Consider the following 57,671-nt stretch of genomic DNA (forward strand, 5'->3'; position numbering starts at 1 on the left):
TCAGATCGCCCTTCAGGTCGCCCTTCGGATCGCCACTCGTGTCGCCCGAGGCCTGCCACAGGCCCCAGCCGACCGACAGCCCTGCCTCGCCACGGGCGCGGCGGTGCTGCATCAGGGCGTCGCAATAGGCGTTGGCGGACGCGTAGTTGGCCTGGCCGGGGCTGCCGAGGGTGGCGGCGGCCGAGGAGAACACGGCGAACAGGCCCAACCGCATCCCACTCGTCGCCTCGTGCAAGTGCTGCGCGGCAGCGGCCTTCGCCGCCCACACACGTGCCAGACCCTCCGGAGTCTGCGCGGTCACCACCGCGTCCTCCAGGACACCCGCCGCATGCACGATGCCGGTCAGCGGATGCGCGGGATCCGTCTTGCCGACCAGCTCCGCCACCGAGTCCGCGTCACCGACATCAGCCGCAGCGAGCGTCACCTCCGCACCCAACCCGCTCAGCCTGTCGGCGAGTTCACTGCCGCCCGGAGCTTCCGGTCCACTACGGCTGGCCAGCAGCAGATGCCGTACGCCCCACTCCCGCACCAAGTGCTCCGCCACGACCTGCCCGAGCACGCCGGTCCCACCGGTGACCAGCACCGTGCCCTCGGGGTCCAGCGGGGCCGGGACGTCCAGCACCAGCTTGCCGGTGTGTTTCGCCTGACTCATGAACCGGAACGCTTCCCGCGCCTTGTCCAGCGGCCAGGAACGTACCGGAAGAGGCGCCAGGGCACGGGAGGCGAACAGCTCGCCCAGCTCCCGCATCATGACCTCGATGCGGTCCGGTCCCGCGTCGCCGACCAGGTCGTAGACGGTGTACGTGACGCCCGGGTACTCGGCGGCCACCTCGTCGGAGGCACGCAGATCGGTCTTGCCCATCTCCAGGAACCGGCCGCCCTCGCCGAGCAGCCGCAGGGAGGCATCGATGAACTCACCGGTGAGGCTGTTCAGGACGACGTCCACACCACGGCCACCCGTGACCTCACGGATCGTGTCCTCGAAGGCGATGTCCCGGGACGAGGCACGGTGGGCCGCGTCGACGCCCATCCCCTCCAGGACGGCATGCTTGGCGGGACTCGCGGTGGCGAACACTTCCGCGCCCAGGTGCCGGGCGACCTGTATCGCGGCCATCCCCACACCACCCGTACCGGCATGGATCAGTACCCGCTCACCCGCTTTCAGACCCGCCAGCTCCACCAACCCGTACCAAGCCGTCAGATAGGCGACGGGCATGCCGGCAGCCTCACGCATGTCCCATCCCTGCGGGACGGGCGCGATCATCCGCGTGTCCGCGACGGCCGTCGGCCCGAAGGAGCCGTGGAGCACGCCCATGACCCGATCACCGACCGACAGGTGCGTCACGTCGGGGCCGACCTCCGTCACGACACCGGCACCCTCACCGCCGAGACCGACCTGACCCGGCACCATGCCGAGGCTGACCAGGACATCGCGGAAGTTGATGCCGGCCGCATGGACGCCCAGGCGTACCTGGCCGGTGCCCAGCGGCTCCAGAACCTCCGGGCAGGCAACGGGCGCCACGCTCTCCAGGGTCCCGGCGGCACCCTTGTCGAGCCGCCATGCGCGGTCGGTGGGCGCGGAGAGCAGCGCGCCGCCGGTCGCGCGGGCAAGTCGGGGCACCTGCAGCTTGTCTGCGCGCAGGGCGAGTTGGTGTTCGTCGAGGTCTTCGACGGCCCGACGCACGAGGGACTGATCCAGACCCTCGACAACAACGCCACAACCAGCGTCGGCATCCGTCCCGAGGTCGAGGAGGACGAAGCGGCCCGGGTTCTCGGACTGGGCACTGCGGACCAAGCCCCACACCGCCGCGACACCGGGATCCACATCACTGTCGGACTCGACCCCGACGGCCACGGCCCCCCGTGTCACCAACACCAGACGGGACTCGGCCAACTCCTCCACAGCCAGAAACTCCTGCACCAGCCCCAACACACGCTCCGCAACCGCCAGACCACCCCCACCCCCCACACCAGCACCAGCACCAGCACCAGCACCGACAGGAGCCAGCACCGCCCACGGCACCTCACCACCGGCCGACACCACATCAACCAGACCGACACCATCCGCCAACACGACCCAGCCGTCACCGCCCCCGCCCTCGGCCTCGGTCCCGGCCCCGGAATCCGCTTCGGTCGACGTCATCTGAAGTGGCGTCCAGTCCACCGTGAACAGGCCGTCCCGCGCCTGCGCGGACTGCAACTGCCCGATGTCGGCGGGTCGCAGGGACACCGAGCCCACGCTCAGAACGTTCGCCCCGGCACCGTCGGTGACCAGCACCCGCACTTCACGCTCGGTCTCGTCGTACTCGCCGGGCGACAGACGCACGCGTACGGTGCCGGCGCCCGCGGCCCACAAGGAGACCTCGTTCCAGGTGAACGGCAGCCAGATCTTGCCGTCGGCCTGCGGCTCCCCGGGCCAGTCGAGCAGCAGGGCCGGGTGGAGGGCGGCGTCGAGCAGGGCGGGGTGGATGCCGTAGCCGTCGGGAGTGCCCGCGGCCTCGGGCAGGTCAACCTCCGCCAGGAGATCCTGCCCGTCCCGCCACACCGCCCGCAGCCCCTGGAACGCCGGACCGTACGCATAGCCGGCCTCGGCCACCCGCTCATAGAAGCCGGCCAGGTCCACCGGCTCGGCTCCTGTCGCGGGCCAACCGCCCGTCAGGCCTCCACCCAGGTCAGCGGCTGTCGAGTCCGCTTCGGGAGCGAGAGTGCCGGTGGCGTGGCAGACCCAGGAGTCATCACCCTCAACGGCATCCACATCCGGACGGGTGTAGATCTGCACACCACGACGCCCGTCCTCACCCGCCTCACCCACCACCACCTGCACCCGCAGACCCGACACCCCAGGCACCACCACAGGCGCCCGCAACATCAACTCCTCCACCGACCCGCAACCAACCTCATCACCGGCCCGCAACGCCCACTCCACCAACACCGCACCCGGCACCAACACCGACCCGGCCACCACATGATCAACCAACCAGCCCACACCCGACCGCGACAGACGCCCCGTCAGCAGACACCCACCCCGATCCGCGAACTCCACCGCCGCACCCAACAACGCATGCCCCGCAGCCACCAAACCCAGCCCCGACGCATCCACCACACCACCAGCACGACCCGACAACCAAAAACGCTCCCGCTGGAACGCATACGTCGGCAGATCCACCACACCCGACCCAGAACCAGCCGAGAACAACACCGACCAGTCCACGACGGTCCCGGCGACGTGAAGGCGGGCCATCGCGTCCACGAACGCCTGCTCCTCGGGCCGTTCACCGGCCAGCGAGGACACCAGCACGGGCTCCGGACCCTGGGGGTCGCCGACGTCGTCGAGGGTGTGCTGGGCCGCGGTGATGAGTACAGGGCTCGGGCCGAGCTCCACGAATACCCCAGCACTGTGGGCCAGTTGGGCGATGGCGGGCTGGAAGAGAACGGTCTGACGCACATGCCGCGCCCAGTACTCCGGGGTCGTAATCTCCTCCCCCGCCTCCCCACCCGAAACATTGCTCATCAACGGAATCAAAGGCCGCCTGAACTCCACCCCACGCAAAGCCCCGACGAACTCATCAAGCATCGGCTCCATCAACACCGAATGAAAAGCATGACTCACAGACAGCGGCTTCGTCTTACGACCCCGCTCCTTCCACAGCGCAACAATGCCCTCCACCTCATCTGAAGGCCCCGATATCACCGTGGAATCAGGAGTATTGACAGCAGCAACACTCACCCCCGTCCCCTCCAGACAAGCGGCAAGCTCCCCCACCGTCGCCTGCACCGCACACATCGCCCCACCCTCAGGCAACCCACCCATCAACCGAGCCCGCGCACCCACCACCCGACACGCATCCCCCAACGACAAGACCCCAGCCACATGAGCAGCCGCAATCTCCCCCACCGAATGCCCCACCACCACATCCGGCCGAACACCCACCGACTCCCACAACCGCGCAAGACCCACCTGCAACGCAAACAACCCCGCCTGCGCCCACACCGTCCGATCCAACCGCCCCCGCGGACCCCCGAACACCACCTCCCGAACCGACCCACCCACCCCCGCCGAACCCGCCACCTCAGCGAACTCCGCATCCAACAGACCGCACACCTCATCAAACGCAGCAGCAAACACCGGGAACCGCCCATACAAGCCAGCCCCCATCCCCACCAACTGACTCCCCTGACCACTGAACAGCCAGACCACATCACCGCTTGAAGTCGCCGCACCCTCACGTGACTCCGTCAGCGCCGGATGGGCTTCCCCTGCGGCCAGTGCGGCGATACCCGCCAGCAGTTCGGACCGGTCCCGCCCCGAGACGACCGCGCGTCGCTCGAACAGCGATCGCGAGCGCAGCAGGGACCAGCCGACGTCCTCGTTCCGCACGGCCGGGTCGGCCACCACCGCTTCACCCAGGCGGCGCGCCTGCTCGCGCAGGGCCTCTGCAGTGCGGGCGGAGAGCACCCAGGGCACCCGGGACGCCCGCTCGCCGGAGCTGTCGCCCGGCGTACCGGCGGCCACAGGCATCCGTACCCGGTCGTTCGCGGGCTCGGGGGCGTGCTCAACGATCAGGTGCGCGTTCGTGCCCGAAGCGCCGAACGACGAGATGCCCGCCCGGCGAGGCCCTGCCCCCTCCGGCCACGGCACCGACTCCACCGCCAGCCGCACCGCGCCCGCATCCCAGTCCACGTGCGGAGTCGGCTCATCCACATGAAGACTCGCAGGTACGACACCGTGCCGCATCGCCATCACCATCTTGATGACACCCGCGACACCCGCAGCAGCCTGCGTATGACCGATATTCGACTTCACCGAACCCAGCCACAACGGACGGCCCGGTGAACGGTCTTGCCCATACGTGGCCAGCAGCGCCTGCGCCTCGATCGGATCACCCAGCGTCGTCCCCGTACCGTGCCCCTCCACCACATCCACATCACCGGCCGACAACCCGCCACCGGCCAACGCCTGGCGGATCACCCGCTCCTGCGACGGACCGTTCGGCGCCGTCAGACCATTGCTCGCACCGTCCTGGTTCACCGCCGAGCCCCGCACGACGCCCAAAACATGGTGGCCGTTGCGGCGCGCGTCCGAGAGGCGTTCCAGGAGCAGGACGCCGACGCCCTCGCCCCAGCCCGTGCCGTCGGCCGCGGCGGCGAACGGCTTGCACCGGCCGTCCGGGGCCAGGCCGCGCTGGCGCGAGAAGCCGGTGAAGACCTCGGGCGTGGCCATGACGGTGACACCGCCCGCGAGGGCCAGGTCGCACTCGCCCTGGCGCAGCGCCTGCGCAGCCAAGTGGATGGACACCAGCGAAGAGGAACAGGCCGTGTCGACCGTGACCGCGGGACCTTCCAGGCCCAGGGTGTAGGAGACCCGGCCGGAGACGACGCTGCCGGAACCGGCCAGCATGGAGTAGCCCTCCAACTGGGCATCCTGGGCCAGGCCGGCCGCGTAGTCGTGGTACATGACGCCGACGTAGGTGCCGGTGAGGGTGCCCTTGAGCGTCGTCGGATCGATGCCCGCCCGCTCGAACACCTCCCACGACGCCTCCAGCAACAACCGCTGCTGCGGATCCATCGCCAACGCCTCACGCGGATTGATCCCGAAGAACGCCGCGTCGAAATCACCCGCGTCCGGCAGGAAGGCCCCTTCGTCGGCGTAGGTGGTGCCGGGGTTGTCCGGGTCGGGGTGGAAGAGGCGCTCCAGGTCCCAGCCTCGGTCGGTGGGGAACGCACCCATCGCGTCCACGCCCGAGTCGACCAGGTTCCACAGTCCTTCCGGGGAGGTCACTCCGCCGGGGTACTTGCAGGCCATGGAGACGATGGCGACCGGGTCGTCCGTCGTGGCCGTCGGGCGTCCGACGGGAGCGACGGGTGTCGCGGCCGTGCCGCCCAGGCGGGTGGAGAGGTAGGCCGCGAGGGCTTGGGGGGTGGGGTGGTCGAAGGCCATCGTGGCGGGCAGGCGGAGGCCGCTGGCGGTCGAGAGGCGGTTGCGGAGCTGTACGGCCGTGAGGGAATCGAAGCCCAGCTCCTTGAAGTTGGCCTCGGTGCGCACGTCGGCCGCCGACCGGTGGCCGAGCACCGCCGCCACGCACTCGCGCACGACGTCGGCGACGACGGCCCGGCGTCCTGCCTCGTCCAGGCCCGCGAGGCGCCGCTCCAGCGCACCCTTGTCCACGGCGGAGTCGGCGGCCGCCCTGCGGCGGGTCCGGCCCGTCAGGTTCCGCAGGATCGCGGGGACGTCGTCCCCGCCCGCGCCGTGCACGTCGATGCCGGCCGCGACCACCAGCGGGGTGTGCGTGGCGAGGTCCCGCGCCGCGTCGAGGAGTGCGAGGCCCTGCTCGTCGAGGAGCGGCTTCACACCGCCGGCGCGCAGCCGCGCCAGGTCGGCGTCGTCCAAGTGCCGGGTCATGGCGCTGCCGCGCGCCCACAGGCCCCAGGCGATGGACAGGCCGGGCAGTCCGACGGTACGGCGGCGGGCGACCAGCGCGTCCACGAAGGCGTTGGCGGCCGCGTATCCGGCCTGGCCCGCGTTGCCGAGGACTCCTGCGGCGGAGGAGAACATGACGAACAGGCCGAGCGGCAGGTCCGAGGTGGCTGCGTCCAGGTTGGCGGCGACGGAGGCCTTGGCCGCCCACACCCTGGCCAGTTGGTCGGCCGTCTGCGCGGTGACCACGGCGTCGTCCAGGACACCGGCCGCGTGGATCACACCGGTCAACGGGTGCGCCGGGTCGACCGAGGCCACCAGATCGGTGGTGGCCGGCGCGTCCGTCAGGTCGGCGGCGTCGATCCGTACCGAGGCGCCGAGCCCGGTCAGCCGTTCGGCGAGGTCACGGGCGTCCGGTGCGGCGGGGCCCTGCCTGCTGACCAGCAGGAGGTGTCGTACGCCCCACTCGCGCACCAGGTGTTCTGCGACGAGGCCGCCCATCATGCCGGTGCCGCCCGCGACGAGGACGGTCCCGTCGGGGTCGAGCGCCGTACCGGCGACAGCCGTCTCGGAGTCGGAGGCCAGGACGCGTGGGGCGGTGGCGCGTGCGAGGCGCGGCACCAACGGCTCGCCACCGCGTACCGCGACCTGCGGCTCACCGCTCGCGAGGGCCCGCACGACGTCCGCCCACCCCGTGGTCCGGTCGGCGTCCAACAGGACGAAGCGGTCCGGGTGTTCGGCCTGCGCGGCGCGTACGAGTCCCCACAGGGCGGCGCCCGCGAGGTCGGGGGGCACGGGAGTCGGGTCGTCGTGCGCCGGGACCCCGTCACGCGTCGGTACCGCCACCGCGTGCCGGGTGACCAGTACGAGCCGCGACTCAGCGAGGCGCGGCTCGGTGAGCCAGTCCCGCAGCAGCCGCAAGCCGCGCTCGGCCGCTGTCCGCCCGAGTGCGTCCACCGTTCCGTGAGCCGTGTCCGAATGGACCGAAGTCACCGAAGTGACCGAAGTGCCTTCAGTGGCCGCAACGTCCACAAGGACGGTCGCAGGGGCCTGTGCGCCCTCGTCCAGCGCGGCCGACAACGCCGCGAGATCCGGATGCCGGGGCATGCCGGACCCGGCCCAGTCAGGCAGCACGTCCTGTGCGTCCGGAGCGAGCAGCACCCAGCCGTCGTCGCCGTCCTCGACGGCCACCGGCGGCAGAGAGGTCCAGTCGACGGTGAACAAACCGTTGGTGGTGCCGCCCGCCCTGGCAGCCGAGCGCAGCAGTTCGGGGTCGGCGGGCCGCAGCGCCAGCGAGTCCACGCTCAGCACCGGCGCTCCGGCGGCGTCGGCGACCGTCACGCGCAGCCCTGCGCCCTCTTCCGCCCCCTCCTCGCCGTACGGGGTCAGGCGCACCCGCACGGTGGCGGCGCCGGTGGCCCACAGGGACACCCCGTTCCAGGCGAAGGGCAGGCGGAGACCGGCCTCGTCGCCGGACGCGTTCCGGTCGAGCAGGAGCGCCGGGTGGAGTGCGGAGTCGAGCAGTACGGGGTGGATGCCGAAACCGTCCCCGGCGCCCGCCTCGTCGGGCAGCTCCACCTCGGCCAGCAGGTCCCGGCCGGTCCGCCACACCGCGCGCAGGCCCCGGAACGAAGGGCCGTACTCGTACCCCGCCGACGCCGCCCGCTCGTAGAGATCCCCGATCTCCACCGGCTCGGCGCCCGCCGGGGGCCACTGTCCGCCCATCCCGTCCGGCGCGTCGGCGGGCTCGGGGCTCAGCACGCCGGTCGCATGACACGTCCAGCCCTCCCCGAGGTCCGCGTGCGTGTCCTCGTCCAAGCCGCCGCGGTCGGCTCCGTCGCCATCGTCGACACGGTCGACGCCGTCGATACGGGAGAAGACGCGCACCGCACGCCGACCGCCCCGCTCGTCGGCCGTGCCCACGACCACCTGGACCTGAAGACCTCCGGACTCGGGCAGCACCAGGGGCGCCTGGAGGGTCAGCTCCTCGAGTGCCGCGCACCCCGCCTCGTCGGCCGCCCGCAGCGCCCACTCGACCAGAGCGGCTCCCGGCACGAGCGTCGTGCCCGCCACCGCGTGGTCGGCGAGCCAGCCGGCACCACCCGACGCGAGCCGTCCGGTGAGCACGAGGGAGCCGTCGGCAAGGCCGAGCGCGGCGGGCAGCAGCGTGTGCTCCAGCCGCCGGAGCCCGGCGGACCGTACGTCGCCGACTCCGTCGACCGGCAGCCAGTAGCTCCGGCGCTGGAAGGCGTAGGTGGGCAGGTCGACGGTACGAGGGGTGGGGTCGGCCGGGAACCAGCGGCGCCAGTCGATGGTGGCGCCCGCGGTGAAGGCGTGGGCGGCGGCGCGGGTGAGTTGGGTGGCGTCACCGTGGTCGCGGCGGAGAGTGGGGACCACCGAGGCGGAGACGTCCGCCCGCTCGATGGTCTCCTCCATGCCAAGACCGAGCACCGGGTGGGGGCTGGCCTCGATGAACAGGCGGTAGCCGTCATTGAGGAGGGCGTTGATGGTGTCGGCGAAGCGGACGGGCTGGCGCAGGTTGGTGACCCAGTAGTCCGTGTCCAGGGCGGTGGTCGTGGCCAGCCGCTGGGCGGTGACCGTGGAATAGAACGCCACGTCGGTGGCGACCGGCCGAATGTCCGCCAGGCGGTCGGTCAACAGCTCGTGGAGGCCGTCGATCTGAGGTCCGTGGGAGGCGTACCCCACATCGATGACCCGAGCCCTGAGCCCGCGCGCCTCGGCGTCGGCGACGACGGCGGCGACATGCTCGGGCGGGCCCGAAATAACCGTAGAGGCCGGCCCGTTGACGGCGGCCACGCACACGCCCGGCCGCTCACCGATCAGCTCGACGGCCTCTTCGGCATTCGTGCTGAGGGACGCCATGTCGCCGTGCCCCATCAACTGCCGCAGCGCGTCACTGCGTACCGCCACGATCCGCGCCGCATCCTCCAGCGACAGAGCCCCCGCCACACACGCGGCAGCCATCTCACCCTGCGAATGCCCCACCACAGCAGCAGGCGTGATCCCATAGTCCGCCCACACAGCCGCCAGCGACACCATCACCGCCCACAACACCGGCTGCACGACCTCGACCCGGGACAGCTCGGAGCCGTCCCCACGCAACACCGCTGTGAGTGACCAGTCCACATGAGCGGACAACGCCTGCTCACACTCGGCAATCCGCCCCGCGAACACCGACGACTCGTCCAACAACCGGGCACCCATGCCCACCCACTGCGAACCCTGACCCGGAAACACCAACACCGGCCCCGGACCCACATCACCGACAACCCCCGACACCACGTCAGCGGACGCCTCGCCCGACGCCAACGCCTCGAGCCCCGCCGTCAGCACGTCCCGATCGCCACCGACGACCACCGCCCGGTGTTCGAGGGCCGACCGCGCCGTGGCCAGCGACCACCCGATGTCGGCCGTCGACGGAGCGGGCTCCGCGGACGCGAACTCGCCCAGCCGTCGGGCCTGTTCGCGCAGCGCGTCCGCGCTCCTGCCGGAGACCAACCACGGCAGCACCGCGCCCGTCTCCGAGGCCGGCGACGCGGGAGCGGTGGTCGCCTCGGGGGCTTGCTCCTCGGGCGCCTCCTCAAGGATGACGTGCGCGTTCGTGCCCGAGATACCGAAGGAGGAGACGCCCGCCCGGCGCGGACGTTCGCTTCGCCGCCACGGGACAGGTTCGGTCAGGAGACGTACTCCGCCGCCGTCCCACTGGACGTGCGGGGTCGGTTCGTCGACGTTGAGGGTCGCGGGCAGCAGGTCGTTCTGCAGGGCCATGACCATCTTGATGACGCCGGCCACGCCCGCGGCGGCCTGCGTGTGACCGATGTTCGACTTGACCGAGCCGAGCCACAACGGCCGGTCGCCCTCGCGCTCCTTGCCGTACGTGGCGATGAGCGCCTCGGCCTCGATGGGGTCGCCGAGCCGGGTGCCGGTGCCGTGCGCCTCCACCGCGTCGATCTCCGACGTGGAGAGATGAGCGCTGGAGAGGGCCTGGCGGATGACGCGGCGCTGCGAGGGGCCGTTGGGCGCGGTGAAGCCGTTGCTCGCGCCGTCCTGGTTGATGGCCGAGCCGCGCAGTACGGCGAGGACCGGGTGGCCGTTGCGGCGGGCGTCGGAGAGGCGTTCCAGGAGGATCAGGCCCGCTCCCTCGCCCCAGCCCGTGCCGTCGGCCGCGGCGGCGAAGGGCTTGCAGCGGCCGTTGGGCGCGAGACCGCGCTGGCGGGAGAAGCCGGTGAACACCTCGGGGGTGGACATGACGGTGACGCCGCCCGCCAGGGCGAGGTCGCACTCGCCCTGGCGCAGGGCGTTGGACGCCAGGTGCATCGCCACGAGCGAGGAGGAGCAGGCTGTCTCGACGGTGACCGCGGGGCCTTCCATGCCGAGCGTGAAGGAGAGGCGGCCCGACAGGACGCTGGGTGCGGTGCCCGCGTAGCCCTCGGTCGCCTTTCCGCCGGGGTCTCCCTGGGTCTGGTTGCCGGTGGTCGCGGCGCCTACGTAGACGCCGGTGGCGCTGCCCTTGAGCGTGGTGGGGTCGATGCCCGCCCGCTCGATGGCCTCCCAGGACGTTTCGAGGAGCAGCCGCAGCTGGGGGCTGCTGGCCAGCGCCTCCCGGGGGCTGAAGCCGAAGAAGTCGGAGTCGAACCGGTCGGCAGCTCCGAGGAATCCGCCCTCGCGGACGTAGCAGGTGCCCGGGTGGTCGGGATCCGGGTGGTAGATGCCCTCGAGGTCCCAGCCGCGGTCGGTGGGGAAGGGTGCGATGGCGTCGTCGCTCGCGGCGACCAGGTCCCACAGCCCCTCGGGCGTCTCGACGCCCCCGGGGAAGCGGCAGGCCATGCCGACGACCGCCACCGGCTCCTGGCGGCGGTCCTCCACCTCGCGCAGGCGCTGCCGGGTGTCATGCAGCTCGGCGGCGACCCGCTTGAGGTAGTCGACCAGTTGCTCTTCACTCGCCATGAGAGTTCACCCAGCCTTCAGCGTGGTTGTCGCGCCGTGCACGGTCGTTTCACACACCCAGTTCTTTGTCGATGAAGTCGAGGACCTGGTCGGTCGAGGCCACCTGGAGCTGCTCCTTGGTGCTGGCGGAGCCGGGCGCCGCGCCGGCCGCCTTCCACTTCGAGAGGAGTGCTTCCAGGCGGGCCGTGACCGCGTCGGCGTCGAGGTGTTCGACGAGGCTGGAGGACAGGGCGTTCTCGAGCTTTGCCAGGTCGCGCAGAACCGGGTCGGTGGCCTCCTGGCCCACGGGGGTGCCGCCGTCAGGGGCGAGTTGCGCACCCAGGTGCGTAGCGAGGATGTCGGCGTCCGGGTGGTCGAAGACCAGGCCGGAGGGCAGGCGGAGGCCGGTGGCGGCGGACAGCCTGTTGCGCAGCTCGACCGCGGTGAGGGAGTCGAACCCCAGCTCCTTGAAGGTGCTGCTGGTCCCGAGCCCGTCGACGCGGAGGCCGAGGACGGTGGCGGCCTGCTCCCTGATGAGCCGCACCAGCGTGTGGTGCCGGTCGGCGGCGGGCAGGGCGGCAAGCCGTCCCGCCAGGTCGGCGGGCTGCCCACCGGCCGTCGCGGTCGGCCGGCTCGCCGCGCCCGCGGGGCGTGCGGCCAGGCCGCGCAGGAGCGCGGGCCGGGTGTCCACGGGGTGGGTGGCGAGGGTGCGCAGGTCGAGGTTGAAGCCCACCAGGTGGGGGCGTCCGTGGCGGTGCGCTGCGTCGAACAGGGCCAGGCCGTGCGCGTTGGTCATCGCCTTGACGCCGATGCGGCTCATCCGGGCCACGTCGGTCTGACTCAGACCGCCGGACATGCCGCCGGTCGCGCCGCCGGCCATGTCGCCGTCCAGGGTGCTCTTCCTGTGGGCCTTCGACTCCGCCTTCGAGTCGTCCGGGCTCTGCCACATGCCCCAGCCGACGGACATTCCCGCCTGGCCCTTTGCGCGGCGGTGCTGCATCAGGGCGTCGCAATAGGCATTGGCGGACGCGTAGTTGGCCTGCCCGGGACTGCCGAGGGTGGCGGCGGCCGAGGAGAACACGGCGAACAGGCCCAACCGCATCCCGCTCGTCGCCTCGTGCAAGTGCTGTACGGCGGCGGCCTTCGCCGCCCACACACGTGCCAGACCCTCCGGAGTCTGCGCGGTCACCACCGCGTCCTCCAGGACACCCGCCGCATGCACGATGCCGGTCAGCGGATGCGCGGGATCCGTCTTGCCGACCAGCTCCGCCACCGAGTCCGCGTCACCGACATCAGCCGCAGCGAGCGTCACCTCCGCACCCAACCCGCGCAGCCTGTCGGCGAGTTCACTGCCGCCCGGAGCTTCCGGTCCACTACGGCTGGCCAGCAGCAGGTGCCGTACGCCCCACTCCCGCACCAAGTGCTCCGCCACGACCTGCCCGAGCACGCCGGTCCCACCGGTGACCAGCACCGTGCCCTCGGGGTCGAGGGCAGGCGGGATCTCCAGCACCAGCTTGCCGGTGTGTTTCGCCTGACTCATGAACCGGAACGCCTCCCGCGCCTTGTCCAGCGGCCAGGAACGTACCGGCAGCGGCTTAAGCCGATCTGAGGCGAACAACTCGCCGAGCTTGTCCAGCATCCGGCCGATGCGGTCCGGTCCCGCGTCGCCGACCAGGTCGTAGACGGTGTACGTGACGCCCGGGTACTCGGCGCCCACCTCGTCGGAGACACGCAGATCGGTCTTGCCCATCTCCAGGAACCGGCCGCCATCGCCGAGCAACCGCAAGGAAGCATCGATGAACTCACCGGCCAGGCTGTTCAGGACGACATCCATGCCGTCTCCGTCCGCCGCCTCCCGGAACACGCCCTCGAAGGCGGTGTCCCGGGACGAGGCACGGTGGGCCGCGTCGACACCCATCCCCTCCAGGACGGCATGCTTGGCGGGACTCGCGGTGGCAAACACTTCCGCGCCCAGGTGCCGGGCGATCTGTATCGCGGCCATCCCCACACCACCCGTACCGGCATGGATCAGTACCCGCTCACCCGCTTTCAGACCCGCCAGCTCCACCAACCCGTACCAAGCCGTGAGGTACGCCGCCGGGATACCGGCCGCCGTGGGCAAGTCCCAGCCCTGCGGGACCGGCGCGAGCATCCGCGCATCGGCGATCACCACAGGGCCGAACGCGCCCTCGAACACGCCCATGACGTGATCGCCGACCGAAAGGTGGGCCACGTCGGGGCCGACCTCCGTCACGACACCGGCACCCTCACCGCCCATGGCTCCGTACGCGGGGACCATGCCGAGCGCCACGAGGACATCGCGGAAGTTGATGCCGGCGGCAGCCACCGACACCCGTACCTGCCCGGGCTCCAGCGGCTCCAGAACCTCCGGGCACGCCACGGCTGCCAGGTCGTCCAACGAGCCGTCGTTCACCATCCGCAGACGCCAGGCCGGCTCACCGGGAGGCGGAACCGGCTCGGACGGGCGTCGTGCCTGGGCCAGGCGGGGGGCGTACAGCTTCCCTTCGCGCAGGGCGAGTTGGGGTTCGTCGAGGTCTTCGACGGCCCGACGCACGAGGGACTGATCCAGACCCTCGACAACAACGCCACAACCAACGTCGGCATCCGTCCCGAGGTCGAGGAGAACGAAACGGCCCGGGTTCTCGGACTGGGCACTGCGGACCAAGCCCCACACCGCCGCGACACAGGGATCCACATCACTGTCGGACTCGACCCCGACGGCCACGGCCCCCCGTGTCACCAACACCAGACGGGACTCCGCCAACTCCTCCACAGCCAGAAACTCCTGCACCAGCCCCAACACACGCTCCACGACCGCCAGACCACCCCCACCCCCCACACCAGCACCAGCACCAGCACCAGCACCAGCACCAGCACCAGCACCAGCACCAGCACCGACAGGAGCCAGCACCGCCCACGGCACCTCACCACCGGCCGACACCACATCAACCAGACCGACACCATCCGCCAACACGACCCAGCCGTCACTGTCCGGCACGCCTGCCACCTGCGGAGCCGGAATCGGGGACCACTCCACAGTGAACAACCCCCGTACGTCGCTCTGTTGAGCGGCAGCGAGCTGACCGGGCTTCACGGGGCGCGTCTGCAGGGCGTCGACACTCAGGACAGGTCCACCGGTCGCGTCGGCGACGGTGACACTCAGCCCCTGTGCGGCACTGTCCCCGACTGGACGGAGGCGTACGCGTATCGACGTGGCCCCTACCGCCCGCAGGGACACTCCGGTCCATCCGAACGGCACGTAGACGTGATCGTCCCCGGTCCCGCCCCGGAGCCGGTCGGCGAGGAGAGGATGGAGGGCGGCGTCCAGGAGAGCGGGATGGATGCCGTAGCCGTCGGGAGTGCCCGCGGCCTCGGGCAGGTCGACCTCCGCCAGGAGATCCTGCCCGTCCCGCCACACCGCCCGCAGCCCCTGGAACGCCGGACCATACCCGTACCCGGCCTCCGCGGCCCGCGCGTAGAAGCCATCGACTTCCACGGGTTCGGCGCCGACCGGGGGCCACGCTCCACTCAACTCGGAGGCCGTCGACTCCGCTTCGGGAGCGAGAGTGCCAGTGGCGTGGCAGACCCAGGAGTCATCACCCTCAACGGCATCCACATCCGGACGGGTGTAGATCTGCACACCACGACGCCCGTCCTCACCCGCCTCATCCACCACCACCTGCACCCGCAGACCCGACACCCCAGGCACCACCACAGGCACCTGCAACATCAACTCCTCCACCGACCCGCAACCAACCTCATCACCGGCCCGCAACGCCCACTCCACCAACACCGCACCCGGCACCAACACCGACCCGGCCACCACATGATCAACCAACCAGCCCACACCCGACCGCGACAGACGCCCCGTCAGCAGACACCCACCCCGATCCGCGAACTCCACCGCCGCACCCAACAACGCATGCCCCGCAGCCACCAGACCCAGCCCCGACGCATCCACCACACCACCAGCACGACCCGACAACCAAAAACGCTCCCGCTGGAACGCATACGTCGGCAGATCCACCACACCCGACACAGAACCAGCCGAGAACAACACCGACCAGTCGACACCAACCCCGGCCGTATGCAGTCGGGCCACAGCCTGCAGGAACGCCTCTTCCTCGGGACGCCCACCGGCAAGGGAGGCGACCAGGACCGAATCCACTCCGTCCATGGCGTCGAGGGTGTGCTGGGCGGCGGTGGTCAGCACCGGGGCAGGACCCAACTCGATGAACACACCCGCCCGAGGGGCCAGTTGGGCGATGGCGGGCTGGAAGAGCACCGTCTGACGCACATGCCGCGCCCAGTACTCCGGGGTCGTAATCTCCTCCCCCGCCTCCCCACCCGAAACATTGCTCATCAACGGAATCAAAGGCCGCCTGAACTCCACCTCACGCAAAGCCCCGACGAACTCATCAAGCATCGGCTCCATCAACACCGAATGAAAAGCATGACTGACAGACAGCGGCTTCGTCTTACGCCCCTTCTCCTTCCACACCTCCGCGACTCGCTCCACCTCCTCCGAGGGCCCCGATATCACCGTGGAATCAGGAGTATTGACAGCAGCAACACTCACCCCCGTCCCCTCCAGACAAGCAGCAAGCTCCCCCACCGTGGCCTGCACCGCACACATCGCCCCACCCTCAGGCAACCCACCCATCAACCGAGCCCGCGCACCCACCACCCGACACGCATCCCCCAACGACAAGACCCCAGCCACATGAGCAGCCGCAATCTCCCCCACCGAATGCCCCACCACCACATCCGGCCGAACACCCACCGACTCCCACAACCGCGCAAGACCCACCTGCAACGCAAACAACCCCGCCTGCGCCCACACCGTCCGATCCAACCGCCCCCGCGGACCCCCGAACACCACCTCCCGAACCGACCCACCCAACTCAACATCCAACAGACCACACACCTCATCAAACGCAGCAGCAAACACCGGGAACCGCCCATACAAGCCAGCCCCCATCCCCACCAACTGACTCCCCTGACCACTGAAAAGCCAGACCACATCACCCCCGGCGCGAACCTGCGACACAGCCGGACCGACCAGCGCCGGATGCGTCTCCCCCGCCGCCAACGCCTCCAACCCGGCCAGCACGTCAGACCGCTCCGCGCTCGCCACGACGGCCCGATGCTCGTGCAGTGCACGCGTCTTCAGGAGGGACCAGCCCACCTCGGTCAGCGGCGTACGAGACGCCTCCTCGGCAGCGAAGTCGCTCAGTCGGCGCGCCTGCTCCCGCAGGGCCTCCGCGCTGCGAGCCGACAGCACCCACGGCACCACCACCCCGGCGGACTCCGGCGCATGGGTGGACTCCGCCTCTTCCGCGGGCTCGGGGACGTGCTCAACGATCAGGTGCGCGTTCGTGCCCGAAGCGCCGAACGACGAGATGCCCGCCCGGCGAGGCCCTGCCCCCTCCGGCCACGGCACCGACTCCACCGCCAGCCGCACCGCGCCCGCATCCCAGTCCACGTGCGGAGTCGGCTCATCCACATGAAGACTCGCAGGTACGACACCGTGCCGCATCGCCATCACCATCTTGATGACACCCGCGACACCCGCAGCAGCCTGCGTATGACCAATATTCGACTTCACCGAACCCAGCCACAACGGACGACCCGGTGAACGGTCTTGCCCATACGTGGCCAGCAGCGCCTGCGCCTCGATCGGATCACCCAGCGTCGTCCCCGTACCGTGCCCCTCCACCACATCCACATCACCGGCCGACAACCCGCCACCGGCCAACGCCTGGCGGATCACCCGCTCCTGCGACGGACCGTTCGGCGCCGTCAGACCATTGCTCGCACCGTCCTGGTTCACCGCCGAGCCCCGCACGACGCCCAAAACATGGTGGCCGTTGCGGCGCGCGTCCGAGAGACGTTCCAGGAGCAGGACGCCGACACCCTCGGAGAATCCGACTCCGTCGGCCGCGGCGGCGTATGCCTTGCAGCGGCCGTCGGGCGACAGCCCTCGCTGGCGCGCGAACCCCGCGAACATGTCCGGGTCGGCCATCACCGTGACGCCGCCCGCGAGGGCCAGGTCGCACTCGCCGTGGCGCAGCGCCTGCGCCGCCATGTGGATGGACACCAGCGAAGAGGAGCAGGCCGTGTCGACCGTGACCGCGGGGCCTTCCAGGCCGAGGGTGTAGGCGACTCGGCCGGACACCATGCTGCCGGTGCTCGCCAGGTACGCGTAGCCCTCCAGTTGGGCGTCCGCCTCGGGGAACGACTTGGCGTAGTCGTGGTTCATCAGGCCGACGTAGGTGCCGGTGAGGGTGCCCTTGAGCGTCGTCGGATCGATGCCCGCCCGCTCGAACACCTCCCACGACGCCTCCAGCAACAACCGCTGCTGCGGATCCATCGCCAACGCCTCACGCGGATTGATCCCGAAGAACGCCGCGTCGAAATCACCCGCGTCCGGCAGGAAGCCGCCCTGGTCGGCGTAGGTGGTGCCGATGTGCTCGGGGTCCGGGTGGAAGAGGCGCTCCAGGTCCCAGCCTCGGTCGGTGGGGAACGCACCCATCGCGTCCACGCCGCTGTCGACCAGGTTCCACAGGTCGTCGGCGGAGCTGACACCGCCGGGGAAGCGGCAGGTCATGGCGACGATGGCGACCGGGTCGTCGGTGTCGTCCTGCGCGGGCCGGGGCCGGGGCGCGGCGGGCGCCTGCGCCACCGTACCGGCGAGGCGCTGCACGAGGTGGGCGGCGAGGGCCTGGGGGGTGGGGTGGTCGAAGATGAGGGTGGCGGGGAGCCGTACGTCGCAGGCGGCCGAGAGGCGGTTGCGGAGTTCGACCGCGGTGAGCGAGTCGAAGCCGAGGTCCTTGAAGGCCAGGTCGACGCCCACCCGGGCCGCCGAGCCGTGGCCGAGTACGGCCGCGACGTACTCGCGCACGACATCGGTGACGAGCCGCAGTCGGCCGTCTGCGTCGAGGCCCGCGAGACGTGCCGCGAGCGCTCCGTCGGCGAGCCCCTCGGAGGCCACGCGCCGCCGCCGCGCGGGGGCGGTGAGCGTGCGCAGCAGCGGGGAGAGGCCGTCGGTGACGGCGCGCGGGTCCAGGTCGGCCGCGACGACGTAGGCACGGTCGTGGTCGCGGGCCGCGTCCAGGAGCGCAAGGCCGCCTTCGTCGGTCAGCGCGGCGAAGCCGGTGCGCTTCATGCGGGCCAGGTCCGTCCGGCTCAGCTCGCCGGTCATGCCACTGGTCGCCTGCCACAGTCCCCACGCGATCGACAGGCCGGCGAGTCCTTGGGAGCGGCGGTGCTGGACGAGGGCGTCGCAGTAGGCGTTGGCGGCCGCGTAGTTGGCCTGTCCGGGGCTGCCCAGCGAGGCGGCCGCCGAGGAGAACACCATGAAGAGGGCGAGGGGTGTCTCCCTGGTCGCCTCGTGCAGGTGGCGTGCGGCGGTCGCCTTCGCCGCCCACACCCGCGCGAGGCGTTCCGGGGTCTGCGCGGTGATCACGGCGTCGTCCAGGACACCGGCCGCGTGGATCACACCGGTCAGCGGGTGCGCGGGGTCGACCGACGCGACGAGTCCGGCGACCGCTTCGGCGTCTCCGACGTCGGCGGTCGCGACGGTGACGCTCGCGCCCGACTCGCCGAGGCGAGTGCGGAGTTCGTGGCTCCCGGGCGTCTCGGCGCCCCGCCGGCCTGCGAGCAGGAGGTGGCGTACGCCCCACTCCCGTACCAGGTGTTCGGCCACCAGCCGGCCGAGGATTCCGAGGCCACCGGTGATGAGGACCGTGCCGTTCGGGTCGAGCCCGGCCGGGGCGCCGGCCTGCTCGGCCTCGTGGCCGGGCGGCGTCGGGGAGGCCGCGCGGATGAGTCGGGGCACGCGTATCTCACCGCCGTGGAAGGCGAGTTGGGGCTCGTCCGGGTCCGCCGCCGCAATGGCGTCGGCGAGCGTGTCGTCGGGGCCGAGGTCGATGAGCGTGAAGCGGTCGGGGTTCTCCGACTGGGCGCTGCGGACCAGGCCCCAGACCGCGGCCGCCGTCACGTCCACGTCGCTGTCGCCGTCGGTGGCCACCGCGCCCCGCGTCACGAGCGCGAGGCGGGAGTCGGTCAGGGGTGAGGCGAGCCAGGCCTGGACGAGGCCGAGGACGCGCGTGGTGAGGGCCGGGCCGTCGTCGCCGGGCCCGGACTCGACGAGTGCTGCCACCAGCGTCGGCGCCGGGGTTCCGGCCTCGACCTCCGCCAGCAGGTCCGCGAGGCTCGCGGCGGTGTCCTCGCCGAGGGTCACCCAGCTGTCGTCGCCGGTTCGGGGCGGCGCGGCGGCGGTTTCCGGGGCGGTCCACTCCAGGTCGAAGAGTCCGTGCCGGCCGGGGGTTCCCGCGGCGGCGAGACGCGCGGTGTCGGTGGGGCGTGAACGGAGGTCGCGCACGGTCAGGACGGGGGCGCCCACGGCGTCGGCCACGGTGACGCGCAGTCCTTGGTCGATCCGGTCGCCGAGGAGCGTGAGGCGCACCCGGACCGTGGTGGCCCGCACGGCGTGCAGCGCCACGTCGTTCCAGGCGAACGGCAGCCACACCTGGGCGGCTTCGGTGGGCGGCAGGAGCAGGGCCGCCGGCTGCAGGACCGCGTCGAGGAGGGCCGGGTGGATGCCGAATCCGTCCGGGTCGCCGGCTTCCTCGGGCAGCGCCACTTCCGCCAGGACGTCCTTGCCGTGGCGCCACAGGGCCCGTACGCCGCGGAACGCGGGGCCGTAGCCGTATCCCGTGCGGTCGGCCTGTGCGTAGAGGTCATCGGCGTCCGCCGGTTCGGCGCCGGCCGGAGGCCACGCGCCGTCCAGCGTCCCGGCCGTGTCGTCGTCCGCCCGCTCGGACTGCTCGGGCCCGAGCAGTCCGGTGGCGTGGCAGGTCCACGGCCGTTCCGACGAGAAGGCGTCGTCGGCATCGGAGCGGGAGAACAGCCGCACCTCGCGTCGGCCGTCCGCGTCGGCCGTGTCCACGACGACCTGGATCTGCAGGCCCCCGGTGTCGGGCAGGACGAGCGGTGTCTGCAGGGTGAGTTCTTCGAGGGCGGGGCAGCCCGCCTCGTCGGCGGCCCGCAGGACCCACTCCACCTGTGCGGCACCGGGCACCAGTGCCTGGCCGGCCACGACGTGGTCGTCCAGCCACGTGGCCGACTGCCGGGACACCCGCCCGCTCAGGAGGTGTACGCCGCCGTCGGCGAGGCCCACGGAGGCGCCGAGGAGGGGGTGCCCCGACGCGGCGAGGCCGAGCCCCGCGGGGTCGCCGGCGCGGCCCCTGGTGGGCGCGATCCAGAAGTGGGTGCGCTGGAAGGCGTAGGTGGGGAGGTCGACGGTACGAGGGGTGGGGTCGGCCGGGAACCAGCGGCGCCAGTCGACCTCCGCACCCGCCGCGAACGCCTGGGCCGCGGCACGGGCGAGCTGGGCGGCGTCGCCGTGGTCACGCCGGAGCGTGGGCACGACGGTGGCGGGCACGTCGGCCTGCTCGATGATGCCCTCCATCGCCAAGGTGAGGACGGGGTGGGGGCTGGCCTCGATGAAGAGGCGGTAGCCGTCGTTGAGGAGGGCGTTGATGGTGTCGGCGAAGCGGACGGGCCGGCGGACGTTGTTGACCCAGTACGCGGAGTCCAGGGCGGTGGTGTCGGCGAGGTGTCCGGCGGTGACGGTGGAGTAGAACGCGGTCTGGGTGGTGGTGGGCCGGACACCGGCGAGGCCTTCGGTGAGCTGGTCCATGATCGCGTCGAGCTGGGGTCCGTGGCCTGCGACGTCGGAGCCGACCGCGCGGGCGCGCAGTCCGAGTTCCCTGGCGGCGGCCACCACCGCCTCGATCTCGCCGGGGGATCCTGAGATGACGGTGGAGGAGGGGCCGTTGACGGCGGCGACGACCACGCCCGGGTGTCCGTCGATGAGTTCGCCGGCCCGGTCCTGGTCCACGCCCAGGGAGGCCATGGCGCCCTGCCCGGACAGCCGGCGCAGCAGGATGCTGCGGACGGCGACCAGGCGTGCGGCGTCCTGCAGGGAGATGGCGCCCACGACGCACGCGGCGGCTATCTCGCCCTGGGAGTGTCCGACGACCGCGGCGGGTGTGATCCCCTGATCGGCCCAGACGGCGGCCAGCCCGATCATGACGGCCCACAGCACCGGCTGGATGACATCGATCCGGGACAGCTCGGCGCCGTCCCCCCGCAGCACACCGGTCAGCGTCCAGCCATCGACATACGGCGCCAGAGCCTGCTCGCACTCCGCGATCCGCGCCGCGAACACCGGCGACTCGACCAACAACCGGGCACCCATCCCCACCCACTGACCACCCTGCCCCGGAAAGACCAACACCGGGCCCGGTCCCGTGGAGCCGACCGCTCCGGACACCACGTCCGGCGAGGCCTCGCCCGCGGCCAGGGAGCGCAGCCCGTCGAGGAGCGTCTCGCGGTCCGTGCCGACGACGACGGCCCGGTTCTCGAAGGCCGTACGCGTCGTGGCCAGCGACCACCCCACCTCCGGGGGCGACACGGGCGCTGCGGGCGGCACGGGCGGGCGGTCGGCGCTCACGTGCTCGGCCAGCAGCGCGGCTTGGGCGCGCAACGCCTCCTCGCCCCGTCCCGAGACCACCCACGGCACCACCCGGCCCGCCGCCACCGCACCCGCCACCGGGTGCGCGGGGTGTCCGGACGTCTCGTCGGGGGCTTCCGCGGCGGGGGACTCCTCGGGCGCCTCCTCCAGGATGACGTGCGCGTTCGTGCCCGACATACCGAAGGCGGACACCCCGGCGCGGCGCGGGCGTTCACCGCGGGCCCACGCGACCGGCTCGGTGAGGAGCCTGACGGAGCCGTCGGACCAGTCGACGTGCGGGGTCGGCTCGTCGACGTACAGGGTGGCGGGCAGCAGTTCGCGCCGCAGCGCCATGACCATCTTGATGACGCCCGCGACACCGGCCGCGCCCTGCGGGTGGCCGATGTTCGACTTGACCGAGCCCAGCCACAGCGGCCGGTCCTCGTCGCGCTCGCGGCCGTAGGTGGCGAGCAGCGCACCGGCCTCGATGGGGTCGCCGAGCCGGGTGCCGGTGCCGTGCGCCTCGACGGCGTCGACCTCGGCGGCGCCCAGGCCCGCGTTGGCGAGGGCGGCGCGGATGACGCGCTCTTGCGAGGGGCCGTTGGGGGCGGTGAGGCCGTTGCTCGCGCCGTCCTGGTTGACCGCTGAGCCGCGGATGACGGCGAGGACCTCGTGGCCGTTGCGGCGGGCGTCCGAGAGGCGCTCCAGGAGGATGAGCCCCGCGCCCTCGGAGAAGCCGGTGCCGTCGGCCGAGGCGGCGAACGCCTTGGAGCGTCCGTCGGGGGACAGCGCTCCCTGGCGGGAGAACTCGGTGAACGCACCGGGCGTAGACATGATCGTCACGCCACCGGCCATCGCCATGTCGCACTCGCCCTGACGCAGCGCCTGGGCCGCCAGGTGCATCGCCACCAGCGACGACGAGCACGCCGTGTCGACGCTCACCGACGGGCCCTCCAGGCCGAGGGTGAAGGAGATGCGGCCGGAGAGGACGCTCAGCGCGTTGCCGGTCAGGAGGTGGCCCTCGACGTTCTTGTCGGGCTGTGCGCCACCGAATCCGAGCACGCCCGCGCCGATGTAGACGCCGGTGGGGGTCAGTTTCAGCGTGGCCGGGTCGATGCCGGCCCGCTCCAGGAGCTGCCAGGCCGTCTCCATCAGGACACGCTGCTGCGGGTCCATGGCCAGCGCCTCGCGCGGGCTGATCCCGAAGAACGCGGCGTCGAAGGCGGGCGCGTCGTGCAGGAACCCGCCGCGGCGCACGTAGCTGGTGCCCGGGTGTTCGGGGTCAGGGTGGTAGAGCCCGTCCAGGTCCCAGCCCCGGTCGGCGGGGAATTCCCCGGTGGCGTCGCCGCCCTCGGCCACCAGGTCCCACAGCGCCTCGGGCGTGCGGGTGTCACCGGGGAAGCGGCAGGCCATGGAGACGACGGCGATCGGTTCCTGGGACCGCTCCTCGGCCTCGCGCAGCTGCCTGCGGGCCTGGCCGAGGTCCACTGTGACCCGCTTCAGGTACTGACGAAGCTTCGCTTCCGTACTCGACACTTCGGTACTCGGAACTTCAGCACTCGACATCGAACGTCACTTCTCCATCAGTGAAGGGCACAGGCAGGGCACGGGGGCACAGGGAACGGGAAGGGCAGCGGGTCACAGCTCTCGGTCGATGAACTCGAACATCTCGTCGTCGGAGACGTCGTCGAGCGCGTCCAGCCCCGCCGCGCCGGTCGCGGCACCGCCCCCGGCACCGTTCACCTTCGCCAGCAGGGTGTTGAGGCGCCTGGTGACCCGGCCGCGCGCGTCGTCGTCCAGGGCGAGGGCCTCCAGGGAGGACTCGATCCTGCCGAGTTCGTTGAGCACGGGGTCGGCCGCGTCCTTGAGGAGTGGCGGGGCGCCGTCGGGCGACAGGCGTTCCAGGAGGTGGTCGACGAGCGTGGCGGACTCGGGGTAGTCGAAGACGAGTGCCGCGGGCAGCTTCAGGCCGGTCGCCGCGGCGAGCCGGTTGCGCAGCTCGACGGCGGTCAGGGAGTCGAAGCCCAGCTCCTTGAACGAGGTGTCGGGGCGGATGGCCTCGTGGCCGGTGTGCCCGAGGACGCCGGCGACGTTGCCACGGACCAGGTCGAGCAGGAGTCGGCGCCGTTCGGCCGGCGTCCGTCCGGCGAGCCGTGCGGCGAGGCCGTCCGCCGAGGCCGCGGTGGTCGTGGCGGCGGTCCGGCGGCTGCTCCGCCCGCCCGGAGCCGTGGCGGCCAGGGCGCGCAGGAGCGCGGGCCGGGTCTCGGCGGGCTGTGCGGCGACGACACGCGCGTCGAGGTCCACGGCGACCACGTACGGACGGCCGTGGGCCTGGGCCGCGTCGAGCAGGGCGAGTCCCTTCTCCGTGGTCAGCGGAGTGAACCCGGTGCGCTTCATGCGGGCCAGGTCCGTCTCGCCGAGGTGCCCGGTCATGCCGCTCGCGGTCTGCCACAGGCCCCAGCCGATCGAGAGACCGGCCAGCCCTGCGGAGCGGCGACGCCGGACGAGCGCGTCGCAATAGGCGTTGGCGGCAGCGTAGTTGGCCTGCCCCGGGCTGCCGAGCGTCGCCGCCCCCGAGGAGAACACCACGAACAGGCCGAGCCGCAAGTCGCGCGTCGCCTCGTGCAGGTGCCGCGCGGCGGCCGCCTTCGCCGCCCACACCCGCGCGAGCCTGTCGGGTGTCTGTGCGGTGACGACGGCGTCGTCCAGGACACCGGCCGCGTGGATGACGCCGGTCAGCGGGTGCGCGGGGTCCGTCTTGCCGACGAGCTCCGCCACCGCCTCCGGATCCCCTACGTCCGCCGCGACGACGGTGACCTCGGCACCCAACGCGCTGATGCGGTGGACGAGTTCACCACTCCCGGGCGCTTCGGATCCGCGCCTTCCGGCCAGCAGCAGGTGTCGTACGCCCCACTCCTTGACCAGGTGCTCGGCCACCGCGGCGGCGAGGACGCCGGTGCCGCCGGTGATGAGGACCGTGCCGTCCGGATCGAGCGCGGGCGGGATCTCCAGGGCCAGTTTGCCGGTGTGTTTCGCCTGGCTCATGAACCGGAAGGCCTCCCGCGCCCGGCCCAGCGGCCACGCCTGGACCGGCAGCGGCGCCAGCACACCGGCGGCGAACAACTCGCCCATCTCCGCCAGCATTTCGGCGATCCGGTCGGGCCCGGCGTGCGGCACGAGGTCGAAGGCCCGGTACCAGGCGCCCGCGTGGTCGGCGGCGACCCGCTCGGGGTCGCGCTTGTCGGTCTTGCCCATGTCGGCCATGCGTCCGCCCGGGGCGAGCAGCCGCAGCGAGGCGTCGGTGAACTCCCCGGCCAGGCTGTTGAGTACGACATCCATGCCGCGCCCGCCCGTCGCCTCCCGCAGCGTCTCCTCGAAGTCGAGGTCGCGGGAGGAGGCACGGTGGTCCGCGTCGATGCCCATGCCGTCGAGGACGGCGTGCTTGGCGGGGCTCGCGGTGGCGTACACCTCGGCGCCGAGGTGGCGGGCGATCTGGGTGGCGGCCATGCCCACGCCGCCGGTGCCCGCGTGGATGAGCAGCGATTCGCCGGCGCGGAGGCGGCCCAGGTCCACCAGGCCGTACCAGGCCGTCAGGAACACCACGGGCACCGTCGCGGCCTCCCGCAGGCTCCAGCCCTCGGGCACGGGGACGACCATCCGGGCGTCCGCGATCGCCACCGGGGCGAACGCGCCCTCGAACAGGCCCATCACCCGGTCCCCGACCGCGAGGTGGGTGACGCCGGGGCCGACCTCCGTCACATGACCGGCCCCCTCGCTGCCCGCGAACGTGCCCTTGTCCGGATACATGCCCAACGCGATCAGCACATCGCGGAAGTTCATGCCCGCCGCCCGCACGGAGATCCGCACCTGCCCGGGTGCCAGCGGCGCGAGCGCCTCCGGGGCTTCGATCACCGACAGGTTCTCCAGGGTGGCGGTGCCGGAGGTGCCGAGGCGCCACACGGGTGTGTTCACTGGCGGTACGAGCTCTTCTGGGACACCGGCGGGGATCAGGCGCGGGACCAGCAATCTTCCCGCACGTAGGGCGAGTTGAGGTTCATCGACCTCCTCGACGGCTCGGCGGATCAGCGCCTGGGGCAGGGCGGCGGCCTCGGCGCCTGTGTGGGTGTCCGGGTCGCCACCGGTATCGACGTCGGCATCGAAGTCGATGTCGATACCGGTGGCGATGTCGAGCAGGACGAAGCGGCCCGGGTTCTCGGACTGGGCGCTGCGCACCAGTCCCCATACGGCCGCGGCTGCGGGGTCCAGGTCGGCACCGCTGTCACCGTCGGCCGCCACGGCTCCCCGCGTCACCACGAGCAGTCGCGACTCGGCGGACTCCGGCGCGGCCGCGGCAAGGAACTCCTGCATGAGCGACAACACCCGTTCGGCGGCGGACAGGTCGGTGGCGGCCTCGGCGTCACGGTCGGCGGCGAACCCGACGGGCGCGAGTACCGCCCACGGCACCCCAGCGCCGTCCGACAGCGCACTGGCCACATCGACGCCATCAAGCCCATCTGCGAGGACGGCCCATGGGCCGGGCGCGTCGGAGCCTTCGGAGCCGTCCGGGGCCGGAACCGGGAGGGCAAGCGGCGTCCAGTCCACGGTGTAGAGCCCGTCGACACCGGTCCGGCCCGCCGCCGCCAGCCGGCGGGGGTCGACCGCCCGCAGGGTCAGCGCGTCCACGCCGAGGACGGGCGCGCCGGTTCCGTCGGCGATCACCACCTTGAGGTCGCTCTCGGCCGACTCCCCCTGCGGCGACAGCCGAACGCGTACCCGCGTCGCCCGCTCCGCGCTCAGCGACACTCCGTTCCACGCGAAGGGGAGCCACATCTGCCCGTCATCAGGCCGGTCGAGGAGCATCAGCGGGTGCAGGACGGCGTCGAGCAGGGCAGGGTGGATCCCGAAGCCTTCATCGGCGCCGGCGCTCTCGGGCAGCTCCACCTCCGCGAGCAGATCGTGCCCGTCCCGCCACAGCGCCCGCAGCCCCTGGAACGCCGGACCGTACTCGTACCCCGACTCCGCGGCCCGCGCGTAGAAGTCCGCCACATCCACCGCTTCGGCACCGGACGGGGGCCACTGGCCGTTCAACTCACCTTCAGCGGCGACGGGTTCACTGCTCACGGCACCCATGGCATGACATACCCACGCGTCGCCGCCGCCTGCCCGGTCCGGTCGCGAGTAGACGTGTACGTCGCGTCGGCCCTGCTCGTCGGCAGCCCCCACGGCCACCTGGACCTGAAGACCTCCGGACTCGGGCAGCACCAGGGGCGCCTGCAGCATCAGTTCGTCCAGCGTGACGCAGCCCGCTTCGTCGGCGGCCCGCAGCACCCACTCGACCAGTGCCGCGCCGGGCACGAGCGCCATCCCGGCCACCACGTGCTCGGCGAGCCAGGCAGGGGACTTGCGGGAGAGTCGGCCGGTGAACACGTACGTGTCGCTGTCGGCCAGTTCCACGCACGCGCCGAGCAGCGGATGGCCGACGGAGGCCATGCCGAGGTCAGCCGCGTCGCCGGTCGGTCCGGTGGGCTCCTCCAGCCAGTAGTGCTGGTGCTGGAAGGCGTAGGTGGGGAGGTCGACGGTACGAGGGGTGGGGTCGGCCGGGAACCAGCGGCGCCAGTCGACCTCCGCGCCCGCCGCGAACGCCTGGGCGGCGGCGCGGGTGAGTTGGGTGGCGTCGCCGTGGTCGCGGCGGAGAGTGGGGACCACTGAGGCGGAGACCTCGGCCTGACTGATCGTCTCTTCGAGGCCGAGGTTGAGGACGGGGTGGGGGCTGGCCTCGATGAACAGGCGGTAGCCGTCGGCGAGCAACGCCTCGACGGTGTCGGCGAAGCGGACGGGCTGGCGCAGGTTGGTGACCCAGTAGTCCGTGTCCAGGGCGGTGGTCGTGGCCAGCCGCTCCGCCGTCACAGTGGAGTAGAACGCGACGTCGGTCTCCGCGGGCTGGATGTCGGCGAGACGGTCGGTCAGCAGCTCGTGGAGGTCGTCGATCTGGGGTCCGTGGGAGGCGTATCCGACATCGATGACGCGGGCCCGCAGTCCGCGCGCTTCGGCGTCGGCGACGACGGCGGCGACATGCTCGGGCGGGCCCGAAATAACCGTGGAGGCAGGCCCGTTGACGGCAGCCACGCACACGCCGGGCCGGTCTGCGATGAGTTCGGCGGCTTCTTCGGCACTCGTGCTGAGGGACGCCATGTCGCCGTGCCCCATCAGCTGCCGCAGGGCGTCACTGCGTACCGCCACGATCCGCGCCGCATCCTCCAGGGAGAGAGCCCCCGCCACACACGCGGCGGCCATCTCACCCTGGGAGTGGCCGACCACAGCAGCAGGCGTGATCCCGTAGTCCTCCCACACGGCGGCCAGCGACACCATCACCGCCCACAACACCGGCTGCACGACCTCGACCCGGGACAGCTCGGAGCCGTCCCCGCGCAACACCTCACTCAGCGACCAGTCCACATGAGCGGACAACGCCTGCTCACACTCGGCGATCCGCCCCGCGAACACCGACGACTCGTCCAACAACCGGGCACCCATGCCCACCCACTGCGACCCCTGACCGGGAAACACCAACACCGGACCGGCCCCGGTGGCACCCTGAACGGTCCCCTCGACAACACCCGCCGACGGCTCGCCCGCCGCCAATGACCGCAGTCCGGCGAGCAGGGCCTCGCGGTCCTCGCCCACGACCACGGCCCGGTGCTCGAACACCGACCGCGTCGTGGCCAACGACCAGCCGACCTCCGCAGGCAGCGCCTCAGAGACGTCCGCCACGAAATCGCCCAGACGACGGGCCTGCTCCCGCAGTGCATCCGTACTCCGCCCGGAAACCACCCACGGCACCACCGACCCCGGCGCCCCCGTCGCCCCGTCAAGCGACCCCCGGACCGTCTCCTGCGGCTCCTCCACCGCTTCCGGCGCCTCCTCCAGGATCAGGTGCGCGTTCGTGCCGGAGATCCCGAAGGACGAGACTCCGGCACGCCGCGCCCGCTCGCCCCGCGCCCACGGAACCGGCTCGGTCAGCAGGCGGACGCCGCCGCCGTCCCACTCCACGTGGGGGGTGGGCTCGTCGGCGTGGAGGGTGGCGGGCAGTTGCTCGTTGCGCAGGGCCATCACCATCTTGATGACACCGGCCACGCCCGCGGCAGCCTGCGTGTGTCCGATGTTCGACTTGACGGAACCGAGCCACAACGGCCGTTCCGGGGAACGTCCTTGGCCGTACGTGGCAAGGAGGGCCTGCGCCTCGATCGGGTCACCCAGCGTGGTGCCGGTGCCGTGCGCCTCCACCACGTCGACGTCGTCGGGATTGCGGCCCGCGCCGGCCAGCGCGGCGCGGATGACCCGCTCCTGCGAGGGCCCGTTGGGGGCGGTCATCCCGTTGCTCGCGCCGTCCTGGTTCACCGCCGAACCCCGCAGCAGGGCGAGGACCTTGTGGCCCTTGCGGCGGGCGTCGGAGAGACGCTCCAGGACGACGAGTCCCGCGCCTTCGCCCCAGCCGGTGCCGTCGGCGGTGGCCCCAAAGGGCTTGCAGCGGCCGTCGGGGGCCAGGCCGCGCTGGCGCGAGAACTCCACGAAGGTGTTGGGGGTGGCCATCACCGTCACGCCGCCGGCGAGCGCGAGGTCGCACTCGCCGCCCCGCAGGGCCTGCGCCGCCAGGTGCATGGCGACGAGCGAGGATGAGCAGGCGGTGTCCACCGTGATGGCGGGGCCCTCGAGGCCGAAGGTGTAGGCGACCCGGCCGGACGCCACGCTCGGGGTGCTGCCGGTCATGATGCGGCCCTCGAAGCCGTCCGGCTTGCGGGCGAGGAAGCGGGATCCGTAGTCGTCGTACATGATCCCGGTGATGACGCCGCACGGCGTGCCGCGCAGGGTGGCCGGGTCGATGCCCGCGTGTTCGAAGGCCTGCCAGGCGGTTTCGAGGAGCAGGCGCTGCTGCGGGTCGGTGGCGGCGGCCTCGCGGGGGCTGATGCCGAAGAAGCCGGCGTCGAACTTGGCGGCGTCGTAGAGGAAGCCGCCCTCCCGCGTGTAGCTGTGGCCGACCTGGTCGGGGTCGGGGTCGAACAGTCCTGCGGTGTCCCAGCCGCGGTCCTCGGGGAAGGGGCCGATGGCGTCCGCGCCGGTGGCCACGAGCCGCCACAGCTGGTCGGGCGAGCCCACGCCGCCGGGGTAGCGGCAGGCCATGCCGACGATGGCGATGGGATCGTCGGCGGTGGCCGTGGCGTGGGCGGCCGGTATGAGGGCGGTGGGGGTCGTGTCGTGTTCGGCGTCGGGGAGGAGGCCGCGCAGGTGGCGTACGAGGGCGCCGGGGCTGGGGTGGTCGAAGATGAGGGTGGCGGGGAGCCGGATGCCGGTGGCCGTGGAGAGGCGGTTGCGCAGCTCCAGGGCGGTGAGGGAATCGAATCCCAACTCCTGGAAGGCGCGGCCGAGTTCGAGGGTCGCGGGTGAGGGGTGGGCCAGTACCGTCGCGATCTGTTCGCGGATGAGTTCGCTCAGCGCGCGGTCCCGGTCGGCGGCGGACAGCCGGGCCAGGCGAGCGCTCCATGTGGTGGGCGCGGCCTCTTCGGTGGTGCTCGCGGCGGCGCGGGGCGCGCGTACCAGGCCGCGCAGGGCGGGCTGGAGGGTGTGGGCGGCGGCCTGGCCGCGCAGGACCGCGCGGTCGAAGCGGGTGGCGAGGAGCGTGGGGTGCGGGGAGACGAGTGCCGCGTCGAAGAGGGCGAGGGCCTGTTCGTCGGTGAGGCCTGCCACGCCGGTGCGGTGGATGCGGGCGCGGTCGGTGTCGGCGAGGCGTGCGGCCATGCCGCCGGACGCGGACTCCCACAGGCCCCAGGCCAGGGAGGTCGCGGGCAGGCCCTGGGCGCGGCGGTGTGCGGCGAGGGTGTTGAGGAAGGTGTTGGCGGCCGCGTAGTTGGACTGTCCGCCGTTGCCGAGGAGGGAGGCCCCGGAGGAGAAGAGGACGAACGCCCGCAGGTCCTTCTCGCGGGTGAGTTCGTGCAGGTGCCAGGCGGCGTCGGCCTTGGGGGCCAGGACGGTGTCGAGGCGTTCGGGGGTCATCGCCGTGATGAGGCTGTCGTCGATGACGCCCGCGGTGTGGATGACGGCGGTGAGGGGGTGTGCGGCGGGGATGCCGGAGAGGAGCGCGGCGAGCGCGTCGGGGTCGGTGATGTCGCAGGCCGCCGCCTGGATGTCGGCGTCGTGGGCCGCGAGGTCGGCGCGGAGTTCGGTGAGTCCTTCGGCGGCCTCGCCGCGTCGGCTCGCGAGGAGCAGGTGGCGGGCGCCGCGGGTGGTGACCAGGTGGCGGGTGACGGCCTGGCCGAGGCCGCCGGTGCCTCCGGTGATCAGGACCGTGCCCTCGGGGTCCAGGGCTGGTGCCGTGTCGTGGTCCGGGGGCGGGGTGACGGCGAGGCGTGGCACGAGTGCGGTGCCCGCGCGCAGGGCGAGTTGTGTCTCGCCGTGGGCGTTCGCGGTGGCGAGGCCGGCGGGCAGCGCGTGCAGGGATGCCGGCTCCTGGTCGGTGTCGACCAGCAGGACGCGGTCGGGCTGTTCGGCCTGGGCGGCGCGGACCAGGCCCCAGACGGGCGCGGTGGTCAGGTCGGCGGGGGCGTCGTCCGTGCGGGCGGTGACGGCGCCGCTGGTGAGGATGACGAGCCGGGCGCCGGTGAGGGTGTCGGCGGCGAGCCAGTCGCGGACCAGCGTCAGGGCGGCCTGCGCACGGCCCCGTACCTGCGCCGGAATGTCCGTCTCTGTGCTCTGCGGAGCGAGGGGCGCGAAGACGGTGTCCGGGACGGGCCCGCCGTCCGCCACGGAGGCGGTGAGCGCGGCGAGGTCCGGGTGGCGCGTGACGGGGCCGAGGCCCGCGTCGTCGGCGCCGAGTACGGCCCAGGTGCCGGTGGCCGGTGCGGTGTCGGGGAGCGGCAGGGGCTGCCAGTCCAGGTGGTGCAGGGGTGTGGTGGTGGCGGGGCGGGCGGCGCGCCAGCGGTCGGCGGGGATCAGCCGCAGCTGGAGGGTGTCGACGGTGGCGACCGGGCCGCCGTCGGGGTCGGTCAGGGTCAGTCGCAGCCGGTCCTCGCCGCGCGGGCCGAGCCGGGCCCGCAGGTGGGTGGCGCCGGTGGCGTGGTGGCGTATGTCGCTGAAGGAGAAGGGCAGCCGTACGGGGGCTTCCGTGTCGCCGTCGGCGTCCTGGTAGAGCTCGTCGACGGCGTGCAGGGCGGCGTCGAGCAGTGCCGGGTGGAGGGCGAACGCGTTGGCGTCGGCGTGCTGTTCGTCGGCGAGGCGGATGTCGGCGTACAGGTCGTCGCCGTGCCGCCATGCGGCGTGGACGGCACGGAAGGCGGGCCCGTAGCGGTAGCCCTGCGCGTCGAGCCGGTCGTACAGGGCGTCGGCGTCGAGGGCGGTGGCGTCGGCGGGCGGCCAGGGTGCGGTGTCGGGGGCGGGGGGTGCGGTCGCCGCGCTCGTGGTGAGGACGCCGGTGGCGTGCCGGCGCCAGCCGTGGGCGGGCTCGCCGGCGGAGGCGTGGGGGTCGTCGGAGGCGTCGCCGTCGTCCGCGGGCCGGGTGTGCACGGTGAGGGTGCGGCGGCCGGAGTCGTCGGGGGCGGAGAGGGCCAGCTGTACGTGGACGGCGCCGCCGCCGGTGCCGGTGTCGTCGAGCAGGAGCGGGGATTCCAGCGTGAGGTCGTCGATGGTGTCGCAGTCGGCGTGCCGTCCCGCGAGGAGGGCGAGTTCGACGAACGCGGTGGCGGGGAACGGGACGCCTCCAGCGATGCTGTGGTCGGCGAGCCACGGGTGCGTACGCAGGGAGAGGCGTCCCGCGAGCAGGAGGCCGCCGTCGGCCTGCCGTATGACGGCGGGCAGCAGGGGGTGGCCGGTCTCCTGGAGGTCGGCGGCCCGGGCGGGGGCCGCGGCGTCGGGGGTGGCGCGCCAGTAGCGGCGGCGCTGGAAGCGGTAGGTGGGCAGCGGCAGGTGGTCGGTGTCGGCGGGGAGCAGGGACGTGAGGTCGGCGGGCTGTCCGTCGGTGTGGAGGGCTGCGACGGCGTTCAGCAGGGTGCGGGCCTCGTCGTGTCCGGCGCGCAGGGCGGCGCGGACGACCGGTACGGCCGTCTCGTCTCCCGCCGGTGCGGTGAGGCAGTCCTGGACCATGGTGGCGAGGACGGGGTCGGGCCCCAGTTCCAGGTGGCGCACCACGTTCTGGGTGTCGAGGGCGCGCAGTCCGTCGTGGAAGCGCACGGTCCCCCGGACGTGGCGCACCCAGTACTCGGGGTCGGTGAGCCGGTCCGCGTCGGCGAGGCGGCCGGTGAGGTTGGGGACGACGGGCAGCGTCGGCGGGTGGAAGGTCAGCGTGCGGGCCACGGCGCGGAAGTCGTCGAGCATCGGCTCGATGAGCGGTGAGTGGAAGGCGTGGCTGACGTGGAGGCGCCTGGTCTTGTGGCCGCGCCCGCGCAGGGTCTGTTCGACGTCCGCGACGGCGGCGGCCTCGCCGGAGACGACGACGGAGGCCGGGCCGTTGACGGCGGCGAGCGCGAGGCGTTCCTCCGCCCCCGCGAGCAGCGCGAGTACGTCGTCCTCGGGCGCCTGGACGGCGAGCATGGCGCCGCCCGCGGGCAGGGCCTGCATGAGGCGTCCGCGGGCCGCGACCAGCTTGCAGGCGTCCGGCAGGGAGAACACCCCGGCGACGTGGGCGGCGGCGATCTCGCCGACGGAGTGTCCTGTCAGGTGGCTGGGGGTGATCCCGAAGGAGGTGACGAGGCGGTACAGGGCGACTTCGAGGGCGAACAGGGCTGCCTGGGTCATCCCGGTCTCGTGCAGTTCGGCCGCGCGGGGGCTGTCGGCTGCGGCGAACAGGACGGGCAGCAGCGGCTGTTCGAGGAGCGGGTCCAGTTGGCCGCGGATCTCGTCCAGGGCTTCGGTGAACACGTCGAAGCCGGCGTACAACTGGGCGCCCATGCCGGGGCGTTGGCTGCCCTGACCGGTGAACAGGAAAGCGGTGCCGCCGGGCCGTGCCGGGCCCGCGGCGCCGGTGAGGGCGGGGTGGGTGCGGCCCGCCGCGAGGGCGGCCAGCGCGGCGGCGCGTTCGTCCCGGTCGGCGCCGAGCACGATCGCGCGGTGCTCGAAGAGGGTACGGCTCAGCAGGGTGCCGCCGATGTCCGCGGCGGAGTCGTCGTCGTGGGAGGCGATGTGACCGGCCAGCGCGTCGGCCTGGGCGCGCAGCGCGGCGGGGGTCCGGGCGGACAGCAGCCAGGGCACCAGAGGTTGTTGCCCCGCGCCGGGCTGTGCGTCGGCCGCGGCACTCGCACGTACCACGGGCCACGGCCCTTCCGCGTCGCCGCCCGCCTCCCCGGTGTCGGTCGTGGGAGCTTCTTCGAGGATGAGGTGGGCGTTGGTGCCGGAGATGCCGAAGGAGGAGATGCCGGCGCGACGGGTGCGTCCGCCCCTCGGCCAGGCGACCGGTTCGGTGAGCAGGCGCACCGCGCCGGACTCCCAGTCGGCGTGCGGGGTGGGCTCGTCGACGTTGAGCGTGCTGGGCAGTGTCTGGTGCCGCAGCGCCTGGACCATCTTGATCAGGCCAGCGGCGCCTGCCGCGCCCTGGGTGTGGCCGATGTTGGACTTCACGGAGCCGAGCCACAGAGGCCGCTGCTCGTGCCGTTCCCGGCCGTAGGTGGCGAGGAGCGCGTCGGCCTCGATGGGGTCGCCGAGGCGGGTGCCGGTGCCGTGTGCCTCGACCGCGTCCACCTCCGAGGGCGAGAGCCGCGCGCCGGCGAGGGCGGCGCGGATCACCCGCTGCTGGGCGGGGCCGTTGGGGGCGGTGAGGCCGTTGCTCGCGCCGTCCTGGTTGACGGCGGAGCCGCGGATGACGGCGAGCACGCGGTGGCCGGCGCGGCGGGCGTCGGAGAGGCGTTCCAGTACGAGGAGTCCGGCGCCCTCGGAGAAGGCGGTGCCGTCGGCCGCGGCGGCGAAGGGCTTGCACCGGCCGTCGGCGGCCAGGCCGCGCTGGCGGGAGAACTCCGTGAACACGTACGGGGTGGTCATGACCGTGACACCGCCCGCGAGCGCGAGGTCGCACTCGCGCCGGCGCAGCGCGTGGGCGGCCAGGTGTACGGCGACGAGCGACGACGAGCAGGCGGTGTCGATCGTCACCGCCGGGCCTTCCAGTCCGAAGGTGTAGGCGAGACGGCCCGAGAGGACGCTCGGGGCGTTGCCGGTGACGAGGTGGCCCTCGGCGGCGGGGTCGATGTGCGGGGTGCCGAAGCCGGGCAGGGCCGCGCCCGCGTAGACGCCGGTGCTGCTGCCCCGCAGCGAGTGCGGGTCGATGCCCGCGCGTTCCAGGGCCTCCCAGGCGCACTCCAGGAGCAGCCGCTGCTGGGGGTCGAGGACGGCGGCCTCGCGCGGGCTGATGCCGAAGAACTCGGGGTCGAACGCGTCGGCGTCGTGGAGGAACCCGCCCTCGCGGGCGTAGCTCGTCCCCGGATGGTCGGGGTCGGGGTGGAAGAGCCTCTCCAGGTCCCAGCCCCGGTTGTCGGGGAAGGGGCCCAGCGCGTGGGCGCCCGCGGACACCAGGTCCCAGAGTTCTTCCGGGGTGCGGACGCCGCCGGGGTAGCGGCAGGCCATCTCCACCACGGCCACGGGTTCCTGGTCGCGCTCCTCCGCCTCGCGCAGCCGCTGCCGGGTGGCGTGCAGGTCCGCGGAGACACGCTTGAGGTAGTCGACCAGTTTCTCTTCGCTCACCATGTGCGCTCCAGCTCCCCGCCCGTGATCGCGAGGCGTGCGGCCGGCACGCGGCTCACACCCCGAGTTCGTTGTCGATGAAGTCCAGTACCTGCTCGGCGGTGGCCGCCTCCAGGTGGTCCGCCGCCCCGTCGCCGTCCGTCGTGGCCGCGACGGTCTCCGTGAAGTGGGCCAGCAGCGCCTCCAGGCGGGCCGCCACGGCCGCCTGGTCCAGGCCCTGTGCGACGGCGGCGGACAGGACGTGCTCGACCCTGGCCACCTCCTGCAGGACCTGCGCGGTGGCGTCGCGAGGTGCGGGCCGCGCGCTGTCGGGGGCGAGCCGTTCGGCCAGGTGGGCGGCGAGCACGTGGGCCTGCGGGTAGTCGAAGACCAGCGCGGCGGGCAGCTTCAGGCCGGTGGCGGCGGCGAGCCGGTTGCGGAGTTCGACGGCGGTCAGCGAGTCGAACCCGAGCTCCTTGAACGGCGCGTCCACCTGCACCGCGTCCGGGTCGGCGTGGCCGAGCACTCCCGCCGCGTGGGTGCGCACCAACTCGCTGAGGAGGTCCTGTTGCTCCTCCGCGGTGAGACCGGCGAGCCGGGACGGCCAGTCCGTCGCCCCGCCGGCCGCGGCGGCGGTGGGCCGGGCAGCGCCCTGCGCGCCCGCCGCCGCGAGGGCGCGCAGTACGGCGGGGACCGGGGCGTCGGAGCCGGCGGGCACGCGGGCGTCCAGGTCGAGGGCGAGCAGGTCGGGGCGGCCGTGGGCCTGCGCGGCGGCCAGCAGGGCGCAGCCGCGGGCCGCGCCGGTGGGCTTGATGCCGTACCGGTCGATGCGGGCCCGGTCGGCCGCGGACAGCGTCCCGGTCAGACCACTGGTGGTCTCCCACAGCCCCCAGGCCACGGACAGTCCGGCCGCGCCCGCCGCCCTGCGTCGCGCGGCGAGCGCGTCGCAGTAGGCGTTGGCCGAGGAGTAGTTGGCCTGGCCCGGCGTGCCCAGGGTGGAGGCGAAGGAGGAGAACAACACGAAAAGACCGAGCCGCATGCCCCGTGTGGCCTCGTCGAGGTGCCGCGCGGCAGCGGCCTTGGCCGCCCACACGCGGGCGAGACTTTCGGGGCTCTGCGAGCCGATCAGGGCGTTGTCGAGCACCCCGGCCGCATGCACGACGCCGGTCAGCGGATGCGCCGGATCGATCCCCGCGATCAGCTCGGCGATCGCGCCGGGCTCGCTCACGTCGGCGGCGGCGAAGGTCACTTCCGCACCCGACTCGGCGATACGTGAGGCGAGTTCATCCGCGCCGTCGGCCTCGGCACCCCTGCGGCTGACGATGACCAGGTGGGCGCTCTGCCCGGTGCGGGCCAGGTGTTCGGCGACGGCGGAGCCGATGGTGCCGGTGCCACCCGTGATCAGGACGGTGCCCTCGGGGTCGAGCGGTGCCGGTACGTCGAGCACCAGCTTGCCGGTGTGCTTGGCCTGGCTCATGAACCGGAACGCCTCCCGCGCACGTCCCAAGGGCCATGCCGACACCGGCAGCGGCAGCAGCGTTCCGTCGGCGAAGAGCCCGCCGAGCCGGTCGAGCAGCCGCCCGAGCCGCTCGGGCCCGGTGTCCGCAACCAGGTCGAAGGCGTCGTACGACACCCCGGGGTGTTCGCGTGCGACGAGTTCGGGTGAGCGGGGATCGCTCTTGCCCATCTCCAGGAACCGGCCGCCCTCGCCGAGCAGCCGCAGGGAGGCATCGATGAACTCCCCGGTGAGGCTGTTCAGGACGACGTCCACACCACGGCCACCCGTGACCTCACGGATCGTGTCCTCGAAGGCGATGTCCCGGGACGAGGCACGGTGGGCCGCATCGACGCCCATCCCCTCCAGGACGGCATGCTTGGCGGGACTCGCGGTGGCAAACACTTCCGCGCCCAGGTGCCGGGCAATCTGTATCGCGGCCATCCCCACCCCACCCGTACCGGCATGGATCAACACCCGCTCGCCCGCCTTCAGACCCGCCAGCTCCACCAACCCGTACCAAGCCGTGAGGAACGCGGCGGGCGCGGCCGCAGCCTGCCGGTCGTCCCAACCGGCCGGGACGGCAGCCAGCATGCGGGCATCGGCGACGGCCCACGGACCGAAGGCGCCGTCCAGCATGCCCATCACCCGGTCCCCCACGGCCGGGCGGATGACACCGGGCCCGACCTCGGCCACCACACCAACCGCCTCGGTGCCGGGCAGCGCGTCCGAGTCCGGGTACATGCCCAGGCCGATCAGGACGTCGCGGAAGTTGATCCCCGCCGCGTGCACGGCGACGCGGACCTGCCCCGGCTCCAACGGGCGGCTCAGCACCTCGTCGCAGGCGACCGCCGAGACGGCGTCCAGCGTCCCGGAATCCCCGCCCACGAGCCGCCAGGCCCGCGTTCCGGCGGGACCGGTCAGCTCGGTGGGGCCGTCGGCCTGCGCCCACCTCGGTATGAGCAACCGGCCCCCGCGTACCGCGACTTGGAATTCGTCGGCCTCTACGGCGCACCGCACGGCGGCCAGGGCATCGGCACCGGACGCGCGGTCGAACGGTGCGTCGGTGTGAGTACCGGTGCCTGTGGCGGTGCTGGTGCCTGTGGCGGTGCTGGTGCCTGTGGCGGTGTCCATGCCTGTGCCGGTGTCCGTGTCGAGCAGCACGAACCGGCCCGGGTTCTCCGACTGGGCGCTGCGCACCAGCCCCCATACTGCGGCTCCCGCCGGATCCGGCGCGTACAGCGCCCCGAAGGCATCGGCGGGGTCGGCCGCGTCGACCGCGCCCCGGGTCACGAACACGAGACGCGTGCGGTCCAGGCTCGGCGCGGCCAGGAATTCCTGGATCACGCCCAACACCCGTCCGGTCAGGTCCAGTCCGTCCACTCCTGTGGAGTCCACGGGTACCAGGACATCGGAGGGCGGGATGGTCGCGCCGGAGAGCGCACGCACGTCCTGATATCGGGTCAGTTCCGAGTCGACGGCGAAGTCCGCTTGCGGAGCGAGCACGTTGAGCACGGCGGAGGCAGAAGCGTCGCTCGGATCGCCATCGCCCCCGGCGTCCACGGCCGGTACCGGTATGGGAAGCGGCGTCCAGCGCAGTTCGTAGAGCCCGTCCGTGCCCGACCCTGCCGCGGCCCGCACCTGCTGGGCGCTGGTCGACCGCAGCCGCAGCTCCGCCACGTCCACCACGGGCCCGCCGGCGGGGTCGGTCACCGTCAGGGACACCGTCTCCTCGCCGCCCCCGCGCAGCCCGCCGATCCGGACCCGCACAGTGGTCGCCTCGGTGGCCCACAACGACACACCGCTCCACGTGAACGGCAGCAGCACCTGCCCGTCCGCGCCCCCGTCCCGCTCCCGCCGCGCGAGCAGCGGATGCAGGGCGGCGTCCAGCAGTGCGGGGTGGATCCCGAAACCGGCCGACGGACCGGCCTGCTCGGGCAGCTCCACCTCCGCCAGCAGATCCTCCCCGTGCCGCCACAGCGCGCGCAGCCCTCGGAAGGCCGGTCCGTACGCGTACCCGGCGGCGGCCACCTCTTCGTAGAAGTCGCCCACCTCCACGGGCTCGGCGCCCGCCGGGGGCCACTGCCCGGTCTGCCCGTCCGGCCGCACGACCGGACCCGACCCCAGCTCGCCGACGGCATGGCACACCCACGCTTCACCGCCGCCCGCCCGGTCCGGTCGCGAGTACACGTGTACGTCGCGTCGGCCCTGCTCGTCCGCCGTACCCACGGCCACCTGGACCTGAAGGCGACCGGAATCCGGCAACACCAGCGGCGCCTGCAACGTCAGCTCGTCCAGCCCGGCGCACCCCGCCTCGTCGGCGGCCCGCAGCACCCACTCGACCAGCGCCGCACCCGGCACGAGCGTCGTCCCGGCCACCACGTGCCCGCCGAGCCAGCCGCCGCGCCCGGCGGAGACCATGCCGTTGAGCACGACTCCCCCGTCGGCGAGGGCGACCGAAGTGGGCAACTGCGCGTGCCCCGCTCCCGCCGCCTGATCCCGGCCGACGTCACGTTGCACGGAGTCGGCCAGCCAGTAGCGTCGGCGTTGGAAGGCGTAGGTGGGGAGGTCGACGGTACGAGGGGTGGGGTCGGCCGGGAACCAGCGGCGCCAGTCGATGGTGGCGCCCGCGGTGAAGGCGTGGGCGGCGGCGCGGGTGAGTTGGGTGGCGTTGCCGTGGTCGCGGCGCAGGGTGGGGATGACGGTGGCGGAGGTGCCTGCCTGTTCGATGGTCTCTTCGAGGCCGAGGTTGAGGACGGGATGGGGGCTGGCCTCGATGAACAAGCGGTAGCCGTCGGCGAGCAACGCCTCGACGGTGTCGGCGAAACGGACCGGCTGACGCAGGTTCGTCACCCAGTAGTCCGTGTCCAGGGCAGTGGTCGTGGCCAGCCGCTCCGCCGTCACAGTGGAGTAGAACGCCACGTCCGTCTCCACGGGCCGGATGTCGGCGAGACGGTCGGTGAGCAGGTCGTGGAGGTCGTCGATCTGAGGTCCGTGGGAGGCGTATCCCACATCGATGACGCGGGCCCGCAGTCCGCGCGCCTCGGCGTCGGCGACGACGGCGGCGACATGCTCGGGCGGACCCGATATGACGGTAGAGGCAGGCCCGTTGACGGCGGCCACGCACACGCCCGGCCGGTCTGCGATCAGCTCGACGGCCTCCTCGGCACTCGTGCTGAGGGACGCCATGTCGCCGTGCCCCATCAACTGCCGCAGCGCGTCACTGCGTACCGCCACGATCCGCGCCGCGTCCTCCAGCGAGAGAGCCCCCGCCACACACGCGGCAGCCATCTCGCCCTGGGAGTGGCCGACCACAGCAGCAGGCACAATCCCGTAGTCCGCCCACACAGCCGCCAGCGACACCATCACCGCCCACAACACCGGCTGCACGACCTCGACCCGGGACAGCTCGGAGCCGTCCCCACGCAACACCGCTGTGAGTGACCAGTCCACATGAGCGGACAACGCCTGCTCACACTCGGCAATCCGCCCCGCGAACACCGACGACTCGTCCAGCAGTTGAGCCCCCATACCCACCCACTGCGACCCCTGACCCGGAAACACCAACACAGGCCCCGGACCCACATCACCGGCCACCCCGGACACAACGCCTGGCGACGCCTCTCCGGCCGCCAACGCCCCGAGACCATCCGTCAGGGCTTCCCGGTCGCGGCCGACGACCACGGACCGGTGCTCGAACACCGACCGCGTCGTGGCCAACGACCAGCCGACCTCCGCAGGCAGTGCCTCAGGATCACCCGCCACGAACTCGCCGAGCCGCCGGGCCTGTTCACGCAGCGATTCCTCGGTGCGCCCCGAGACCAGCCACGGCACCACCACCGCCGCCGCACCGACGGAGCGACCGGACCGCTCGCGCTCGACGGGCGCTTCGGGCGTCTCGGCGGCTGTTTCGGACACCTCCTCGGGCGCCTCCTGGGGCGCCTCTTCCAGGATCAGGTGCGCGTTCGTGCCCGAGATGCCGAAGGCGGAGACGCCGGCTCGGCGCGGGTGGCCGGTCTCGGGCCACGGGGTCGATTCGGTGACGACCTCCACGGCACCCGTGTCCCAGTCGACGTGCGGACTCAGCTCCTCGACGTGGAGGGTGGCGGGCACCAGGCCGTTGCGGATCGCCATGACGGTCTTGATGACCCCGGCGACGCCCGCGGTGGCGTGGGTGTGGCCGATGTTGGACTTCAGGGAGCCGAGCAGCAGGGGGCGGTCGCGGTGTTGGCCGTACGTGGCGAGCAGTGCTCCGGCTTCGATGGGATCGCCCAGTTTGGTACCGGTTCCGTGGGCCTCGACCGTGTCGACCTCGGCGGGGGCGAGGCGCGCGTTGGCGAGGGCCGCGCGGATCACCTGTTCCTGGGCGGCGTCGTTCGGGGCGGTGAGGCCGTTGCTCGCGCCGTCCTGGTTGACCGCTGAGCCACGGATGACGGCGAGGACGTTGTGTCCGTTGCGGCGGGCGTCGGAAAGGCGTTCCAGGAGGATCAGGCCGATGCCCTCGGAGAAGCCCGTGCCGTCGGCCGCGGCGGCGAACGGCTTGCAGCGCCCGTCGGGCGCCAGGCCGCGCTGGCGGCAGAACTCGGTGAACATCAGCGGGCTCGACAGGACGAGCACGCCGCCCGCGAGGGCCAGGTCGCACTCGCGCTGGCGCAGCGCCTGGGCGGCCAGGTGGATCGCGACGAGCGAGGCGGAGCAGGCCGTGTCGACGGTGACGGCGGGCCCTTCGAGGCCGTAGTTGTAGGCGACCCGGCCCGAGATGACACTGGTGAGGCTGCCGGTGGTGGCGTGCCCCTCGAACCCCTCGGGGATGCGCGGGAGTTGGGACATGTAGTCCTCGCTGGACACCCCGGCGTAGACGCCGGTGCGGCTGCCCTTGAGGGAGACGGGGTCGATGCCGGAGCGCTCGAAGAGCTCCCAGGACGTCTCCAGCATGAGCCGCTGCTGCGGGTCCATCGCCAGCGCCTCGCGCGGGCTGATGCCGAAGAAGTCGGCGTCGAACGAGCCCGCGTCGTCGACGAAGCCGCCGTGGCGCACATAGCTGGTCCCGTAGTTGGCCGGGTCCGGGTGGTAGAGCCCCTCCAGGTCCCAGCCGCGGTCGGTGGGGAAGTCCTCGATGGCGTCCTTGCCCGCGGCCACCAGGTCCCACAGGTCCTCCGGGGAGGCCACGCCGCCCGGGAAGCGGCAGGCCATGCCGACCAGGGCCACCGGCTCCTGCCTGCGGTCCTCCTCCTGCGCCAGCCGCCGACGGGTGTCGTGGAGCTCGGTGGTCACCCTGCGCAGGTACTCGACCAGTTGCTCTTCGCTCGGCATGTGGGTCACCCGGCCTTCGGAGTGGGGGTCGCGCGCGAGGTGTCGGGCCCGACACCCAGCTCGTTGTCGATGAAGTCGAAGATCTGGTCGGCGGACGCGGTCTTGAGCCGGTCCCCGGCACTGTCGCCGTCGTCCGTCGCGGCGTTCCTGGTGTCCGTGGTGTGCGTGGTCCTCCACCGGGCGAGAAGCGTCTCCAGCCGGGTGGTGATCTCGTCCGTCTCGCCGTGGGACAGCCGGGCGGTGAGCGAGGCCAGGGTGTTCTCCATGCGGATCAGGTCGCTCAGCACGGCACCTGCGGCGGGAGGCCCGGCGGGCGGGGGGACGGACTGACCGCCGGACTTCCCGCCGACGGGCGCCTCGTCCTGGGCGGTGAGCCGTTCGCGCAGGTGCTCGGCGATGGCCGCGGGGGTGGGGTGACGGAAGACGAGGGCCGTGGGCAGGCGCAGGCCGGTGTCCTCCACGAGCCGGTTGCGCAGCTCGACGGCGGTCAGCGAGTCCAGACCCAGCTGTTTGAAGGTGGCGTCGCCGCGCAGTGCCTCGGGGTCGGTGCGGCCGAGGACCGCGGCGGCGTGGCTGCGTACCGCATCCACGAGCAAGCGGAGTTGTTCGGCGGTGGACAGGCCGGCCAGGCGGGCCGCCCAGTCCGTGGGCGCCTTGCGGTCGGCGGCCGTACGCCGGGCCGGGGCCTGGGGCACGGCCAGGGCGCGCAGCGTGGCGGGAAGCGTGGCGGTTTCCTCGGCGGCCAGGGCCCGGGCGGCCAGTCGGGCGCCGACGAGGGACGAGCCGCCGTGCCCGAACGACGCGTCCAGAAAGGCGGGCAGCTGCCCCGGCGCCGCGCCCTTGATGCCGGGCCTCGGGGCGACGGGCGGCCCGTAGGCCAGGGCCAGGCCAGTGGTGCCGACAGCGCCGGTGGTGCCAGTGGTGCCGGTGGTGTCCCGCCGGAGGGCGAGGGCCTCGCGGAAGGCGTCGGCGCTGGCGGCGGCCGTCGACTGCGGGATGCCCAGGATCTCGCCGGCCGGGGACACGACGGCGAACAGGGCCAGTGAGAGGTGGGCGGTGGCCTTGTCCAGGGCGACCGTGATTCCGGCTCGCGCGGCCCACGCGTCGGCGAAGGAGTCGGCCGGGGTGTCGCCGGAGCAGGTGCTGGTGGCAGTACCGGCACTGATATCGGTACTGGTACCAGTGGCCTCGGTGGTTAGGGCGGGCTCCACGGCTTCGGTTACGTGGATGACTCCGGTCAGCAGGTGGCGCATGTCGACGTCGTCGAGGGCTTCGGCGAGGGCCGCCGGATTGGCAGGGTCGACGGCGGTCAGGGTCACGGTGGCGCCCAGCTCCCGCAGCTCGGCCGCCTTCTCGGCGAGTTCATCGCCCTCGGCAAGGATCAGGAGATGCCCGCACTGTCCGGTGCGTACGAGGTGGTCGGCGAGGTCCGCGAGCAGCGCACCGGCCGCGCCGGCCGCCCCGGCGAGCAGCACGGTGCCGTCCGGGTCGAGTGTCCGCGCTCCGTCCGGGTCGGTGGTGTTGCGGGGTGCGGCGAGGCGGGGCGCCAGGACTTGGCCGTCGCGGAGGGCTACTTGAGGCTCGTCGGCGGCGAGAGCAGAGGCCACGGCGTGCGCCAGGGTCCGGTCGCCCAGGCCGATGCCGGTACCGCCCCCGGTGTCAGAGTCGGCCCCGCTCCCGGCGCCGACCCCAGCACCGGTGTCCGCGTCGGCCTTCGTGTCCGCGTCGACCTTCGTGTCCGGGCCCGGCCCGTCCACGAGCAGAAGCCGCCCCGGGTACCTGACCTGCGCGGCCAAGATCAGACCACGTACCGCCGCAGCCGTAGGGGCTGGCAGGGTCCCGTCGCCCGTGGCGACCGCGCCGTGCGTGAGCAGCACGAGGCAGGAGTCGGCGAGGCGTGCGTCGGCGAGCCAACGGTCGACGAGAGCACCGACGCGCTCTGTCGCGGCCAAGGCATCGGCCAGGACATCGTCCGACGCATCGAGCGAGGCATCGGGAGAGGCCACCCGGCCACCCTCGAACCCAGCACCGGCACCGGCACCAGCACCCGCACTCGCAAGGACGACGGCCGGCACCGGCGCTCCGCTGTCGAGGACCGCGCCCAGCTCCTCCAGGTCCTGGTATCCGCCCTCCCCCAGGCCGGCCCACCCAGACGTGTCCACAGCAGCGGCCGAGGGGGCCGGTACCGGTACCCACTGCAGCGCGTACAGGTCGGTCACGTGCCGGCCGGCGGCCCGCAGCTCCCTGGCACCCGCCGCCACGGCGACCAGACCTTCGCATGTCAGGACCTCGGCACCGGTCGGATCACTCACGCAGACCCGCCAGGTACGACCGGCCTGTGCGGGCGCACCACCCTCGGCCGGCCGCGCGGGCCCGTCAGGCTCCTCGCCCGACGGGGTCAGCCGCACCCGTACGGACGTGGCTCCGGTGGCCGACAGAGTCAGTCCGGTGAGAGTGAAGGGCAGCCACACCTGGCCGTCCCCGGTCGGCCGCTCTCCCAGTAGCGCGGGGTGGAGTGCGGCGTCCAGAAGAGCGGGATGAACGCCGAACCCGGCCGCATCAGGGGCCTCTTGAGGGAGCGTCACCTCCGCGAACAGCTCCGCGTCCCGCCGCCACAGGGCACGCAGCCCCTTGAAGACGGGCCCGTAGCCGACACCGGTCGCGGCGGCCCGGTCGTAGAAGTCGCCCAGGTTCACCGGTTCGGCGTCGACCGGCGGCCACACGGTGTCCTGGGTACCCACGGAGGACGCCGCGGCTGCCGTCCCGGCGGTGGCGGCGGTGGCGGCGACCAGTTGCCCACCCGCGTGCGAGGTCCAGGGCACACCGCTCCCCCTTGGACCGCTGTCTCCGGGGCCACTGCCACCGGGGCCGGGCTCGTCATCGTCGGGGCGGGCGTACACCTGGAACTCGCGGTGCCCGTCCTGCGCGTCGGCCGGCCCCACCACGATCTGTACCTGCAGTCCGCCGGTCTCGGGCAGGATCAACGGCGTCTGCAGCGTGAGGTCGTCGACGCCCGCGCATCCGGCCTCGTCGGCCGCGCGCAGAGCCCACTCCGCGAGCACGGACGCGGGCACGACAGGGGTGCCGAAGAGTGTGTGCTGGGCGAGCCAGGGGTGGCTGTGCCGGCTGATGCGCCCGGTGAGCAGGCGCACATCGCCCTCGGCGAGTTCGGCGGTGGCGCCGAGGAGCGGGTGCCCGGCCGCGGCGAGACCCAGGCCGGCCGCGTCCTGAGTACCGGTGGCGGCCTCCAGCCAGTACCGGCGCCGCTGAAACGCGTACGTGGGCAGATCCAGGGCGGGCCGCCCGAGCGCACGGGAAGCCCCGGCCTCACCCGACGCCTCCCACACGCCCGCCGCACCCGCCGCACCCGCCGCACCGAACCAGCTCTCCCACCGGACCGCGCACCCGGCGCCGAACGCCTGCGCGAGCGACAGGGCAAGGCGGGACAGACCGCCGTCGTCGCGCCGCAGCGTGGGAACGGTGACCGCGTCGGTGGCCGCCTCTTCGAAGGTCTCCTGGAGGCCCAGGGTGAGGACCGGGTGGCTGCTGGCCTCGATGAAGACGCGGTGGCCGTCGGCGAGCAGCGCGCCGACGGCGTCGGCGAACCGGACCGGCCTGCGCAGGTTCGTGACCCAGTAGCCGGTGTCGAGGACCGATGTGTCGACGCGGGTTCCGGTCACGGCCGAGTAGAACGCCACGGGCGCAGCGGGGGCAGCGTGGGCAGCGGCCGCGACGGGGCGAACACCCGCCAGGATGTCCGTCAGCTCGTCGGTGATGGCGTCGACCTGCGGGCTGTGCGAGGCGTAGTCCACGTCGATGACGCGGCCGCGCAACTCCCGCGCCTCGGCGTCGGCGACGGCGGCGGCGACCTGCTCGGGCGGTCCCGAAATGACAGTGGACGACGGTCCGTTGACGGCTGCGATGCCCACTCCGGCATGCTCGGCGATGAGTTCCGCCGCCTGCTCCTGGCCCACGCCGAGGGAGGCCATGGCGCCGCCGCCCGAGAGCTTCCGCAGCGCCCGGCTGCGCAGCGCCACGATCCTGGCACCGTCCTCCAGGGTGAGCGCGCCGGCCACGACGGCCGCGGCGATCTCGCCCTGCGAGTGCCCGACGACCGCGGCGGGCGTGACGCCGTGCCCGGCCCAGACGGCGGCGAGCGAGACCATGACCGCCCACAGCGCGGGCTGGACCACCTCGACCCGGGACAGTTCGCTCCCGTCACCACGCAGCACGCCGGTCAGCGACCAGTCGACGTGGGGGGACAGCGCCTGCTCGCAGTCGGCCATCCGAGCCGCGAACACCGCGGACTCCTCCAGCAGTTGGGCCCCCATGCCGATCCACTGCGAGCCCTGACCAGGGAACACGAACACCGGTCCGGGGCCCGTGTCCCCGGCGACACCGGACACCACGTCCGCGGACGCCTCGCCCGCGGCCAGCGCGGCGAGCCCGGCCGTCAGAGCCGCACGGTCGCGGCCCACGACGACGGCCCGGTGTTCGAACACCGATCGCGTCGTGACCAACGCCCGGCCCACCGCCGGCACGGAGGGGGTACCGATCGACGAAGCCTCGGTCCGAGCGGCACCGGCCTCGGGCACATCATCGGCCACGAACTCGCCCAGTCGTCGCGCCTGTTCACGCAGCGCGTCCGCGCTCCGGCCGGATAGCACCCACGGCACCACCGCACCGTTCTCCGCGTCGGCGGCGGTCTCCTCGCCCTGTGGCCCCTCTCCCCCATCGGGTGTCAGGTCCTCGTCCTGCCGCGCCTCCTCGATCACCAGGTGCGCGTTCGTGCCGGAGATACCGAAGGACGACACCGCGGCGCGGCGCGGGCGTGCGCCGCGCGCCCAGGCGACCGGCTCCGTGAGCAGGCGGACGGTGCCCCGCGACCAGTCCACGTGGCCGGTCGGCTCGTCGACGTGCAGGGTGGCGGGCAGCAGGCCGCGCCGCAGCGCCATCACCATCTTGATGACGCCCGCGACACCTGCGGCGGCCTGCGTGTGTCCGATGTTCGACTTGACGGAACCGAGCCACAACGGCCGTTCCGGGGAACGTCCTTGGCCGTACGTGGCGAGGAGGGCCTGCGCCTCGATCGGGTCGCCCAGCGTGGTGCCGGTGCCGTGCGCCTCCACGACGTCGACGTCGTCGGCCGTGAGACGGGCGTCCGCGAGCGCGGCACGGATGACACGCTGCTGCGCGGGGCCGTTGGGGGCGGTCAGGCCGTTGCTCGCGCCGTCCTGGTTGATCGCCGAGCCGCGGATGACGGCGAGGACGTCGTGGCCCTTGCGCCGGGCTTCGGAGAGGCGTTCGAGGAGGACCAGGCCCACACCCTCGGCCCATCCCGTGCCGTCGGCGCCCTCCGCGAACGGCTTGCAGCGGCCGTCGGGGGCCAGCCCGCGCTGGCGTGAGAACTCGGTGAACATGCCCGGCGTGGCCAGGACCGTGGCGCCGCCTGCCAGCGCCAGGTCGCACTCGCCGCGCCGCAGCGCCTGGGCCGCCAAATGGAGCGTGACCAGCGAGGAGGAGCAGGCGGTGTCGACCGTCAGGGCGGGGCCTTCCAGACCGAAGCTGAACGAGAGGCGGCCCGAGGCCACGCTGGGAGTGCTGCCGGTCAGCAGATGGCCGTCGGTGGACTGGGAGGGTTCGTGCAGCCGGGGCCCGTAGTCCTGTCCCGTCATGCCGACGAACACGCCGGTGGGGCTGCCCTTGAGCGTGCGCGGGTCCAGGCCCGCCCGTTCGAAGGCCTCCCAGGCGCATTCGAGGAGCAGTCGCTGCTGCGGGTCGACGGCGAGGGCCTCGCGCGGGCTGATGTCGAAGAACTCGGCGTCGAAGTCTGCCGCCTCGTAGAGGAATCCGCCGTGTCGCGTGTAACTCGTGCCGGACCTGGCGGCGTCGGGGTGGAACAGTCGCTCCAGGTCCCAGCCCCGGTCGGTGGGGAACACGCCGATCGCGTCGGTGCCGTCGGCGACCAGCCGCCACAGGTCCTCCGGTGAACCGGCGCCGCCCGGGTAGCGGCAGCTCATGGCCACGATGGCGATCGGGTCGTCGTCCGTTGCGCGGTCGGACGCGTGGGCCTGCGCCGGGTCGGCCTGGTCGGCCGCCCCCGTGAGCAGGGTGCGCAGGTGTCCTGCGACGGCCTGGGGGGTCGGGTGGTCGAAGGTGAGGGTGGCGGGCAGCGCGAGACCGGTCACCGCGCCGAGCCGTTCGCTCAGCTCCGCCGCGGCCATCGAGTCGAAGCCCGACCGCTTGAAGGTACGGGCGGTCTCGACCGTCCCGGTGGCGGCTCCTAGCACGACGGCCACCTGCTTGGCGACCAGACCCAGCAGGGTGCGCTCCTGGTCGGCCACCGAGAGCGCGGAGAGCCGCTCGGCGAGCGCGGCGCGGGCCTCGCGCTCCCCGTCCCCGGCCGCGTCACCGCCCCCGGCCGCGTCACCGCGCTCAGCCACCCCGTCACGCTCGCCGGACTCCGGGTGCCGCTCCTCGTCGGCCCCCGCTCCCCCTCGTACGGACGTCCGCTGCTCGTCGGAAGGGGTGGCGTCGCCCGTCGTCCAGGCGACGTCGGGCCAGTGGCGCTCGCGCTGGAAGGCGTACGTGGGCAGGCTCGGGCGGCGCGCGCCGCGGGCACCGTACGCGGCGGTGAAGTCCACGTCGGCGCCGCGCACGTACGCCTGCGCCAGGGCGGTCATGAATGTGGCCGGCTCGTCGCGCCCGCGTCGGCACGCGGCCACCGCGGCGGGCCGCGCACGGCCCGCCTGCGCGGACGCGGGGAAGCACTCGCGGGCCATGGCCGACAGCGGTGCGTCCGGGCCGAGTTCGACGAACGTGCTCACACCCCGCTCGCACAGCCCCCGGACCCCGGACAGGAACCGCACGGGTCTGCGGACGTGCTGCGCCCAGTACTCGGGCCGGGCCTGCTCGGCGCCGGTCACGGGTTCGCCGGTGACGTTGGAGACGATGGGGATCACCGGCTCGTGGAAGGTCAGCCGGGCCGCGACGGCGCGCAGTTCGTCGAGAACGGAGTCCATGTGCGGCGAGTGGAAGGCGTGGCTGACCTTCAGATGGCGGGCCTTGTGTCCGCGCCCCTGCCAGGCCGCGGTCAGTTCGTCGACCGTGTCGCGGTCGCCGGAGATCACCACCGACCGGGGGCCGTTGACGGCCGCGACGGTGACGTGCCGCTCGTGCCCGGCGAGCAGTTCGGCCGCCTCGTCCTCGCTCGCCTGCCAGGCGGCCATGGCCCCGGGCTCCCGCACGGCCTGCATGAGCCGGCCTCGCGCGGCGACCAAGGTGCTCGCGTCCGCGAGCGAGAGGACGCCGGCGACGTGCGCGGCGGTGATCTCGCCGACCGAGTGGCCGAGGAGGTGGTCGGGCCGCAGGCCGAAGGAGGCGGCAAGACGGTACAGGGCGGTCTCGAACGCGAAGAGCGCGGGCTGGGTGTACGCGGTCTGGTCGAGGAGCGTCCGGTGTGCGTCGCGCTCGCCGAGGACGATGTCGCGCAGCGGGTGGTCCAGATGCGGGTCCAGGGCGGCGAACGCCTCGTCGAGCGCGTCGGCGAAGACGGGGAAGGAGGCACACAACTCGCGTCCCATTCCCGGCCGTTGGGCGCCTTGGCCGCTGAAGAGGAAGGCCAGCTTGCCGTCGGCATCCGCCTCGCCGCGCACCACGGACGGCGCGTCCGCGCCCTCGGACAGGGCATTCAGGGAGCCGAGCAGTTCGGTGGTGTCGGCGCCGAGGAGGACCGCTCGGTGGGTGAGGGGCGTGCGGGTGGTGGCGAGCGCGTGCCCGATCTCCGCGGCGTCGGCCTTGAGGGAGGTGCCGCCCTCTGAGGAGGCGCCGGCGTCGGGAGCGGGCCGGTCGGCGAGGTGGGCCCGCAGCCGGGCCGCCTGGGCGCGCAGCGCGGGCACGCTGTGGGCGCTGACCGGCCACGGCGTGGGCGGGACGGTGCCCCCGGACTCCCGCGGCGTCACGGCCTGCGCCGGGGTCGGCGCATCGGCTTCGGCCGGGACCGGGGCGGGGGCCGGGGCCTCGGCCAGGACGAGGTGACTGTTCGTGCCGCCCATGCCGAAGGAGGACACCCCGGCGATCAAGGGCTGTTCGGGGCGCGGCCAGTCGGCCGCTTCCCGCTGGACCGCCAGGCCGAGGCCGGTCAGCGGGATGGCGGGGTTGGGGGTGGTGCAGTTCAGGCTCGGGGCGAGGCGCCGGTGATGGATGCTCAGGGCCGTCTTGAGGAGTCCGGCGATGCCCGCGGCGGCTTCGAGGTGGCCGATGTTCGTCTTGGCGGAGCCGACGGCCAGGGGTACCGTGCGCGACTCGTCCTGCCCGAGCGCGGCGCCGAGCGCGGCGGCCTCGACGGGGTCCCCCACAGGGGTGCCGGTGCCGTGCAGTTCGACGTACTGGACCTGGTCGGGCGTCACGCGCGCCTGGCCGCAGGCGAGGCGGACGACGTCCTGCTGTGCCGCGCCGCTGGGCAGGGTGAGGCCGTCGGTCGCCCCGTCGCTGTTGACGGCGCTGCCCCGGATCACGCAGTACACGGTGTCGCCGTCGCGCCGCGCCGCCGAGAGCGGCTTGAGCACGACCAGGCCACCGCCCTCGCCGCGGACGAAACCGTCGGCGGCCGCGTCGAAGGTGTGACAGCGGCCGGTGGCCGAAAGGCCGCCGAAGCGGGCCGCGGCCTGCTCGGTGGAGTGCGGCGAGCAGATGAGGTTGACGCCGCCCGCGAACGCGGCATCGCACTCGCCGCGCCTGATGCTCTCGCAGGCCAGGTGCACGGCGACGAGCGAGGACGACTGCGCGGTGTCGACGGTCAGGCTCGGCCCCGCCAGGTGGTGCGAGTACGAGATGCGGTTGGCCAGAATGCTGCGGTGCACGCCGGTCATGGTGTGCCGGGTGACGGCGTTCCGTGCCTGGCGGTTCAGGACGTGGACGTAGTCGTCCCACAGGGCGCCGACGAAGACGCCGGTGCGGCTGCGGGCCAGGTCGGGCGGCCGGATGCCGGCGTCCTCCAGGGCTTCCCAGCTCAGTTCGAGGAGCAGTCGCTGCTGGGGGTCCATCGCGAGGGCTTCGCGCGAGCTGACGGTGAAGAAGGACGCGTCGAAGCCGTCGATCCGGTCCAGGTAGCCGCCGGGGCCGCGGAGGCCGGAATCGGCCTGCCTGTGCTCGGGCGGGGCGTCACGGACACCGCTCCTGCCCTCGCTCAGCAGCTGCCAGAAGGCGGCGGGACCGGATGCTTGGGGCAGGCGGCAGGCCATCCCGACGACCGCGACCGGCTCGGGGAGGTCGCTCGCGCCGGCGGAGGACGTGGCCATCACGTCAGCTGCACTCGAACGCGGAACAACTGGCTGCCAGAAAACATCAACGGCGCTCCCGGTCCGAAATCGGAGATCGCTACGACTACCGGGCTCATCGTGAGCGGGCTCTCTAAAGGCCAACCAAACCCCGGCTAGCCGTCCGCCGCTTTAGACGGGCGCTATGCCCTGCGGCCAGCATCGGGTGCGAGCGGCACCCGTTCCGCCCCGGCCGCGCGGCGTCACGCCACCGACGCGGGGCCACGGCGGTGTGCCCTCGGGACGGGCTCCGCACTGGGCCCGCGGGCCGGGGAACGAGAGGGAGAGCGATGGACAGGGGCACGGCGCAGGCACCGCAGAACACCGGGACCGGAGTGTGGCTGCGCCGGTACCACGACACCGCGTCGGCACCGGTGCGGCTGGTCTGCTGCCCGTTCGCGGGCGGTTCGGCGAGCTACTTCTTCGGCCTCTCGGGGCTGCTCACGCCCGCTGTCGAGGTCGTGTCCGTGCAGTACCCGGGGCGCCAGGACCGCCATACGGAGCCGGGCCTCGAGTCGGTGGCCGCCCTCGCCGACGGCGTCGTGGCGGAACTGCCCGCCGACGGCAAGCCGTTCGCGCTGTTCGGGCACAGTCTGGGCGCCATCGTGGCGTTCGAGGTGGCACGGCGCCTGCGCGGACCGGAAGGACCCGGCCAGCCGGTGCACCTGTTCGTCTCCGGCGGACTCGCGCGCGCCTACCGCCCGGCCGGGACGACCGGCGAGCTCGGGGACGCGGACATCCTGGCCCATCTGCGGGCGATGGGCGGTACCGACGAGCGGTTCTTCACCAGCCCTGAGCTGCAGGGACTCGTCCTGCCCGCGCTGCGCGCCGACTACCGGGCCGTGGCCTCCTACGACACGCCGGCCCCCGAGCGGCTCGACTGCCCCATCACGGCGCTGATCGGCGACCGTGACGAGCGGACCTCGCCCGAGCAGGCCGCCACCTGGCGGGAGCGGACGAGCAGGGCGTTCGATCTGCGGGTGCTGCCCGGCGGGCACTTCTACCTCGACTCCTGCCAGGAGCAGGTGGCCTCCGTCGTCAGGTCCGCGCTGACGGCGCGGCCGGGCTGCTGACCGGGCGCGGACCGGGTGACGGCGGAGTGGGGACGAGTGCGGACAGACCACTGGCGTGCTCCGCCGAGGGAAGTCGGAGCACGCCAGGGTGACCGGACGCGGCAGCCGGGGGGACTGGCCGCGCGCGGTCGTCTTTCCCGGTGGGACCCCGCGCCCCTGCGGGGGAATTGAGGGGCGCGGGGGTCGTACCCGACGGCCAGGGGCTGCCGCGTACGACGTTCGGAGGGGGAGCGGAGGGTGGTCCGCCCCTTCACCGGGCGGCCGGACGGTGACGTCCTCGCGGGGTGTCACCGCCCGGCCCCCGGTCAGGGCCGCAGGTCTTCCAGATAGCGCAGCGCCTCGTCCAGCGTGGTCGCGAAGTCCATGTCCGGATCGTTCGCCCAGTCCATCGAGACCTGCAGCATCACTCCGAACACGGCCCCGGTGTAGGCGCGGACCGCGGGGTCCCCCGGGTCGCGTCCGGCCCGCTTGGCCACCTGTTCACTCATGACCTGCATGGTCTGGCCGATGTTGCCCAGGCTGGCCCCCCAGAGCTCCGGCTCGGAGACGATGAGCACGAATCTCTCGCGCTGCAGGGCCAGTTCCTCCTCGCTGATGTCCTCAAGCATCGACCGGATGGTCTGCCGTTCGGCCTGGATAGGCGTCAGGTCGGGCGACTGGGCCTGGAACATCAGCGTGAAGGGCAGGTCGTAGTCGTGAGAGAAGACCAGGTCCTGCTTGGTCGCGAAGTAGCGGAAGACGGTGCTGGGAGCGACCTCGGCAGCTTCGGCGATCTGCTCGATGGTCGTGGCGGAGTAGCCCTGTTCCCTGAACAGGCGCACCGCCTCCCGCTGGATCGCGGCTTTCGTCCGGGCCTTCTTGCGTTCTCTCAGTCCAGGCACGGTGCTGGCCTGGTCAGACTGCGTCTGCGGCTTCATGCTCAGATTCTGCTGTCTTGGCGGAGCTCTGACCAACATGGCGGGGCAGCCACACCACCGCGAGCACCACACCGAGCAGTCCGAGTCCGCCGGACACGACCAGGACGACGTCCAGGGCGTGGACGTACGCGGAGCGCACCGAGTCCCCCAGCGCGGAGGACTTGATCGCCCGGGCCACCGCCAGACCACCGAAGACCGAGTCCTTGGCCGCGTCCTGAGCCTGTGCGGGCACCCCGTCGAGGTCGAGCTTGCCGCGGTAGCTGGAGTTGAGGACCGAACCGAGGATGGCCGCGCCGAAGCTGCCGCCGAGAGTACGGATGGACTGGTTGACGCCGGAGCCGACGCCCGCGGAGTCCTCCGACAGCGCGCCGAGCGCCGCGTCCATGGCGGTGGGCAGGGCGATGCCGAGGCCGAGGCCGTACGCCGCGGTCCAGGCGGCCGCCAGACCGGTGCCGCTGTCAGTGGCCGTGGTGGCGCCGTAGAACAGCCCGGCGGCCAGCAGCGCGAAACCGATGCCGACGGCGGTCTTCGGGCCGAGCCCCTTGGCGATCTTGTTGGCGACGGTGACGCCGATGAGCAGGCCGCCGACCATCGGCAGCAGCCGGAAGCCGCTGCCCATCGCGTCGGTGCCGAGGACCGCTTGGTAGTACTGCGGCATGGTGAACAGCACGCCGAACATCGTGAAGTTGATGACGGTGCCGATCATGGTGCCGGAGGTGAAGCGGGCCGAGCGGAACAGGGACAGGTCGACCAGCGGGTCGGCCACCCGCTTCTCCCAGAAGACGAAGAGCACGAGCGCGAGCAGACCGCCGACGCAGGGGATCACCGTGGTGACGTCGCCCCAGCCCTTCTCGCCGCCCTGGATCACGCCGTAGGTCAGCGCGGCGAGACCCACGCTGGAGAACACCAGGCCACCCACGTCGAACGGCTTCGCCTCCTTGGCCTTGGACTCCGGGAGCCAGGCGTACACCGCGAGGAAGGCGAGGATCACGACCGGGACGTTGATCAGGAAGACCGAGCCCCACCAGAAGTGGTTGAGCAGGTAGCCGCCCAGGATCGGACCCAGCGGATAGGCCAGCATCGCCGCACCGGCGACCGCGCCGATCGCCTTGGGACGCTCCTCGTCGGAGAACATCACCGGCAGCAGCGACAGCGTGGTCGGCATGATCAGCGCGGCACCGAGGCCGAGCACCGCACGCGCGCCGATGAACGTGCCGGACGTTGTGGCGTAGGCACAGGCCAGCGAGCTGATTCCGAAGATGATCAGCGCGCCGAGCAGCACCTTCTTGCGCCCGAACCGGTCACCGAGCATGCCCGCCGGGATCATTCCGGCCGCGAACACGAGCGTGTACGACGTCACGAACCACTGCAGCTCGACGTTGTTCGCACCCAGATCGTCCGCCATCGCCGGCAGCGCCAGGCTCAGGATCGTCACATCGAAGCCCACCACCATCGAGGCGAGCACGAGAGCCCCGACGGCCCACCACCGCCGCGCACCCAGATCTGCTGACACGAGAGTCGACCTCCTAAAGAGAGCTCAATATCTAGTCGGAGCGTACTCTCACTTTTTTTGTCCGGCTACCACCGGCCGCGTATGGAACCCGTTAAGGGCCGCGAGGCCGCCCCCAAGCCCGCGTCCATAGGGGTGCCGGGAGCCAGCCCTTAGGGGCTGTTGAGGGGCAGGGGTGGGGTTGTGACTCCCCGTGCCGCGCCGTGACGCTGAGGTGGTGACGGAGAACGCGACGACCAAGAAGCCCCCGACGGTGAACAAGACCGTCGCCCCCCAGCCCCACGACATCGGTCACTACTACGACCACAAGGTCTTCGACCTGATGACCCAGCTCGGAGACGGCAACCTGCACTACGGCTACTGGTTCGACGGCGGCGCGCAGGAGGCCACCTTCGACCAGGCCATGGTCCAGATGACCGACGAGATGATCCGCCGCCTGGACCCGGCCCCCGGCGACCGCGTCCTCGACATCGGCTGCGGCAACGGCACCCCGGCCATGCAGCTGGCCCGCGCCCGCGACGTCGAGGTGGTCGGCATCTCGGTGAGCGCACGCCAGGTCGAGCGCGGCAACCGCAGGGCGCAGGAGGCCGGCCTCGCCGACCGGGTCAGGTTCGAGCAGGTCGACGCCATGAACCTGCCGTTCGACGACGGGCACTTCGACCACTGCTGGGCCCTGGAGTCGATGCTCCACATGCCCGACAAGCAGCAGGTCCTCACCCAGGCCCACCGCGTGGTGAAGCCCGGCGCACGGATGCCGATCGCCGACATGGTCTACCTCAACCCCGACCCCACCGCGGCACGGACCGCCACCGTCAGCGACACCACCATCTACGCGGCGCTCACCGACATCGGGGACTACCCCGACATCTTCCGCGCGGCCGGCTGGACGGTCCTCGAACTGACCGACATCACCCACGAGACGGCCAAGACCTACGACGGCTACGTCGAGTGGATCCGCGCCCACCGGGACGAGTACGTCGACATCATCGGCGTCGAGGGATACGAGCTCTTCCTGCACAACCAGGCGGCCCTCGGCAAGATGCCCGAGCTCGGCTACATCTTCGCCACCGCGCAGCGCCCCTGACCCCGTGTCACCCGGCCCCGGCCGCGCGCCACGGCGCCCGGCCGGCCCGCTGCTCCCGCCCTCCCCGCTCCGCCCTCCCATCCCAGGGGCCCGCCTGTGAAGATCCTCCGCATCCCCGTGTCGAAGACCGTCTCCCTCAACGTCCGGCATCGGCCCGCAGGTGGCGCGGGAGCCACCGGCCGCCCGTACCTGCTGCTGCACGGCATGCTCGCGAACGCCAGGATGTGGGACGACGTCTCCGAGCGGATCGCCGCGGCCGGGCACCCGGTGTACGCCGTCGACCACCGCGGCCACGGCGATTCGGACGCGCCGCCGGACGGGTACGAGAACGCTGCGGTCGTCACGGACCTGGTCGAGTTGATCGCCGCACTCGACCTGGCGGGCACCCTGATCGCCGGGCACTCCTGGGGTGCGCACCTGGCGCAGCGGCTCGCCGCCGAACACCCGGGCCTGGTGGCGGGTCTCGTCCTCATCGACGGCGGCTGGTACGAGTTCGACGGGCCGGTGATGCGGGACATCTGGGAACGCACCGCCGACGTGGTCCATCGCGCACAGGAGGGCACCACCACCGCGGCGGACATGCGCGCCTACCTCGAGGCCACGCACCCCGAGTGGTCCCCCACCTCCATCGAGGCGCGCCTGGCGGACTACCGCGTCGGGCCGGCCGGTCTGCTCATCCCGCGCATGACCTCCGAGCAGGTCATGTCGGTCGTCGCAAGCCTGCAGCGCGAGGTCCCCACCGACTGGTACCGCAAGATCACCGTGCCGGTCCGGCTGCTTCCCATCATCCCGGCCGTCCCCCAGCTCTCCGACGAGGTACGCGCCTGGGTGGCCGCCGCCGAGGCCGCCCTGGAGCGGGCGACCGTGCGCTGGTATCCCGGCTCCGACCACGATCTGCACGCCGGAGCGCCCGACGAGGTCGCCGCCGACCTCCTGCGGCTGGCCCGCGACGCCGCCGCGCCGCCGGCGGGCTGAGCACCGGACCCCGGCACGGGTCGTGCCGCCCGAGTCCCGGCGGCTAGGCGGGAGTTAGGCCCGCTTAAGCAGCCGCGGCAACCCTGGCAACGACAGCGTGCGACGCGTATGTGCCCACGCCGTCCCACCTGAGGCTTCACGCGCGAGAACAGGAAGGCTGGCCATTCCCGTGGCGAACGAAGAGAAGCTCGTCGAGTACCTCAAGTGGACGACCGCCGAGCTGCACCAGACCCAGCAGCAGCTGCGCGAGCTGAAGGCCGCACAGCACGAGCCGATCGCCGTGGTCTCCATGGCCTGCCGGCTGCCCGGCAAGACCCGTACCCCGGACGACCTGTGGGACCTGGTCTCCGAGGGCCGGGACGCCGTCACCGGCTTCCCCGACGACCGCGC

The 57,671-nt window shown here is 72.7% G+C and carries 10 protein-coding genes and 1 pseudogene (2 of these 11 only partly in view); 4 read left to right on the forward strand and 7 right to left on the reverse strand.

Going from position 1 to position 57,671, the window contains the following annotated elements:
* The 5 genes from ACZ592_RS12710 to ACZ592_RS12730 all read right to left on the reverse strand — a co-directional run.
* Window positions 1-11,383 carry the 5' portion of an SDR family NAD(P)-dependent oxidoreductase gene (locus ACZ592_RS12710; protein ID WP_471581540.1) on the reverse strand. The gene continues 827 nt to the left of window position 1, outside the view, so only the first 11,383 of its 12,210 coding nucleotides appear in the window; it begins with the start codon at window positions 11,381-11,383; the stop codon falls past the left edge of the window.
* Window positions 11,384-11,432: 49 nt separating this feature from the next.
* Complete coding sequence (locus ACZ592_RS12715) at window positions 11,433-23,441, reverse strand: SDR family NAD(P)-dependent oxidoreductase (protein WP_471581541.1); 12,009 nt, start codon at window positions 23,439-23,441, stop codon at window positions 11,433-11,435.
* Window positions 23,442-23,543: 102 nt separating this feature from the next.
* The gene (locus ACZ592_RS12720) at window positions 23,544-35,621 is read right to left on the reverse strand and encodes an SDR family NAD(P)-dependent oxidoreductase (protein WP_471581542.1); all 12,078 of its coding nucleotides are present in this window, start codon (window positions 35,619-35,621) and stop codon (window positions 23,544-23,546) included.
* Between the two features lie 52 nt (window positions 35,622-35,673).
* Window positions 35,674-42,414, reverse strand: coding sequence for an SDR family NAD(P)-dependent oxidoreductase (locus ACZ592_RS12725; RefSeq protein WP_471581543.1), 6,741 nt, complete (start codon window positions 42,412-42,414; stop codon window positions 35,674-35,676).
* Entirely contained in the window at window positions 42,411-51,704 is a 9,294-nt protein-coding gene (locus ACZ592_RS12730) for a type I polyketide synthase (RefSeq protein WP_471581544.1), read from the reverse strand. The genes ACZ592_RS12725 and ACZ592_RS12730 overlap by 4 nt, the downstream gene beginning before the upstream one ends.
* 308 nt (window positions 51,705-52,012) lie before the next feature.
* Here ACZ592_RS12730 and ACZ592_RS12735 point away from each other — a divergent pair, with 308 nt between their 5' ends.
* Window positions 52,013-52,795 (forward strand): thioesterase II family protein, encoded by a 783-nt coding sequence (locus ACZ592_RS12735; protein WP_471581545.1) that lies wholly within the window; start codon window positions 52,013-52,015, stop codon window positions 52,793-52,795.
* A 305-nt stretch (window positions 52,796-53,100) separates the two neighbouring features.
* On the opposite strand, the gene ACZ592_RS12740 is transcribed toward ACZ592_RS12735, so the two are convergent.
* On the reverse strand, window positions 53,101-53,676 hold the full coding sequence (locus tag ACZ592_RS12740) for an acyl-CoA-like ligand-binding transcription factor (protein WP_471581546.1): 576 nt from the start codon (window positions 53,674-53,676) through the stop codon (window positions 53,101-53,103).
* A 13-nt stretch (window positions 53,677-53,689) separates the two neighbouring features.
* Window positions 53,690-55,225, reverse strand: coding sequence for a DHA2 family efflux MFS transporter permease subunit (locus ACZ592_RS12745; protein ID WP_471581547.1), 1,536 nt, complete (start codon window positions 55,223-55,225; stop codon window positions 53,690-53,692).
* 214 nt (window positions 55,226-55,439) lie between these two features.
* Between ACZ592_RS12745 and ACZ592_RS12750 the strand changes: the two genes are divergently transcribed.
* From ACZ592_RS12750 to ACZ592_RS12760, 3 genes and pseudogenes are all read left to right on the forward strand, one after another.
* Window positions 55,440-56,306 (forward strand): SAM-dependent methyltransferase, encoded by an 867-nt coding sequence (locus ACZ592_RS12750; RefSeq protein ID WP_471581548.1) that lies wholly within the window; start codon window positions 55,440-55,442, stop codon window positions 56,304-56,306.
* Window positions 56,307-56,402: 96 nt separating this feature from the next.
* Window positions 56,403-57,281, forward strand: coding sequence for an alpha/beta fold hydrolase (locus tag ACZ592_RS12755; RefSeq protein ID WP_471581549.1), 879 nt, complete (start codon window positions 56,403-56,405; stop codon window positions 57,279-57,281).
* A gap of 169 nt (window positions 57,282-57,450) precedes the next feature.
* Window positions 57,451-57,671: pseudogene (locus tag ACZ592_RS12760) on the forward strand (type I polyketide synthase) (its annotated part continues 2,305 nt past the right edge of the window); the annotation flags it as partial.

This window comes from Streptomyces sp. NPDC040622 (assembly GCF_055593965.1).

Coding starts and splice junctions, on each gene's coding strand:
- ACZ592_RS12720 (WP_471581542.1), bottom strand. CDS start 35,621: ATGGTGAGCGAAGAGAAACTGGTCGACTACCTCAAGCGTGTCTCCGCG.
- ACZ592_RS12735 (WP_471581545.1), top strand. CDS start 52,013: ATGGACAGGGGCACGGCGCAGGCACCGCAGAACACCGGGACCGGAGTG.
- ACZ592_RS12730 (WP_471581544.1), bottom strand. CDS start 51,704: ATGGCCACGTCCTCCGCCGGCGCGAGCGACCTCCCCGAGCCGGTCGCG.